At 36.6% G+C, this 57,671-nt stretch carries 44 protein-coding genes and 2 tRNA genes (2 of these 46 only partly in view); 23 read left to right on the forward strand and 23 right to left on the reverse strand.

Translation table 11 applies throughout. The annotated features are described in order from the left end of the window. Both AC1RNE_RS12200 and eutC read left to right on the forward strand, forming a co-directional pair. Nucleotides 1-681: the 3' portion of an ethanolamine ammonia-lyase subunit EutB gene (locus AC1RNE_RS12200; protein ID WP_492801231.1), read on the forward strand. Its footprint begins 645 nt before the window's first position; only the last 681 of its 1,326 coding nucleotides appear in the window; its start codon lies off the left edge, out of view; it ends in the stop codon at nucleotides 679-681. Further along, complete coding sequence (gene eutC / locus AC1RNE_RS12205; RefSeq protein ID WP_492801232.1) at nucleotides 681-1,445, forward strand: ethanolamine ammonia-lyase subunit EutC; 765 nt, start codon at nucleotides 681-683, stop codon at nucleotides 1,443-1,445. The genes AC1RNE_RS12200 and eutC overlap by 1 nt, the downstream gene beginning before the upstream one ends. A 426-nt stretch (nucleotides 1,446-1,871) precedes the next feature. On the opposite strand, the gene AC1RNE_RS12210 is transcribed toward eutC, so the two are convergent. Then, nucleotides 1,872-2,537 (reverse strand): metal-dependent transcriptional regulator, encoded by a 666-nt coding sequence (locus AC1RNE_RS12210; protein WP_492801233.1) that lies wholly within the window; start codon nucleotides 2,535-2,537, stop codon nucleotides 1,872-1,874. A gap of 176 nt (nucleotides 2,538-2,713) precedes the next feature. Between AC1RNE_RS12210 and AC1RNE_RS12215 the strand changes: the two genes are divergently transcribed. From AC1RNE_RS12215 to AC1RNE_RS12230, 4 genes are all read left to right on the forward strand, one after another. Then, nucleotides 2,714-4,024: an Nramp family divalent metal transporter gene (locus tag AC1RNE_RS12215; RefSeq protein WP_492801234.1), complete on the forward strand. Its 1,311-nt coding sequence runs from the start codon at nucleotides 2,714-2,716 to the stop codon at nucleotides 4,022-4,024. A gap of 28 nt (nucleotides 4,025-4,052) precedes the next feature. After that, entirely contained in the window at nucleotides 4,053-4,406 is a 354-nt protein-coding gene (locus AC1RNE_RS12220; protein ID WP_492801235.1) for a phage holin family protein, read from the forward strand. A 139-nt stretch (nucleotides 4,407-4,545) separates the two neighbouring features. Next, entirely contained in the window at nucleotides 4,546-4,944 is a 399-nt protein-coding gene (locus tag AC1RNE_RS12225) for a hypothetical protein (RefSeq protein ID WP_492801236.1), read from the forward strand. Then, complete coding sequence (locus AC1RNE_RS12230) at nucleotides 4,922-5,686, forward strand: phosphoglycerol geranylgeranyltransferase (RefSeq protein WP_492801237.1); 765 nt, start codon at nucleotides 4,922-4,924, stop codon at nucleotides 5,684-5,686. The genes AC1RNE_RS12225 and AC1RNE_RS12230 overlap by 23 nt, the downstream gene beginning before the upstream one ends. A 305-nt stretch (nucleotides 5,687-5,991) precedes the next feature. Here the strand turns inward: AC1RNE_RS12230 and AC1RNE_RS12235 are convergent, their stop codons facing one another. After that, a complete protein-coding gene (locus tag AC1RNE_RS12235) occupies nucleotides 5,992-7,266 on the reverse strand; it encodes a Glu/Leu/Phe/Val family dehydrogenase (RefSeq protein ID WP_309922964.1) in 1,275 nt (424 codons plus the stop codon). A 418-nt stretch (nucleotides 7,267-7,684) separates the two neighbouring features. Between AC1RNE_RS12235 and AC1RNE_RS12240 the strand changes: the two genes are divergently transcribed. Both AC1RNE_RS12240 and AC1RNE_RS12245 read left to right on the forward strand, forming a co-directional pair. Next, nucleotides 7,685-8,077 carry a TraR/DksA family transcriptional regulator gene (locus tag AC1RNE_RS12240; RefSeq protein ID WP_309922962.1) on the forward strand — a complete coding sequence of 131 codons (393 nt, stop codon included), beginning with the start codon at nucleotides 7,685-7,687 and terminating at the stop codon, nucleotides 8,075-8,077. Nucleotides 8,078-8,251: 174 nt separating this feature from the next. Then, nucleotides 8,252-10,834 (forward strand): M14 family metallopeptidase, encoded by a 2,583-nt coding sequence (locus AC1RNE_RS12245; RefSeq protein ID WP_492801238.1) that lies wholly within the window; start codon nucleotides 8,252-8,254, stop codon nucleotides 10,832-10,834. A gap of 253 nt (nucleotides 10,835-11,087) precedes the next feature. On the opposite strand, the gene AC1RNE_RS12250 is transcribed toward AC1RNE_RS12245, so the two are convergent. Beyond that, a complete protein-coding gene (locus tag AC1RNE_RS12250; protein ID WP_492801239.1) occupies nucleotides 11,088-15,254 on the reverse strand; it encodes a T9SS type B sorting domain-containing protein in 4,167 nt (1,388 codons plus the stop codon). Nucleotides 15,255-15,682: 428 nt separating this feature from the next. Here AC1RNE_RS12250 and AC1RNE_RS12255 point away from each other — a divergent pair, with 428 nt between their 5' ends. Beyond that, entirely contained in the window at nucleotides 15,683-16,744 is a 1,062-nt protein-coding gene (locus AC1RNE_RS12255; protein ID WP_492801240.1) for a PorP/SprF family type IX secretion system membrane protein, read from the forward strand. A 114-nt stretch (nucleotides 16,745-16,858) separates the two neighbouring features. On the opposite strand, the gene ettA is transcribed toward AC1RNE_RS12255, so the two are convergent. Further along, nucleotides 16,859-18,529 (reverse strand): energy-dependent translational throttle protein EttA, encoded by a 1,671-nt coding sequence (ettA, locus tag AC1RNE_RS12260; RefSeq protein WP_492801241.1) that lies wholly within the window; start codon nucleotides 18,527-18,529, stop codon nucleotides 16,859-16,861. Between the two features lie 584 nt (nucleotides 18,530-19,113). Between ettA and AC1RNE_RS12265 the strand changes: the two genes are divergently transcribed. Then, a complete protein-coding gene (locus AC1RNE_RS12265) occupies nucleotides 19,114-20,394 on the forward strand; it encodes a DUF349 domain-containing protein (protein ID WP_492801242.1) in 1,281 nt (426 codons plus the stop codon). 127 nt (nucleotides 20,395-20,521) lie between these two features. Here AC1RNE_RS12265 and AC1RNE_RS12270 read toward each other — a convergent pair whose 3' ends face one another. The 5 genes from AC1RNE_RS12270 to AC1RNE_RS12290 all read right to left on the reverse strand — a co-directional run bounded on the left by AC1RNE_RS12270 (nucleotide 20,522) and on the right by AC1RNE_RS12290 (nucleotide 27,195). After that, nucleotides 20,522-23,563, reverse strand: coding sequence for a serine hydrolase domain-containing protein (locus AC1RNE_RS12270; RefSeq protein WP_492801243.1), 3,042 nt, complete (start codon nucleotides 23,561-23,563; stop codon nucleotides 20,522-20,524). A gap of 347 nt (nucleotides 23,564-23,910) precedes the next feature. Next, entirely contained in the window at nucleotides 23,911-24,618 is a 708-nt protein-coding gene (locus AC1RNE_RS12275; RefSeq protein ID WP_492801244.1) for a head GIN domain-containing protein, read from the reverse strand. Between the two features lie 210 nt (nucleotides 24,619-24,828). Further along, nucleotides 24,829-26,031 (reverse strand): anhydro-N-acetylmuramic acid kinase, encoded by a 1,203-nt coding sequence (locus AC1RNE_RS12280; RefSeq protein ID WP_492801245.1) that lies wholly within the window; start codon nucleotides 26,029-26,031, stop codon nucleotides 24,829-24,831. A 291-nt stretch (nucleotides 26,032-26,322) separates the two neighbouring features. Beyond that, nucleotides 26,323-26,568, reverse strand: a complete 246-nt coding sequence (locus tag AC1RNE_RS12285; RefSeq protein ID WP_492801246.1) for a hypothetical protein — start codon at nucleotides 26,566-26,568, stop codon at nucleotides 26,323-26,325. A gap of 63 nt (nucleotides 26,569-26,631) precedes the next feature. Next, the gene (locus AC1RNE_RS12290) at nucleotides 26,632-27,195 is read right to left on the reverse strand and encodes a hypothetical protein (RefSeq protein WP_492801247.1); all 564 of its coding nucleotides are present in this window, start codon (nucleotides 27,193-27,195) and stop codon (nucleotides 26,632-26,634) included. A 200-nt stretch (nucleotides 27,196-27,395) separates the two neighbouring features. On the opposite strand from AC1RNE_RS12290, the gene uvrA (AC1RNE_RS12295) reads away from it, so the two are divergent. Continuing rightward, entirely contained in the window at nucleotides 27,396-30,284 is a 2,889-nt protein-coding gene (gene uvrA / locus AC1RNE_RS12295; protein WP_492801248.1) for an excinuclease ABC subunit UvrA, read from the forward strand. Between the two features lie 38 nt (nucleotides 30,285-30,322). On the opposite strand, the gene AC1RNE_RS12300 is transcribed toward uvrA (AC1RNE_RS12295), so the two are convergent. Beyond that, nucleotides 30,323-30,535 carry a hypothetical protein gene (locus AC1RNE_RS12300; RefSeq protein ID WP_492801249.1) on the reverse strand — a complete coding sequence of 71 codons (213 nt, stop codon included), beginning with the start codon at nucleotides 30,533-30,535 and terminating at the stop codon, nucleotides 30,323-30,325. Between the two features lie 223 nt (nucleotides 30,536-30,758). Between AC1RNE_RS12300 and AC1RNE_RS12305 the strand changes: the two genes are divergently transcribed. The 3 genes from AC1RNE_RS12305 (at nucleotide 30,759) to AC1RNE_RS12315 (ending at nucleotide 35,069) form a co-directional block, all read left to right on the forward strand. After that, nucleotides 30,759-31,958 carry an MFS transporter gene (locus AC1RNE_RS12305; RefSeq protein WP_492801250.1) on the forward strand — a complete coding sequence of 400 codons (1,200 nt, stop codon included), beginning with the start codon at nucleotides 30,759-30,761 and terminating at the stop codon, nucleotides 31,956-31,958. A gap of 287 nt (nucleotides 31,959-32,245) precedes the next feature. Further along, nucleotides 32,246-33,613, forward strand: a complete 1,368-nt coding sequence (locus AC1RNE_RS12310) for a sigma-54-dependent transcriptional regulator (RefSeq protein ID WP_492801251.1) — start codon at nucleotides 32,246-32,248, stop codon at nucleotides 33,611-33,613. A gap of 130 nt (nucleotides 33,614-33,743) precedes the next feature. After that, the gene (locus AC1RNE_RS12315; RefSeq protein WP_492801252.1) at nucleotides 33,744-35,069 is read left to right on the forward strand and encodes a sensor histidine kinase; all 1,326 of its coding nucleotides are present in this window, start codon (nucleotides 33,744-33,746) and stop codon (nucleotides 35,067-35,069) included. 53 nt (nucleotides 35,070-35,122) lie between these two features. On the opposite strand, the gene AC1RNE_RS12320 is transcribed toward AC1RNE_RS12315, so the two are convergent. Further along, nucleotides 35,123-35,701: an NAD(P)H-dependent oxidoreductase gene (locus AC1RNE_RS12320; protein WP_492801253.1), complete on the reverse strand. Its 579-nt coding sequence runs from the start codon at nucleotides 35,699-35,701 to the stop codon at nucleotides 35,123-35,125. Between the two features lie 76 nt (nucleotides 35,702-35,777). After that, on the reverse strand, nucleotides 35,778-36,164 hold the full coding sequence (locus AC1RNE_RS12325) for a DoxX family protein (protein WP_492801254.1): 387 nt from the start codon (nucleotides 36,162-36,164) through the stop codon (nucleotides 35,778-35,780). Between the two features lie 131 nt (nucleotides 36,165-36,295). On the opposite strand from AC1RNE_RS12325, the gene AC1RNE_RS12330 reads away from it, so the two are divergent. From AC1RNE_RS12330 to AC1RNE_RS12365, 8 genes are all read left to right on the forward strand, one after another. Further along, on the forward strand, nucleotides 36,296-36,634 hold the full coding sequence (locus AC1RNE_RS12330; protein ID WP_309922928.1) for a winged helix-turn-helix transcriptional regulator: 339 nt from the start codon (nucleotides 36,296-36,298) through the stop codon (nucleotides 36,632-36,634). Between the two features lie 164 nt (nucleotides 36,635-36,798). After that, entirely contained in the window at nucleotides 36,799-38,076 is a 1,278-nt protein-coding gene (locus AC1RNE_RS12335) for a hemolysin family protein (RefSeq protein WP_492801255.1), read from the forward strand. 50 nt (nucleotides 38,077-38,126) lie between these two features. Then, complete coding sequence (locus tag AC1RNE_RS12340) at nucleotides 38,127-38,753, forward strand: hypothetical protein (RefSeq protein ID WP_309922926.1); 627 nt, start codon at nucleotides 38,127-38,129, stop codon at nucleotides 38,751-38,753. Nucleotides 38,754-38,872: 119 nt separating this feature from the next. After that, a complete protein-coding gene (uvrA, locus tag AC1RNE_RS12345; RefSeq protein WP_492801256.1) occupies nucleotides 38,873-41,710 on the forward strand; it encodes an excinuclease ABC subunit UvrA in 2,838 nt (945 codons plus the stop codon). Between the two features lie 214 nt (nucleotides 41,711-41,924). After that, complete coding sequence (locus tag AC1RNE_RS12350; RefSeq protein ID WP_492801257.1) at nucleotides 41,925-42,809, forward strand: PPK2 family polyphosphate kinase; 885 nt, start codon at nucleotides 41,925-41,927, stop codon at nucleotides 42,807-42,809. Between the two features lie 53 nt (nucleotides 42,810-42,862). Beyond that, a complete protein-coding gene (locus tag AC1RNE_RS12355; RefSeq protein WP_492801258.1) occupies nucleotides 42,863-43,582 on the forward strand; it encodes an RluA family pseudouridine synthase in 720 nt (239 codons plus the stop codon). A 28-nt stretch (nucleotides 43,583-43,610) separates the two neighbouring features. Then, nucleotides 43,611-43,682: transfer RNA gene (locus tag AC1RNE_RS12360), tRNA-Arg, on the forward strand. Between the two features lie 243 nt (nucleotides 43,683-43,925). Continuing rightward, entirely contained in the window at nucleotides 43,926-44,708 is a 783-nt protein-coding gene (locus AC1RNE_RS12365; protein ID WP_492801259.1) for a fatty acid desaturase, read from the forward strand. Nucleotides 44,709-44,759: 51 nt separating this feature from the next. Here the strand turns inward: AC1RNE_RS12365 and AC1RNE_RS12370 are convergent, their stop codons facing one another. The 6 genes from AC1RNE_RS12370 to AC1RNE_RS12395 form a co-directional block, all read right to left on the reverse strand. Beyond that, nucleotides 44,760-45,380 (reverse strand): ABC transporter ATP-binding protein, encoded by a 621-nt coding sequence (locus AC1RNE_RS12370; RefSeq protein WP_492801260.1) that lies wholly within the window; start codon nucleotides 45,378-45,380, stop codon nucleotides 44,760-44,762. Nucleotides 45,381-45,455: 75 nt separating this feature from the next. Next, nucleotides 45,456-46,232 (reverse strand): acyl-ACP--UDP-N-acetylglucosamine O-acyltransferase, encoded by a 777-nt coding sequence (gene lpxA, locus AC1RNE_RS12375; protein ID WP_309922908.1) that lies wholly within the window; start codon nucleotides 46,230-46,232, stop codon nucleotides 45,456-45,458. A 38-nt stretch (nucleotides 46,233-46,270) separates the two neighbouring features. Further along, nucleotides 46,271-47,665, reverse strand: a complete 1,395-nt coding sequence (locus tag AC1RNE_RS12380) for a bifunctional UDP-3-O-[3-hydroxymyristoyl] N-acetylglucosamine deacetylase/3-hydroxyacyl-ACP dehydratase (protein ID WP_309922906.1) — start codon at nucleotides 47,663-47,665, stop codon at nucleotides 46,271-46,273. Beyond that, nucleotides 47,658-48,692 (reverse strand): UDP-3-O-(3-hydroxymyristoyl)glucosamine N-acyltransferase, encoded by a 1,035-nt coding sequence (lpxD, locus tag AC1RNE_RS12385; RefSeq protein ID WP_492803637.1) that lies wholly within the window; start codon nucleotides 48,690-48,692, stop codon nucleotides 47,658-47,660. Before lpxD ends, AC1RNE_RS12380 begins: the two co-directional genes overlap by 8 nt. 54 nt (nucleotides 48,693-48,746) lie before the next feature. Beyond that, nucleotides 48,747-49,979 (reverse strand): HD domain-containing protein, encoded by a 1,233-nt coding sequence (locus AC1RNE_RS12390; protein WP_492801261.1) that lies wholly within the window; start codon nucleotides 49,977-49,979, stop codon nucleotides 48,747-48,749. 323 nt (nucleotides 49,980-50,302) lie between these two features. Then, nucleotides 50,303-50,716 (reverse strand): DUF4890 domain-containing protein, encoded by a 414-nt coding sequence (locus AC1RNE_RS12395; RefSeq protein WP_492801262.1) that lies wholly within the window; start codon nucleotides 50,714-50,716, stop codon nucleotides 50,303-50,305. A gap of 139 nt (nucleotides 50,717-50,855) precedes the next feature. On the opposite strand from AC1RNE_RS12395, the gene AC1RNE_RS12400 reads away from it, so the two are divergent. Next, nucleotides 50,856-50,929: transfer RNA gene (locus AC1RNE_RS12400), tRNA-Ile, on the forward strand. 490 nt (nucleotides 50,930-51,419) lie between these two features. Here AC1RNE_RS12400 and AC1RNE_RS12405 read toward each other — a convergent pair. From AC1RNE_RS12405 to AC1RNE_RS12425, 5 genes are all read right to left on the reverse strand, one after another. Next, nucleotides 51,420-54,557 (reverse strand): efflux RND transporter permease subunit, encoded by a 3,138-nt coding sequence (locus tag AC1RNE_RS12405; RefSeq protein WP_492801263.1) that lies wholly within the window; start codon nucleotides 54,555-54,557, stop codon nucleotides 51,420-51,422. Beyond that, nucleotides 54,558-54,860, reverse strand: coding sequence for a DUF190 domain-containing protein (locus tag AC1RNE_RS12410; RefSeq protein WP_323251916.1), 303 nt, complete (start codon nucleotides 54,858-54,860; stop codon nucleotides 54,558-54,560). 11 nt (nucleotides 54,861-54,871) lie between these two features. Next, entirely contained in the window at nucleotides 54,872-56,245 is a 1,374-nt protein-coding gene (mgtE, locus tag AC1RNE_RS12415) for a magnesium transporter (protein WP_492801264.1), read from the reverse strand. Nucleotides 56,246-56,521: 276 nt separating this feature from the next. Then, nucleotides 56,522-57,571, reverse strand: a complete 1,050-nt coding sequence (locus tag AC1RNE_RS12420) for an efflux RND transporter periplasmic adaptor subunit (protein WP_492801265.1) — start codon at nucleotides 57,569-57,571, stop codon at nucleotides 56,522-56,524. 4 nt (nucleotides 57,572-57,575) lie between these two features. Then, nucleotides 57,576-57,671, reverse strand: partial view of a TolC family protein gene (locus AC1RNE_RS12425; RefSeq protein WP_492801266.1) — the end only. The gene runs 1,164 nt beyond the window's last position; the window shows 96 of its 1,260 coding nt (coding positions 1,165-1,260); the start codon falls outside the window, past its right edge; the stop codon is at nucleotides 57,576-57,578.

Below are 57,671 nucleotides of genomic sequence, written 5' to 3' on the forward strand. Positions count from 1 at the left end.
GAACAAAATGCTCCCGTCGATTTAGTCTTTCAATCTATCGGAGGTACAGAAGCTACCAATACTTCGTTTGGTGTAAACTTGAATATATTACAAGAGGGATATGAAGCAGGGCTTTCGCTGAAACGCGGTACAATAGGCAATAATTTAATGTACTTTGAAACAGGACAGGGGAGTTCGCTTTCTGCAAATGCGCATCATGGCTTAGACCAGCAAACTTGTGAAACCCGTGCGTATGCAGTAGCGAGGCATTTCAATCCTTTATTGGTCAATACAGTAGTAGGTTTTATTGGCCCTGAGTATTTGTATAATGGCAAACAGATTATTCGAGCAGGTCTTGAAGACCATTTTTGTGGAAAACTGTTAGGGCTACCTATGGGCGTAGATGTTTGCTATACCAATCATGCCGAAGCCGACCAAGACGATATGGATACGTTGTTGACCCTGTTAGGAGCAGCAGGCTGTAATTTTATCATGGGCGTTCCCGGTGCAGACGATGTGATGTTGCATTACCAAAGTACTTCTTTTCACGATGCACTTTACATCCGTCATTTATTGGGTTTAAGACCTGCCCCAGAGTTTGAAGCGTGGCTCATGAAAATGAATATTTTTGATGAAAAAATGAGCTTAAAATCAGGAAATAAGCAATTAATCAGCAGTGTAACTGGATTTATTGAAGGATAATGGAAATAAATAAAACAGTATCTGCCGACCAATGGCAATTTTTACAAAACTATACACCCGCTCGTATTGCTCGTGGGCGAGCTGGGCATAGTTTGCCGACTGCTGAATTATTGAAATTTCAATCCGACCATGCTCAGGCAAGAGATGCTGTTTATTCTGAAATTCAGATAACCAGTTTGCAAGAGGCTTTTATATCAAATTTTAAGATAGAAGTATTACCCTTGCAAAGTGAAGTTAAGTCTCGTTCACAATATCTTCAACGTCCCGACTTAGGAAGAATTATTTGCCAACTATCTAGAGAAACATTGATTGAAAAAGAGGTTTCCGAATCCGACATTTGTTTTGTCATTGCTGATGGACTCTCGGCAAAAGCCATTAACGAACATTCCTTTCCCTTTTTACAACGATTACTTCCGAAACTTCAAGCGGATAATTGGAAGATTGCACCGATTTGTATTGTTGAACAAGGGAGAGTAGCGATTGCTGATGAGATAGGCTTTTTATTAAAATCAAACATCGTCGTTATTTTAATTGGCGAACGCCCAGGGCTTACTTCATCAGATAGTATGGGCGCTTATATTACTTACCAACCTCAATTGGGACTGACTGACGAAAGTAGAAATTGTGTCTCCAATATTCGTCCAGAAGGATTAAACTATGCGCTAGCCTCAGAAAAGATTTTTTATCTTTTGAATGAAATAAGAGGGAAAAAAATAAGCGGTGTACAACTAAAAGACGAGATGGCTGATTATAAATTACTTTAAAAAATTGAGTCTTTTTGTGTAGTAAAGATTGGCTAAAATTATAAAGGCTAATGATTGGCAAAAAAAGGGATAACAAAGAATTTTTCAGGGAATTAACATAAGTTAATATTGCAAACAAGAAAATACAATATTAAATCTGAAAATAGTTTTGTAAAGGTTGGTTGCTTTCAAGCAATTAATTATCAAAAAAACTAATTAATAAAATTTAGGTAGAAAGAATTTGCCGTTTCGTAAACAAATTCGTGGAGTTCATAAAGAAATATTCTTGGTTCGTGTAATATTTTATAAGTTTATACAAGGATTTCTTTGAAAATGCTTGACTTAAACTCCATTTTTTCTATCTTTGTAATGTGTTCATAGAACGCAGATTTTTTAACCTAATAACGTGGCGGCGTTGTTAGGTTTTTTTTATGTTTTTATTCAAAATCAATTTTTGATACTTTTTACTAACAGATTCTTGGCTACTTCGTGGCTAATGAAATGATTAGAGGTTTCCCCAAGACTAACACATAACGATTTATCAAATTCATTCAATTCCTTTACGACAATGTGGCAACCTAGAGTTAGGCCTATCTTGGCCAAGTACTGTAAAAAAGTAGGGGAGTGTTCAGATACCCCAACCATTACAACATGTTGTCCGACTGCAATTTCGGACAGATTCTGATATCGTAATTCAGGCATCACTCCGAAAGTATCTGGAATTGGGTCACCGTGTGGATCAAACTTAGGAAAGCCTAAAAATTCGTCAAGTCTTTCAACCAACTCTTCAGAATCGATATGTTCTAACTGCTCGGCAATTTCATGTACTTCATCCCAATTAAAGCCTAATTTCTCTACTAAAAAAACTTCCCATAAACGGTGTTTTCTAATCACCTTTAATGCCACAGCCTCACCCAACTCTGTCAGTCTCACACCCTGATATTTTTGGTAATTAACCAGTTGCTTTTCAGAAAGTTTTCTAAGCATATCCGAAACCGATGCCGCTTTCGTAAGCGTCAGTTCAGCTACAGCATTAGTACTGACTTCACTGCCAGTTTCTGCAGAAAGCTTATAAATTATTTTAAGGTAGTTTTCTTCCGTGAATGAAGTCATGACAAATATTCTTTGGGACAATAACAGTAGTTGTTTGTATTACAAAGATATTATTTAATAAGTGAAAAAATAAATTTTAGGTTAATCTAAAAATAAATTTTGAATTGTAGTGAACAAAAAATAAATTTACGTTATATATCTAAGTCAGCCCCTTACAATTTAATACAATATTTAGCATGGACCTTAAAAATACAATTATAAATCAGTCGTTACCAGAAGTATATGGTTCAATACAAGTGCCTAAAAATGGTTCTTTTTCCAAAAAACTATGGGCTTTTACAGGCCCAGGTTTAATGGTTGCAGTGGGGTACATGGACCCTGGAAACTGGGCAACAGATATTGCTGGGGGTGCAAAATTTGGCTATACACTCATTTCGGTAATCCTTATTTCTAATATTTTTGCGATGCTACTCCAGCATCTATCATTAAAACTAGGAATTGCCACAGGACGAGACCTAGCACAGGCTTGTCGCCATGCTTATTCAAAACCTGTTGCCATCACACTATGGGTTTTGTGCGAGATTGCTATCGCCGCTTGCGATTTAGCAGAAGTCATAGGTTCTGCAATAGCCATTAATTTACTTTTTGGTTTACCGCTCTCAGTAGGAGTTGTGATTACCGTTTTAGATGTCTTGGTACTATTATATTTCCAAGGAAAAGGATTTAGGACACTAGAGTCTATTGTGGCAGGATTAATCTTTATGATTTTTTGTTGTTTCGGGTATGAGATATTTGTATCTCAACCTTCTATCAAAGAAATTTTCGGGAATATTTTACCTAAACCTGAAATCCTGACTAATCCTGAAATGTTGTACGTTGCCATTGGTATCTTGGGTGCTACGGTAATGCCTCATAATTTATACTTACATTCTAGTATTGTTCAAACACGAAATTTTGAAAAAAATAGTGAAGGAAAACGCTCTGCAATATTTTTTGCGACGATAGACTCAAACTTATCGTTATCAATAGCATTCTTTATCAACGCTGCTATTTTAATTATTTCTGCCGCTACGTTCCACCATACAGGAAATCAAAATGTGGCAGATATCAACGATGCTTATCACTTGCTTGACCCAGTTTTGGGGGTAAAGTTTGCTGGAATATTTTTTGCTGTAGCTTTATTGGCTTCTGGACAAAACTCTACTTTAACAGGAACTTTGGCAGGACAAATCGTGATGGAAGGCTTTTTGAATTTGAGATTAAAGCCATGGTTGAGAAGACTAATAACGCGCTTAATAGCAGTGATTCCTGCTTTGATAGTAACGATACTTTATGGAGAAAGAGGAACGGGCGAATTACTGGTACTTAGCCAAGTGATATTATCATTACAACTTAGTTTTGCGGTAGTACCTTTGATTCTTTTCACAAATGATAAAACGCAGATGGGTGAATTTGTTAATTCTACATTTATGAAAATCTGTTCTTGGATTGTCGCAATTATCATCATTGTATTAAATGGATATTTGCTTTGGGATACTATTTTTTAGTTATTTGTATTGCAAAAATAACTAAGCCATGAAAATACCAGAGACAAACGGATTGATTGACAACATCTATAAGTATGTACAAACGTATGTAGAAATTGCAAAACTTGAAGTAGAAGAAAGAGTTCAGGAAACGATTAAAAAGTTGATTATCGGAGCAATCCTTGTATTATCAGGCTTGTTACTTCTCTTATTCTTCCTTCTTACTTTGGCATTATTTTTAAACCATGTTTTCAAAAGCGAATACCTTGGTTTTCTAGCAGTTACAGTTTTCCTAGCCATTGTGATAACCTTTGTTTTTTATCTTGGAAAAAAACTACTAAAACCTGATACAATTACACAAAGTATCGAAGTAGAAACTCAATCCAGCTTTCAAGAAAATTAAAAGATAATTCTTTCTTTAAATTTTTACGCAAAAAAGCAATTTTTATTACTTTTGAATAGTTTTAGATACGTACACAGTTATTGTGTCAGCGATTTGTGCAATGAATTTACTCGGACAATAACAGAATAACGTAAAGATTATGTTTCCAGCAGTTAGCCCCAAAAAAATCTCTGAACGTAAGCGACAATTACATTTAGAAGCGAAAGCATATAAAGAAACGATTGATGGACAGGTTAGCAACCTTAAATCAGAAGCTACCCGTATAGGTACGAGAGCCCTTATCATTGGTGGTGTTTTAGCTACTAGTTATTTACTATTTAGCTATTTGACCTCGGATGATGAAAAAAAAGTATCTGCCAAAATATCAGAAAACGGTAATTTACCTGTTATTGTAAAAAAAGAAAAAGCGAAAGAATCGTGGCTTATTTCATCTATCAAAGGGTATATGTTGTCATTTTTAATGGCCATTGCCAAAGATAAAATCATAGAAGCCCTTTCGATTTTAAAAGAAAATTATGCAGAGAAATCTTCTCAATAAATTTTATGAGCTGAAAGCTCAAGGCAAAAAAGCATTTGCTGTCTTGATTGACCCCGACAAAGTCAATGATGACAGCTTTTCGCATTTAATAAGCTTAAGTAAAGAGCAAGCAGTAGATTTCTTTTTTGTGGGCGGTAGTTTAATTACTAGCTCTATCATGGAAAAGGTAATTACGGATATTAAGGCTAATTGTGATATACCAGTGGTGCTATTTCCTGGTAATAGCTTGCATCTTAATAATAAAGTAGATGGTGTATTATTTCTGTCTTTGATTTCGGGTAGAAACCCTGATTACCTGATAGGTCAACAAGTAATTTCTGCGCCTATTCTGAAAAGAAGCGGCATAGAAGTATTGCCGACAGGCTACATGATTATTGATAGCGGTCGCCAAACTACGGTTTCCTATATTTCTAATACCACACCCATTCCGCACGACAAACCAAGCATTGCCGCTTGTACGGCTATGGCAGGTGAAATGTTAGGGTTGAAATTAATCTATATGGATGCGGGTTCAGGTGCATACAATGCAGTTTCTCCAGAAATGATTGCCGCAGTACAACAATCTGTTGATGTACCCATCATCGTAGGAGGAGGAATAAATACGGCTAAGAAAGCACATGATGCTTTAAGGGCGGGTGCAGATATCATTGTGGTTGGCAATGCTATTGAAGAACGAATAGAATTAATCAAAGATATTGCTAAAACTGTAAGGAGCTTCAATGAAGTGAATTCACTTGCTTAGGAGTGGCAATAAAATAAGCTTAACCGTGGTCAGAACACTATTCTTGACTATCTCTCGTTGTGTTCTGTGGCACACAGAACACGGTTAAGATTGTAGTTCCGTTAGGAACACTATATCGGTAGAAGAAGCATCCTATTAATCTCCCAAGCCCCATCGGGGCGAAATATTTCGCCCCGATGGGGCTTGGAGAGAATGTTATTTAGCAAATATAACTACCGATATTTCGCCTCTATGAGGCAATTTTGTCAAACTTCCCTATTTTAAGAGAAATTTAGGATAACTCATGTGTAGTATTAATTGATTAATCAATACCCTCCACGGAATTTATAAGTATCAGCCACTTTTTTAATCGCTACGATATAAGCCGCAATACGCATAGGTACTTTAAATTGTTGGGATGTTAAGAATACTTTATCAAAAGCATCTTTCATAATTCTATCTGAACGACGATTGATACGATCGAGATTCCATTTATAACCCATACGGTTTTGAACCCATTCAAAATAAGATACCGTAACACCACCAGCATTCGCTAGAATATCTGGCACTACTAATATTCCTTTTTCATTAATAATATCATCAGCAGAAGCAGACGTTGGGCCATTGGCTCCTTCAACAATCAATTTTGCTTGAATATAAGGTGCATTTTCGATAGTGATAACATCTTCTTTAGCAGCAGGTACTAGTACATCCACGTCTAAAGTCAATAGCTCTTCGTTCGAGATTCTTTCAGCCCCAGGGAAATTTGCTAATGTGCCTTTGTTTAAGTCTCTGAATTTAATAGCGCCTTCAATATCGATACCGTTCTCGTTGTAATAAGCACCAGAAATATCAGAAATTGCTTTTATCATTACACCACGTTCATGCAATAAACTAGCTGCATGCGAACCCACATTACCAAAACCCTGAACGGCCGCCGTAGATTTATAAGGGTTGATTTTAAGTTTATCCATGCCTGCCAAAGCTGAAACCATTACGCCACGACCTGTTGCTTCTGTACGACCTAACGAACCTCCTAAAACCAAAGGCTTACCTGTTACAACGGCATTGACGGTCATTCCTTTTGCTTTAGAGTACTCATCCATCAACCAAGCCATTTCGCGAGGGCCAGTACCCATATCGGGTGCAGGAATGTCTCTGTCTGGACCAAATACATCCAACATTGATACTGTGTAAGCACGCATCAAACGTTCCATCTCACCAGCCGACATTTCACGAGGATTGCAAGCGATACCACCTTTTGCTCCGCCATAAGGAATATCTACTACAGCACATTTCCATGTCATCCAAGCAGCTAATGCGCGTACTTCATCAATATTTACAGCAGGGTCAAAACGAATTCCTCCTTTTGATGGCCCAAGGATATTAGAGTGTATCACACGGTAGCCTTCAAATACCTTAATACTTCCATTATCCATTGTGATGGGTAATCCCACTGTTACCTGACGGGCAGGGACTTTAAGGATATAATACATTTCATCAGAAATTCCCAATAATTCAACTGCTTTGTCAAAGCGTTGCATCATGGATTCTAGCGGGTTTTCTTTGTCCTTGATAGGAGCGGGCTCTAAATAAGTCATTGTTTTTATATATCCGACTACCATTATTATAGGAGATTGAAATATTAGGAAAATACTATTTCCCGTTTTTCTCTAAATAAGTGGTAATCAGGCCTTGAGATTTGTTTTTGTTGATTATGCACAAACATAACACACTTGAAACGACAAAAACAAGTACTTTGTATGTAAGTATAAATACCTGATTTTTAATCAAAAAACATAAATTTGAGGTATTTTTGCTTTTTGCTTTTTAACTTTATGGAAGATAGATGCGTTTGCCAAATAATCGTTGGTTAATTCTTAAAATTAAGGAATTATAAAATTTTAGAAAAATTTAATTTATTCTTGAAATATTGCAAATTTTAAAATCAACAACTTATCTTTGCAAAAATTTTAAATGCTATTAATTTAATATTCAACCCAAACAGCCCAATTGAATATGAACACAATTGTAGAAGAAAAAACGCGATACTCTGAGGAAGAGCTAAAAGAATTTGAAGTGCTTATCACTAACAAATTGGAAGATGCACGTGGCGAGTTAAACTACATTCGTGAAGCATTACACAAACGTAATGATCCGGGAACAGATGTGACAGCAGGTAGCTCTAAGCCAATGGAAGATGGCGCTGATACTTCTGAAAAAGAAAGCATGAGCCAATTAGCAGCACGTTTGCAAAAATTTGCTACTCAGTTAGAGAATGCTTTAATCCGTATCAAAAATGGCACTTATGGTGTATGCATCGATACTGGAAAATTGATTCCTAAAGAACGTTTAAGAGCTGTACCTCATACACAACAGACAATTGAAGCGAAGTTGATGAAACAACGCTAATTATCTGAAAGGCAATTTTAGTATTATTGATGATAGAGTTTTTTCTAATAAAATCTCTATAGACTATTTATTGTGCCCTCTTATTTGTTTCGCTCATTCAAAATTCAAAAGTATTTTAAGGCTATAGCATCTTATAGCTTATTTTAATTGTGCATCATCATCAAACTAATCAATATGACAAACAACTTTCCTCTTTACATTCCTAGCAAAAAGCGGTTAACCGCTTTTTTGTTTTTTATGCTTATTCGTACTTGCTTCGGACAAGTACCAAATAGCTACTTTCTGCCACAGAATATTAGTTATGACCCTAAAATTCCTACACCACAGCAATATCTGGGGTATCAGGTAGGCGACTGGCATATTCAGCATGAGCAATTGATGGGCTATATGAAAAAAGTAGCTGAATTATCAGACAGGGTTGAAGTAAGTGAATATGGTCGTAGTTATGAAAACAGACAATTGTTATTACTGACGATTTCGTCTCCTAAAAACCTTGCGAATGCTGACAAAATTAAAGCAGACCATCATAAATTAGTAGAACCTGATAAATCGTCAAGCTTAGATACTAAAAATATGCCTATCGTAGTGTGGATGGGCTATTCTGTACACGGAAACGAGGCCAGTGGTACCAATGCTTCAGTATTGGCATTATATTATTTGGCGGCGGCTCAAGGGGCTGAAATAGATTCTATCTTGAACGAATCAGTCATTTTACTCGACCCACGCATTAATCCAGATGGTGGCGAGCGTTTTTCAAGTTGGGTGAATGCTAACAAAAGCATGAACATGGTATCTGACCCAAACAGTAGAGAATTGAATGAGATGTGGCCTGGGGGACGTTATAACCATTATTGGTTCGATCTTAACCGTGATTGGCTTTATACCCAACATCCTGAAAGTAAAGGCAGAATACAGAAATTTCATGAATGGAAACCAAATATCTTGACTGACCACCATGAGATGGGGCCTAATTCATCATTCTTCTTTCAACCCGGTATTCCAGCCAGAACGCACCCACTTACGCCAAAGAAAAATATAGATTTAACCGAGGTAATAGGTAAGTTTCATGCGGCAGCGTTAGATAAAATCGGGTCATTATACTTCACGAAAGAAGGTTATGACGATTTTTACTACGGAAAAGGCTCAACCTTCCCAGACGTGCAAGGAAGTATCGGTATTCTGTTTGAACAAGCGAGTTCTCGTGGACATTTACAAGAAACACAGAATGGCAATATGAGCTTTGCTTTTACCGTTAGAAACCAATTTGTTACTACGCTTTCTACGTTGCGTGCAGCTAAGGCGATGCGTCAGGATTTGTTAGATTATCAAAGAAGTTTCTATCAAGAAAAATCTACTTCGGCTACCAAAGCTTATGTTTTTGGCGGAGGTGCTGATAAAGTAAAGGTTTGGGAAATGATTAATATCCTTCGTCAACACGAAATAGATGTTTTCAATGTATCAAAAGATGAAACATTGGATGGAAAAACCTTTAAAAAGGGAGAAGCATTTGTAGTGCCTCTAAATCAGCCACAATACCGTTTAGTTCAAGGGATTTTTGAAAAACGTACTACTTTTGAAGATTCTCTTTTCTATGATATTTCGGCGTGGTCTATGCCTCATTGTTTTAATGTGCCTTATTCAGAAGCTAAGATTGCTTTAACTTTAGGAGATAAGTTAACCAAGAATGAGTTTCCGAAAGGAAAAATCATTGGTAATACTACCTATGGTTACGTATTTGAATGGGATAGCTATTTTGCGCCAAGAGCAGCCTATGAATTACAGAAGAAAGGCTACAAACTAAAAGTAGCTACTGAGCCTTTTACAGGAGTGTTTGAAGGTGGAACAAAAGCATTTAGCTATGGTACCGTAGAAATCACCGTTGGTTCAAATCAACAAGCAGATTTCGTTGCCTTGAAAACATTGTTACAAACACTGGCTGAAAGAGATGGCATTGACTTCTATGCTTTACAAACAGGCTTAACACCATCAGGAATTGATTTAGGAAGTAGCTATTTCGCACCGATGCGCCAACCGAAGGTTTTGATGTTGACAGGAACGGGCGTGAATCCGAACGATGCGGGTGAGATTTGGCATTTATTAGATACAAGGGTAAACATTCCTCTATCGATGTCGGATATTACGCAAGTAAACCGCATGAGTTTAGAGAAATATAATACCTTGATTCTTTCAAGTGGTGAATATAGTACTTTGAATGAGGAGAAAATAAAAGCATGGGTAAGAGGAGGCGGTACTTTAATCGCTTTAACGGATGCGGTAGAATGGGCTTCGGCAAAAGGCTTATCACCTGTAAAAATTAAAAATATTCCTGCTGATACTGCTACTGCTAAGCCTTATGCGTTGGCAGAACGCTATAAAGGTGCACAACAAACAAGTGGTGCTATTTTCCAAGTGAAACTAGACCCAACGCACCCAATTGGCTATGGCTATAAAGACCAAACGCTAAGCGTTTTCAGAGATAATAATATTTATTTAGAGAAAATTAAAGACCCATACAATGCACCATTGATTTATACTAACGACCCTTTGGTAAGTGGTTATATCACTGAACGTAACAAGAAGTTAATGAAGAATACACCATCGGTAGTAGCAACAGCTTTTGGAGCAGGAAAGGTGATTGTAATGACGGATAATCCAAACTTCAGAGCATTTTGGTATGGTACTAACAAATTGTTTTTAAATGCTATTTTCTTTGGCTCAACAATACTTTCAGGAGTACGTGGGGGAGATGAGGATTAAGCTTTTAGCTATCAGATTTCAGCTGTCGGTCATCGGCTATTGAGATTTAGATAATTTATTATTAGTCGGCTTTCGGTTTATCGGAAGCCGACTTTTTTATTTTAGGATTATCAGCATGATAAAAACAGTAGGGACGATTGCATTCGTCCTTTGTAGCAAAAAAATATCAGTAAAGGACGAATGCAATTTGTCCCTACATTCGATTCAGATAAAAAAGCTGACATCCGAAGACCGACACCCGACAGCCCAAAAGCTACCAAGCCACCGTAACAGCTCCTTGTTTTTTTAATGTACCTCTTTCGGGGAAGTATTCAGCGGTGTAAGTAATCTGCCAAACGAATGAATCTGGTTTTACTAATACACCTTTGTATTTGCCATCCCAACGGTCTTCTGGACGTTTAGAGATGAATAATAACTCGCCCCAACGGTTAAATACCTTTAATTCAAAATCTCTGATATGAGCTGTAAATACCTGAAATGAATCATTCTGGATATCACCATTAGGCGTGAAGATATCAGGCACTAAAATACTAGGTTCGCATCTATCTACCACATTAGTACTTGCGCGACTAGTACAACCTAACGTATTGGTTACTTCCACGGTATAAATTCCTACGTTTGATACAAAGATAGTTTGGTCGGTTTGCCCAGTTGGGAACCATCTATACGTTTGCCCTGCTCCGCCACCAGCATCCAATTTTATCGGTAAAGCATCTGGCACACAAAGTGGTAATTCAGATTTTAAAGGAATAAAAGGAGATGGCAATAAACGAATAATAATATCATCAGTAGCTCTGCAATTGCCAAGATTAGCATTTAACGTATATGCCCCTTGCTGAGTTGGATAGATAAAATTAGTTGTTTGTCCCGTATTCCAGCGATAAGTAACGCCCGACTCAAGATTAGTACCAATAAAATCAAACCCATTTCTACAAACGTCTCTATCAGCTCCTAAATCTACTTTAGGCGATTGAGCTATTTTAATTATACTAGTTGAACTGCCAACACAACCATTCGCACCCGCTACCTCATAACGTACAATATCAGTTTGTGGATAAGAAGAAGGCGTATAAAGTCCACTAGGAGTTACATTCGTTCCTTTCCAAACCCCTGCTGCTGGACTCGCTAATAACTGTATTGGGCGACTATTTTCGCATACTTCATTCGGAACATTAGGATTGATAACAGGAACAGGCTTGAAAGAAACTAAAGATTTGGCTGTACTGACACACTTTCCAGTAGCATCCATAACTGTTACAGTATACTGACCAGCCCTAGAAACCTTGATTTCAGGCGTATTTTCACCCGTACTCCATGATATCGTTCCAGTGTTAGCATTATTAGCCTTCAAAACAATCGTATCGCCTTGACAAACCAAGGGAGGCACAGTAATGCTTGTAACCGTTCTTGGGCGAATGGCGATGACTAAATTACTTTCAATATACTTACAGCCCGAAGGGTCTGATAATTCTAAGGTATAAGTGCCAGCGCCAAGACCACTAATTAAGTAATTCCTAGATGACACCAATATTGAACCCACAGAACCACTTCTAACAGAAGCGTCAGGATTGCCATTCAATTTTAAATCATACGTGGTAGGTTGAACACCACTATTCGTATTGACAGTGAAAGCGATTGAACCGCTATTGAGAACGTCGCAATAGGTATCTGTCGGTCTTACAATAATGTTTGGATTAGAACCCAAAGCCAATAAAGTAATATTGAACGTAGTATCACAAGAAATTGTACTTTGAATGGATACACGGTAGCTACCTGCCTCTATGCCCTTCAATGAACTTTGTGTTTGACCTGCTATCGCAATCCCGTCTTTATACCATACAAACGTATAGGTATCAGCAGGGGATAAGTTCAATATATCAATTTGCCCGTCTTTAATATTACAGCTACTCGGCAATTTTCTATTGACAATAAAACTTGGTTTGGGCAATGTTCGTACCGTGACTTGGTCTTTTACTTCACAATTCGTCGTACTCTCTTTAACTGTTACTGCATAAGTACCCGCACTAGTTACTATTATACTTGGTGTAGTTTGTCCAGTATTCCATAAAAAAGTAGTTGTTGTGCTAGTACCAGCATTGCTTGCAGATAAAACGAACGAAGCATTCTGACAAATGGTAGTATCTGCTCCTAAATTAAAAGGCTTGGCTGCATACAAATTTACATTTACAGAGTCTTCGGCCATACAACCATTTTTCTCTACCAATACAGTATATTTTCCAGACTTCGTTGCTACTAAAGTACGAAGGGTATCTCTAGGCGAAAAAGTACCATCTATCAACCATGCATAGTGGCTATCAGGAAGGTTATTCGCTGTAGTCAAAGTAGTAGTATTCTGACAAAGGTTAATATCATTGCCTAAATCAGCATTGGGTATGGCAAATATTTCGAACTCCTGTGGAGGGAGTAACGTATCGGACAAACATTGATTACCCATGTTGACAAAGACATGGTATTTACCTGGGGCAAGGAAAGTGTAAGAAACCTTTAAGCCTGCATCACCTGCACCACCCGTTACACTATAAACGGGTGACCCGACGGGCGTATATTTCCCATCATTGCCAGCTTGAGGAGCAGGACCAGCATAAAATCTCCAGTTGGTTTTAGTATTTTTAAAGGTTTCTCCCTCACAAAGATGATTCGTCTGAAAATTAGAAGGTGACCCAAAACAAGTGTCTGAAGCCATAATACCCACACCAGAGCTTTTGGTGACTACAAGAGTTGCCGTAGTGGGTAGTCCTAATTGACTAGTTTTGCCACTTAAGCTAAAGGCATCCCTTTGGTAGTATGAAGTATCAATTTTTATTTTATTGGCATTGGTGTAAGATACAGTATCATTGGGCAGTTTTATCACTCCCAAGGTATCAGTACCTTGAACGGCAAGATAAATTTTCCCATCGGGTCCTAGCTGTACAGAACCATAATATTCTTTTTTGGAAGAATCTAACGTGATTTTTGAGGTAGCCAAAGATGTTGAATCACCTTGGGTTAAATCATAGCGTAATAACGAAGAATACGAATCGGGCTTTTTAATGGTATCCGCCTTCATCGTCACAAACAGTGTTTTACTATCTGGAGAAAACTCCACGCCATACACCGTTGGTGGGGCGGGACCTAAGTCAATAATCCTTTTATTGGTAATGGCTCCCGTTGAATCTGCAAAGTCATACACTTCTACGAGATTTCTTGCACCGCCAGGAATGGCAATGGCTAATTTAGTGGCATCTTGCGAGACCTTTAAATATCCCTGCGCTTTCTCTACAGAATCTATTTTGGAACCAATATTAATCGTTTTAGAAATAGAAATACCATTTTTTGTCACACGATACATACGGTAAGTATTTGTATTATAATCGTGTGAGATGACCCAATACGTAGAGTCTTTTTTTACAAAAGTTGAGATAAGGTTTTCAGTCGAAGAAACGTCGTCTAAAGGAAGGTTTTTTTGGATAACTTTTCCTTTTCCTTCATTCAATCGAATATCAACAATTGAATACGTTAATTTTTTTTCACCATTAATTTCTGTGGTAGTAAAAATATAATAATATGACTGACAGCCTTGGCAACTAGGCTGAGGTACAATCACAGCCGATTGGGTGGAATACGAACTTCCCTTTAAAGTATCAGCAGGATTAATCGCACCCATTTCGTTTCCGTCTTTGTCATATACTTTTCTACCGTCGGTATAAAACAATAAATTACCATTTTGGTCTGCTATTGACGATACCCCTTCTACGGTATTTAACTTTCCTTCAGTATCTGGCGTGGCTGAACCATTAGAGAACTTGATACCAGCATTATTTCCAAAGAACCAAGAGGTTTCTGGTGGTTTGGGTGGAGGAGGTACACAAAGTTGAACATTGATTTTATTTTGAGCCGAACAGCCAGTTATCGTATCGGTTACTTGTACCGAATAACAGCTTGTTGTATCGGCAATTAACGTCTGCGTAGAATCACCTTTAGGAAACCAGCGATATTTATATTGAGGTTGTGCGCCGCCATTTCTATAAGGGTCTAATAGTATTGTATTGCCCTTACAAATCGTTGTGTCTTGTTGTGATGGTGTTTGCCCCAAAAAGAAAGCTTGTGGAGGAGCATTAATCGTAATTGTTTTTGTATAAGTTACAGGAACACCATTTTCTGTACGAATAAGTGTTACCAATTTAGGGCCAGGGGTAGAATATAAGTGTGCAGGATTTTGTAAAGTAGAAACGTTTTTTAGGGTGCTACTAGGGTCACCAAAATCCCACCGCCAAGCAGTTGCCACTGTTGTGCCTAAATCTTTAAAAATTGTTGCTGCTGTAGAATCCGTACATTCCGACAAACAAGTTTTTGTTGCACTGAATTGAGCACTAGCCGTGTTTGTACAAACCCATGTAATAAAAACACAGGTGATGAGCAAAAAAAAACGATGTATGCTACTAATTCTAAACATTCTTTCGTTATAAAAAATAAATACTCTTTGCTTTTATATAGACAGCTATTATACCTAAAAGGTTGGATGTGAAAATACTTATTATAAAAATTGATTTTAATAAAAAAATCTTCTTTAAATTTAGATTTTTCTGTGTTAAATAAACTAGATTTTATTGTTCATCGTTCAAATAAACAAAATTATCAAGCACCGATAATATAAACGAAATTTATAAGAGTATAGCACTTTTCTAACGGAATATAATGCTTAAAATTATAGAAAACACAAAATGGTACAAAATTATGTAGATAAAGTACATTTTGTAGATAAAAGTATTATTTAAAGAAAAATATCTTATTAAGATTTAACATTATGATTTACTGTTGATAAAGATGCATTTAACCATTCCGAATTCCATGTTGAAAAGAAGTTTCCTGTTTGTATTTTGTATGTTAACTTGGTCTTTTGCAGAGGCACAAGACCCTCAATATTCACAGTTTTATGCAGCACCTATGTTTCTTAATCCAGCTTTTGCTGGCTCTGCAAAAGCAGCTCGTGTTAGTTTAAATCACAGAAATCAGTGGCCATCGTTAAGTGCTAACTTTGTGACGTCTTCACTTTCGGCTGATATGTATTTAGATAAAATCAACAGTGGCGTAGGCATATTACTTACCTCAGACCGTCAGTTTACCAACCTGGTAACAACGGATATTGGGGCTTTGTATTCTTATCACCTTAAAATAAATGATGGATTAAGGGCAAATTTAGGGATACAAGGTTCGTATGTAACACGTGGTGTAAATTTTGCAGACTATACGTTTGGTGACCAAATTAATACTTATTTAAGTACAGGAGCATATCCACGTTATTCGTCTGATCAGATTTTACAGGGCGGCAACAATTTGACTCCTCAATTAAAATATTGGGATTTTTCAACGGGTGCTCTTTTGTATGGGGAACAATTTTGGGTGGGGGCTTCATTCCATCATATCAATCAACCTAACCAGTCATTTTCTAATGCCAATGCCGCTTTGCCTATGCGGATAGGTATTCAGGCAGGTTATAATATTCCTTTGGCCGACTATATGTTGGGGAATAATCTTGGCGATGCGGTTGATAAAGAAAAAAGTATTACTCCTGTGGTTCATTACAGACGTCAAGGGCAATCAGACCAATTAGATGTGGGTGCTTATTTAACTTATGCTCCTATCGTAATAGGTGCATGGTACAGAGGTATTCCTTTGAAATCTTATAAGAAAGATAATGTTAGTATCGTTAGCCACGACGCCTTGGTATTTTTAGTAGGCTATCGTCAAGATAATTTTTCTATTGGGTACAGTTACGATGCCACCATTTCTTCCCTAAGCTCGACAGGTGGTGCTCACGAGCTATCAATTTCTTATATTTTCACGGATTTGATTCAGTCTAAAAAGAGTAATCGTCCAAGAAAAGGAGAACTAAAGTGCCCGAAGTTTTAAAATCTTTATACAAAGTCTGATTTTTCTAAGGGCTTGATAATTAATAAAGTAAAAAGCAACAAAAGCTCACTTATGACAAGTGAGCTTTTGTTGCTTTTCATATACAGAATAGTTTTACTCTCCTAACTTCTTATAACGAATACGTTTTGGCGTAGCATCGTTACCTAAACGTTTTTTACGGTTTTCTTCATAATCAGAGAAGTTTCCTTCAAACCAATATACTTGCGAATTACCTTCAAATGCTAAAATATGCGTCGCGATTCTATCTAAGAACCATCTATCATGGGAGATGACTACTGCACAACCCCCAAAGTTTTCGAGGGCTTCTTCTAAGGCACGTAATGTGTTTACGTCCAAATCATTGGTAGGCTCATCCAGCAATAGAAGGTTGGCGCCTTCTTTCAGCATCATTGCCAAGTGTACACGGTTACGTTCTCCACCTGAAAGATTACCAATTTTCTTTTCCTGATCAGCTCCGTTGAAATTGAATTTACTTACATAGGCTCTGGCATTTACTTGCTTGCCACCCAACATAGTATGTTCTGTACCTCCAGAAATGGTTTCAAAAACAGATTTTTCGCCTTTTAGTTGGTTGTGTTCTTGGTCAACGTAAGCCATTTGTACGGTATCACCTACTTCAAATGTTCCAGCATCTGGTTGAGCTTGTCCCGTAATCAATTTAAACAACGTAGTTTTACCCGCACCATTTGGCCCGATTACCCCAACAATACCTGCAGGTGGTAACGAGAAGGTAAGGTTATCAAACAATAATTTATCTCCGTAAGCCTTTGTTACATTGTTTACTTCAATTACTTTATTCCCTAGTCGTGGACCAGCAGGGATAAATAATTCTAACTTATCTTCTTTCTGACGGTTTTCTTCCGACATCAATTTGTCGTAGGCCTCTAAACGTGCTTTAGATTTGGCTTGACGCGCTTTCGGCGCCATGCGCACCCATTCTAATTCACGTTGTAATGTTTTCTGACGACGAGATTCCGTCTTTTCTTCTTGTGCTAAACGATTTTGTTTTTGCTCTAACCAAGAAGAATAATTTCCTTTCCAAGGAATACCTTCGCCACGGTCTAGTTCCAGAATCCAACCTGCTACGTTATCTAAGAAATAACGGTCGTGGGTTACGGCAATTACTGTTCCTTTGTATTGACGTAAGTGTTCTTCTAACCACAAAACAGACTCGGCATCCAAGTGGTTGGTAGGTTCATCTAATAAAAGTACGTCTGGCTCTTGTAACAACAAACGACACAAAGCAACACGGCGTTTTTCACCCCCAGAAAGGTTGGCAACGTTGGCATCAGATGGTGGGCAACGCAAGGCATCCATGGCTCTTTCTAAGCGAGTATCTAGTTCCCAAGCATTATAATGGTCTAGTTTTTCTTGAACCTCTCCTTGGCGTTCTAAAAGCTTATCAAAATCTGCATCAGGGTCACCAAAAGCTTCGTTGATGTCGTCGAATTCTTTCAACAAAGCTACAATTTCAGCCACGCCCTCTTCTACTACTTCCTTCACTGTTTTGGTTGGGTCAAGCTCTGGCTCTTGTTCCAACATTCCGACAGAATAACCCGCCGAGAAAACAATATCACCAGTATAGCTTTTGTCTTTACCAGCAATAATTCTTAAGAGTGAAGATTTCCCAGAACCGTTTAGACCTAAAACTCCAATTTTTGCTCCGTAGAAAAATGATAAGTAGATATTTTTGAGTATTTGTTTTTGGGGTGGAACGGTTTTAGAAACACGTTCCATAGAAAAAATAATGGTTTCCTGACTCATCGGGTTAATTTATCGTTTAATGTAATTTTTTTATCGATTCAAAAAAATGCCAAGGTTCATGCAACAGAAAACAGATTTACTTGTCATTTAATTAGTATCAATTTATTTCAAATAAATTTTATAATCATTTATTCAAAGATAGTATATTTAATCAAAGCCTCCTTACCTTTCTTGTATGATAGCTGTATTTGTCATTTAAATCGCTTAATTTAAGCAGTACGTATATTTTACAATAATAATTTAACCATTTGAGGTTCACTTATATTCATTTATCGTTTATTTTGGGCTGTATTTAAGCGTTAAAATAAAAAAACTATGAATAGATTGATAATGTAAACAAATCATTAGATTTTTTGCTGAAAATCAGTAAATTGCGAAAAATTTAGGTGTAAGAAGAGTTTCCATTTTCAAAATTTGTTAATTTTAGAATTTTGAAATTATTTTCAATTAGATTCGTTTCATTAATAATAGAAAAATCAGACTTTTTAAACAATCGCAAAACTACTAAAATAAATTCAACCTAAACCATGAATCTCTTAGAGTTATGAGCCTTGCCAGACACTCTAATCATGTAATGTAAACCAATGGAAAATACAGTTAAGAACTCCGCCGACTATGGCTATTGTAAAGATGGTAAGGTCTTTTTGAAAGGATATTCAGAATATCCAGAACGTCAGATTGGTGTTGTTAGAAACACAGAAGAGGAGGCCTTACAATATTTCGTTAATCGTTTTACGATTGCTGAAAATAAAGTAGCCTTACTTTTTGAACAAGTAGAAGAAGCTCAGAACAAAGGTTCTTACCTTACCAAACTACTTCAGCTTCGCAAAAATCTTGTAGAATTTGATGGCTTAGGAAATTTTATGCCCTTACTCGAACGTTTGGATGGCTTAGAATTGGAATTGAGAGAGCTTATTCTACACAACCAAATCAAAAATCTTGAGATAAAAAGAGCTTTGATTGAAGAGTTGAGAGAAGCAAGTAAAAGCGAAGAGTGGGCAGAAACTACAGAGGCCATTATGGAAATAAAAACCAAATGGTTAAAGACTGGTCCTGTTGACAAATCTTTACAAGATAGCGTTGAAGAAGAATTCAATGCAATTGTAGATGATTTCTTTGTAAGACGCCGTGAGTATTATGCTGAGAAAAACCGAATCATTGACGAAAAATTAGCGACGCTTCAACGCATTGTTGATGATGCTCGTAATTTACGTTATGAAAAAGATGTAGATGCTGGATTCCTTAAAATTAAGGATTTACAACGCGAATGGAAAACAATCAGTCAGGTTCCGCCTAAAAAGCAAAGCCAACTTTGGAAACAGTTCAAACGTTCAAGTGATTTCTTCTTTGAGCGTTATAACCGTGAGAAAGGTATTGTATCAACACCAAGAGTTGATCCAAGGTTACAACAGATGAAGGATATGACCACCGAATTGGAAGGATTGTTCAAACAACAAGAATTGATTCCACAAACTTCGGAAAAGGCAAAAGGATATTTAGTAAAATGGAAAGAGCTATCGGCTCTTGCCAAAAATGTTGATAGAGGAATTGCTGAACGTTTCAGAAATATCTGTGATAAGATTTTCGAAATGAATTACTTATTAAGAGTAATCAGCTATCGCCATCCTGCTTTACATGAAAAGCCAAGAATTGAGCAATTGAAAATCATGATTAATCAAATGGATTACATGACTAAGAAAGAGAAAAACGAACTAGATTCATTTATCTCTGATGCTAATTACAATGGTCAGATGGGAGATAAGTTGGTGATGAATAAAATCAACACACAAAAACGTAAAATCTCTATGAAAGAAACATTACTAATTGAGTTCAAAAAAGAACTTGAGATTTTGTTAGATCAGTAGATTTTGTTTAGACTTTAAGATTGAAGACTCAAGACAAAAGTAGTAAGACTGAGGATTACTAGCAATTTGAATTGAGATAAGAATATAAAAGCCTCCCGATTTGTATCAGGAGGCTTTTATATTCTTATTACTTTACATCCTCAATAGACCTATATACGATATCCATTACTTTTCTTCGGATTTTTAAGGCGTTTATTTTATTGTTACTTACAGAAGGGTTTACTCTGTTTGATAAAAAGATAAATACTAACTCTTTCTCTGGGTCTACCCAAACCAACGTGCCTGTATAGCCTGAATGTCCATAAGAATTGGGTGAAACCGAGGCTGAAATATAATTACTTTCACCATCTGCTGGAAGTTTGTCCCATCCTAAAGCTCTTTCTCCTTTTGTAGAAACACTGTTTGTAAAAGTATTTACGGTTTCTTTATTATAAAAAATCAAGTTATTAATACTTCCTTTTTCAAGGTTCATCTCAAACAATTTCACCAAATCTGACGCTGAACTAAATACGCCAGCATGACCAGATACGCCACCGAGCATCGCTGCCGTCTGGTCTTGAACAGTACCTTGTAGATTTCTTTCTCTGAACAAACGGTCGTTTTCAGTAGGGGCTATCTTGGCTTTTTCTGTTCTCTTTAATGGATTAAAACCTGTTGTTCTCATACCTAGTGGCTCATACAGATAAGACGCCGTAAAGACATCTAATCCTTGCCCCAGGATTCGTTCCACTACATGTTGCATAATCATTAAGCCCAAATCACTATAGACATAGCTAAAAGAACCATCACGGTCGTGTTTATTAATTAAAGGCGATTTTATTACCCATTTCCAAACAGAATCTCTGATTGCAGTTTTAGCATACATATCATCTGCAACTTGCAATGGATAGTCTAATGATTGCGTGGTACTATAAAACTCTTTCTTCCATCCTAAAGGAATACGTGTTCTTTCCCAGAATGGAATATACGCCACCAACCCTGCCTGATGCCAGAGGATGTCGCGGATAGTCATATTTTCTTTATTAGTTCCTCTGAGTTCTGGAAGATAAGTAACTATTTTTTCATCCAGATTAAGCTTCTTTTGGTCATAAAGATACATAACGGCTTGGAGCGTTGCCGATACTTTTGTAACTGATGCCAAATCATACACCGTTTGGTTAGTCACTGGTGGGCTATTTGGTTCATATCCAAGTTGCCCATAGTTTTTATTCAAAATGATTTTACCTTTTCTAGCCACTAATACCTGACACCCTGGAAATACTTTTTGATTAATGGATGAAACAATAATGGGGTCAATACCTTTAAGCTCATCAGAACTCATGCCCACGCTTTCGGGAGATGCTTTTTCTAGCTGACCTTGTTTTCTTAGCGTAATACCATCCCCTGCGATGTATAGATTTTCTACAGAAACTGGCAATTTTCCCGTAGCGGGTATTTGCCCGAATAATACTTTTGCCATGGCTGCATAAGCGGCATCGTCGTCTTCATATCCACACACCAGATTAGAGACTTCTGGAAAGAATTTTAAACTATAAGGATTACCAAACACACATACTACGATATTGGGTGTCTTTTTTTCAAGTCTTTTGATAAAATCCTGTACGCCATAATTCAAATCTAATCGACTGGCAGATTTTTTATTGATATTATGAACACTTAGAATGACAGTATGGGTAGAATCTACATTTTTGAGTACTTCGTTGAACAAACCTTCATCATTTTTGGCAACGCTAGCATACTGTGCCATTGGCACAACAGCACTTAAAGCTTGTTGAAAACGATTGTTAGTGGCAATATCTAAGCTGACAGAAACCAACTTATTGTTGTCTGGTGCAAGGGGCAAAAGCTTTCTAGCATCTTTTACAACAGTAATGGCATTGTCAAATAACTCTTGTTTGATTTGTTGTGCCTGAGGAGTATGTAAGTCTTGATATAAATTATTGGATTCGATATACTTGAATTGATTTAACCCTACCCAATATTTGGCGTGTAATATTTTCTTTACACGACTATCAATTTCTATTTGCTTAATCAATCCCGACTGTATGGCATCTTTGATTTTATTGATGCCTTCTGGAATATTTTCAGAATACAACAAGATGTCGTTTCCTGCTACAAAAGCCTGTAAATCTATTTCAGCCGACGATACTCCTTGTCCATTCCGAACGCCTTTCATATTCAAGGCATCGGTAATTACCAAGCCCTTAAAGCCCATTTCTTTTTTTAATAGATTGGTAATGATGCTCTGTGAAAGCGTTGCTGGTCGCCAATCATAAAAAGGTATTTGTAAATGACCAACTATCATACTCTTGATAGAATCATCAATCAATTGCTTGAAAGGAACCAATTCAATATTATGCATACGTTCGAAACCATACGACACTTGTGGGAGTGTAAAGTGCGAATCGGTATGGGTATCGCCATGACCCGGAAAGTGCTTGGCACAAGCCAAAAGCTGATTGTTTTGCATGCCTTTCATATAGGCACTGCTTTTAGCCGCTACATTTTCAGGAATTTCGCCAAAAGAACGAAAGCCAATAATAGGGTTTTGTGGATTAGAGTTGATATCTACTACGGGTGCAAAATTCAAATGAATCCCTAAGCGTTTACACTGACGGGCAATCTCTGTACCCATGTTGTAAATCAGTGAGTTATCTTGGATGGCTCCCAACGTAATTTGTTTAGGAAAAGCCATCGTAGCATTGACACGCATAGCCAAACCCCATTCGCCATCGATGCCGATTAACAAAGGTATTTTGGTAGTTGACTGAAAACGATTGTTTAAATTAGCATAAGCTGTAGGGTCGCCCTGAAAGAAAATTAACCCACCTATATAATTATTTTGAATAAGGCTTTCTAGCTTTTTGAAATGAGCTTCCCCGTGAGTTGGGTTCACCGCCACCATAAAAAACTGACCAATTTTTTGGTCGTTATCCATGGTAGTAAATACGCTATCAACCCATTGGGTTTCTAGTAATTGACTATTGTTAATGAATTTAGTTGGATTTAATACACGTTGTTTCTTAACAAATTGCTTTGTTACAGTTGCTTCCTTTTTTGCCGTTAGGGAATATAAAAAAGTATTGTTTAATGCTCCGATAAGGGGTAGTTTTAGTACGAACCAAAGGAGAATAAGTGTAATCGAAAACCAAGAAAACTGCTTATACATTTTATCAATTAATGGTTGGGATACAAATAAAAAAGATACGAATTTACAATAAAATTAACGCTAATTAAATAGGAAGAGAAAATTTGAAAGTATAAAAAAATAAACCTAAATGATAATACAGGTTAGTTGGAGGAAGATCGGATGTATTAAAATACTAATGCTTAGAAGTACTTACATAACGAAGAATAGGGGAATATTATGCGGATTCTTGGTAGATTTTGTTTGGAATATTTTAAGCTTAAAAAAATATATTCACAAGTCGGTGTCAATGAGAGGAATAGCTTTACTAACAATAAAAAAGTCAGTCCAAATCTGAACTGACCTTTGAATCCTAAGCAAATAGCAATTTATTGTTTATGAATATCTGAACCACCTGAAGAGCTTGATTTTACAACTCTAGCATTTCCTTTGTGATATACGTCGCTACCACCAGTAGCAGAAATACTGATTTCTTTTTCAGCCCATACATAAGCGTCAGAACCACCTGTAGAGGATACACTGCAATAGCTTGTTTTTAATCCAGTAGCTTTTAAATCACTTCCACCTGTTGAAGTAGCTTTAAATACAGTAGCAGTACCTGTTAAAATAACATCTGACCCTCCTGTTGAGTGACACGTAAGTTCGTCAGCATCTACTTCTAGTTTAACATCTGACCCACCTGTTGCACTTACATTCAGTTTAATTAAATCTAATTTGTTTTCTGAATAAACATCAGAGCCACCTGTAGCAGAAATACTCGTAATGTCTTTAATCGTAACGTACACTTTTACTGGTTTTGAATTCCAGTTGAACCAACTCCATTTAGAGTTTTCAACATAGATATTCAAGCCTCCATCTTTAATTTCAGTAATGATATTATCTTGTTTGTCTTTATCAGCACTAACCGTTACAGATTCAGCACTTCCTTGCTTGATGTATAAATCAATACCACTGGTAACACGAATCGTTTTGAAGCCCGTAATTGAGCGGTTTTCTTTAGTCGTTTGTGCCGAAACCTCAATAACAGAGATGATGGTAACAAGTAATATTAAAAGAGATTTAGTTAAATTTTTCATAATATGTTAATTGATTGTGAATGAGTAAATTGTGAGTTAGTGATCCGCCACCGCGGTGGTAAATAGATGATTAATATCGTTCTCTAATATTGTTTTGATAGCGAAATACCATTTACTATAATCGTTCAACGTGATTACCTGATTTCGAAATGAAGTAATCACTTATGCTCAATTCTCTCATAAGATGCAAAGCAGTCATTAAAGGTTGCACTAGTTAGGAAAAGAAATTTTACCCATAGATACTGATGGAATCCCTTTTCTAGTACCAAAGTCAGATTCGCCCCCTGCTACGGTTTCATTCGCTAAAATAGCGAAGAGTACGGCTTCTTTAGCATCGCCCGAAATACCTAAATCGTCTGTTTTAAAGAAATTGGCAGGAATCAATTCTTTTAGCCATTGTACTAATAAGGGATTGTGCATTCCTCCGCCAGAAAGATAGATATTGAATTCTGCTAAAGATTGTGAACCTACAGCCCAATGAATGGCCTCGGAGATGGTTTCAGCACTAAAACGGGTAAGCGTAGCCAATAAATCGTTTACTGAAATATTTTCAGTCCTACTGATTACCTGAGCATTTTTGACATAATCAATACTAAATAATTCTGGGCCAGTGGTTTTTGGGAAAGGACTAAAAAAGAAATCATCGGCCTTTAATACTTCAAGTAATCTAGCATTTACGATGCCTTCTTTAGCAATATTGGCATCTTTGTCATAAGCCATTTCTGGGAAATAAAATCTTGTAAATGCATCTATTAATGTATTCCCCGTCCCCGTATCGGTAACAAACACTTCTTCTGGGTTCATGCTGGCAGGTAAGAATGTAAAATTGGCAATACCACCCATATTAAGCATAATACGGTTTTCGCCTTTCTTACCAAAAATATAATAATCGCCATATACGGCTAATGGAGCACCTTCGCCTCCTGCGGCAATATGTTTTTGTCTGAAGTCTGAAAGCGTAATAATATTAGTTTTTACTGCAATATGGTCGCCATCACCAATTTGTAAAGTAGCGTTGGTGAACATTTCCTGTTGATGTAAAATTTTAGGAGCGTGCATAACGGTTTGTCCGTGCGAAGCTACTAAATCTACCTCTTCACTCGTAATATTCCACTTTTTTAAGCAATCCAATATCATTTCGGCATGAAGTAAACCAATCCATTCGTTCAGCAAAGCAAGGTGCTGAAAGTCAATCGTTTTCTTCGCAAATACTTTCCTGATTTCAGTTTTAACGGCATCAGAATAATCTGCGGTTTCAAAATTTAGAAGGGTTACTGCGGTGTCTTCGCCACTACCAGTTATTTCACAAAGGGCTACATCAAGGCCATCCATTGATGTGCCTGACATTAGACCAATAATTTTACGAGAAGATTTTCCTGCTAGTTGATAAAGTTTTTGTACGTTTTTATTCATGGATTTTTATATTGAATGAATATTAGCTATTCTATTATTATAGAGGGCTTAAATACCTCGCTAATATATTTTTTGCCCGCAGATTCACGCTGAAAAAATACGCTAATGATGCAGATTATTAAATATCACATAATCTCTAATAATCTGTGTAAATCAGCGGTTTAAAATCTCTGCAATCAGCGGGTAAAAAAATACTCGTTGATTCACGCTGAAAAATACGCTGATGATGCAGATTATTAAATATCACATAAGCTTCTACAATCTCCGTAAATCAGCGGGTAAAAATCCCTATTATTTTTTCTCAACCAATTTACTAAATCTAACCTTCATCACATAAGTCAGAAGGGTTAAAATAATTAAAGCAATGATACCTTCTTCAATATGGTTTGAAGAATTATTGGCTGGGTCTGCATACCAAATATAAATTAAAAAGGCGATTAGGATAGCCTCAACTACAATAAATAAAGACAAGATAGCTACAACCGTTGATAATAAAAGAGGACGAAGTTTATCAAAAACCGATTTCTTATTTTCCATTGTCAAAAAAATAGGCGGATTCAAAACCCGCCTTATATTATTTCTTATTATATCATTAATGCATTAAAAGAAAAAGCCACCCACTCTAAGTACTAACGGACTTCCATAAGGAGAATTAAATTTATCGTAAGTCAAATTATACAAAGCAGTAATTTGGAAACCTCCAAAACCAATGCCAATACCTGCTAAAGTTTGAATAGGAAACTCATAAGACGTTCCCGAGTATTTATAATAATATTTTTGTACTTCTGCTTGAGCAAACATATTTGAAGCAATATTATCTAAAAAATGTAAACGATATTGTCCAAAAACACGTGGCCCATATTGATTCTGAGATACGCTGTATGCTTTATAATACTGGTAGTCGAGAGCAAAGCCAACAATAAAATCATTAGTAGCTTGATAACCTACCATTGGTGAAACTCCAATAACTGTTGGGGTACCAAACTGCAAGCCATTGAGGCCTCCTCCAAATTTAAGTCTTTGTCTGAAAGGTAAATCTCTTACATCTTGTTCTTCGTCTAAATCCCGAACAGAACTATCTTGTTTGATAACAACAGGAGCTTGTGAAAAAGAAGTGGTATAAGCAGTTATAGAAATTAGAATAATGAAAAGTAATTTTTGCATGGTTATAATTTATTAGTTTCTTAGAAACATTGATAGAATCCGCTAATTTAACGCAAAGATTAGCTATTTTCTTGTAAAGCACGAAACAATCTTTTTAGAAAACGTGTCTGATTATAAGGAGGTTCATTTTTTTGTCTTTTCTGATTACTTGATGACCTCAATGCAAATTTTAGCAAACCAGAATTCCTTATCTTTGTTTCATGAATAATACCGAAATCATCGACCAGAATCATATCGCTTTTGAAGACCTTGACCCCAAGCGTAATATCATTATCAAAGGGGCAAGAGTAAACAACTTAAAAAATATAGATGTTGCCATTCCTCGCAATAAACTAGTAGTGATTACAGGCTTGTCGGGTTCAGGGAAATCTTCCTTGGCTTTTGATACCCTCTTTGCAGAAGGGCAACGGATGTACGTAGAAAGTTTAAGTGCCTATACGCGTCAGTTCTTGGGAAGAATGGAAAAACCTGATGTTGATTACATCAAAGGCATTTCTCCTGCTATCGCCATTGAACAAAAAGTGTCGAGTAAAAATCCACGCTCTACCGTAGGAACTACTACTGAAATATATGACTACCTAAAGCTACTTTTTGCTAGAATAGGCATTACTTATTCTCCTATTTCTGGCAATGAAGTAAGAAAAGATACCGTTACAGATGTTGTCAATTATTTGTTTACCAAAGAAGAAGGACAAAGAGTAATGGTGCTTTCGCCCTTGTATTTAAAAGAGGGAAGAAAGTTGGCTGAAGAAATGAAAATTTTACTTCAAAAAGGCTATACGCGTATTGTGATTGATGGCGAAACCAAATTCCTAGAAGAACTTTTGGATGATAAAACGGCACTCAAAAATCTGCCAGCCATAGATTTATTTAGCAATAATTATAAAATTCTGATTGACCGTGTAGTGATTAAAAAAGAAGCTGACGGCCAACCCGACGAGGAAACACAGTTCCGTTTGTCGGATTCTGTACAGACAGCTTTTTTTGAAGGAAATGGTACTTGCTTTATCGAAATTATTGGTGACGAAACTAAAACATTCTCTGACCGCTTCGAGGCCGACGGATTAGTTTTTGAAGAACCTTCTTTAAATCTCCTCAGTTTTAACAATCCCTATGGTGCTTGTAAGCGTTGTGAGGGCTTTGGAAGAATTTTGGGGCTAGACCCAGACCTAATTATTCCAGACAAAGGCATTTCTGTGTATGAGGGAGCAATAGCCCCTTGGCGAACTGAAAAAATGAGCGAATGGTTGGTGCCATTATTGAAAAGTGCCACCAAGTTTGATTTCCCTATTCATCGCCCTTATAAAGATTTAACTGACAAGCAAAAAGAATTACTTTGGACAGGCAATGAATATTTCCACGGACTGAATGAATTCTTTGCGATGTTGGAAAAAGAAACGCACAAAATTCAGTATAGGGTAATGTTGTCGCGTTACCGTGGGCGTACTACTTGTCCAGACTGTAAAGGGTCTCGCTTAAGAAAAGATGCAGGGTATGTGAAAATTTCAGGTAAATCAATCATCGATTTGGTACTGATGCCTTTGAGTGATGTAAGCGATTTCTTTCAAAATCTTGATTTGCCCGATTATCAATATGGCGTTTCTAAACGAATTTTGATAGAAATTGAAACTCGTTTGGAATATATGGAGAAAGTAGGGTTAGGTTATTTAACCCTTAACAGATTATCGTCAACTCTTTCTGGAGGTGAGTTCCAACGCATTAAATTAGCAACATCGTTAGGAAGTGCTTTGGTAGGATCAATGTATATCTTAGATGAACCTTCTATTGGGTTACATCCACGAGATACTCAGAGATTAGTATCTGTATTGGAATCATTACGAGATATGGGTAATACCGTCATTGTGGTTGAACATGAAGAAGAAGTAATGCGTGCTGCCGACCAGATTATTGATATTGGTCCTGATGCGGGAAGTAATGGTGGAAAATTGGTTTTTCAAGGAAACTGGGAAACCATCAATAATATTGATGCAAAGGCGAATCCAGATGCTGGATTTTCGCATACAATCAATTTTCTGACGGGTAGAGATACGATTGAAGTACCTAAATTCCGCAGAAAATCTACAAGCTTTATTGAAGTAAAAGGAGCTTATGAAAATAATCTCAAAGACGTAAATGTGAAATTCCCTTTAGGCATTTTGATTGCTGTGACAGGCGTAAGTGGGTCAGGGAAATCTACATTAATCAGAAAAATATTATATCCAGCCCTAGGCCGTCATTTAGGTACTTATACAGACGAAGCAGGGAAATATGCAGAATTTAGCGGAAGTATAGGCAAGATTGAAGCTGTAGAAATGGTTGACCAAAATCCAATTGGTAAATCGTCTCGCTCTAATCCTGTGACCTACGTGAAGGCTTATGACCAAATACGCTTATTGTATTCTGAGCAACCTGTTGCCAAAGCCAGAGGATATAAACCTGCCCATTTTTCATTTAATGTAGAAGGAGGGCGTTGTGAAACCTGCCAAGGAGAGGGCTTTGTGACGATAGAAATGCAGTTTATGGCAGATGTAAAACTGAAGTGTGAGTCGTGCGGAGGAAAACGTTTTAAACAAGAAATTTTAGACATCAAATTCAATGATAAGGACATCGCCGATTTGTTGGACATGACCGTTGATGAAGCCATTGAATTGTTCAGAAAAGATCAACCAAAATTAGCCGACAAACTATTGCCTTTACAGGAAGTAGGGCTAGGCTATGTGAAATTGGGGCAGTCGTCTAATTCATTATCAGGCGGAGAAGCCCAAAGAGTAAAACTAGCGAGTTTCTTAGGCAAAGGCAATCCAAATAAAGGAAAAACACTTTTTATTTTTGATGAACCTACCACTGGGTTACACTTCCATGATATTAAAAAATTACTAAAGGCCATCAACGCATTGGTGGAACAAGGCGATTCGGTCATTATTATTGAGCATAACATGGAAGTGATAAAATCATCTGATTATATCATTGATTTAGGCCCAGAAGGTGGTGAAAAAGGTGGGTTTGTTACCTTTGAAGGAACACCCGAACAGATGGTGAAATTAGAAGGAAATTACACCGCTGATTTTTTAAAGCAAAAGCTTTCGTAATGATGTTTTTTTAATCTTATGGCGGTAAGATAAAAAAACTAATAACTACGTTGGTGGTTAGATGATAATTGTTGTCGATGTCGGATTAGTTCTTGATACGTAATCGTTCTTAACATCCCAATTTTAATCTTTCGTTTTAGTGCGTCGGTTTCAGATTTATAAGTGTTCTGTCCTTTTAATAACTCTTCGGCGATGTTTGTCACTAAGGCTTCAATTGAATCGACCTTTAGTAAAAGTGGTTTTCTGTTCATCGAATTTAAGGGTGGCTAAAGTAAATTACGTATTCAAGAGAAGTAAGAGTCGTTAATTATGAACATAAGTTAATATTTTTGTTTGAAAGAAAAATGATTTTTCGCCATTTTTTTTTGCCAAACAACCCTGTTTTTCTTTTTTAACCTAAAAATGCTATTGAAATCGTCCTATTTTTTGTTTTTTTAATATCAAAATCGCAGTATAACAAATTGTTTACCCATAATGTTTGCTAAATCTATCCAACTCTATCGAAATGCTTATTTAGGTTTGCCCAAGTCGGTATGGTTGCTGTCGGGAGTAATGTTTGTAAACAGAAGCGGGACGATGGTCTTACCTTTTCTATCATTGTATTTAACACAGAAGCTTCATTATAGCGTAGCAGATGCTGGAATTATCATGGCAGTGTATGGGGTAGGGGCTTTGTGTGGTACTTTCTTGGGCGGAAGACTTACCGATAAAATAGGTTTTTATTACATCCAGTTTTTTAGTTTACTATTTGCTGGTGTTATGTTACTGGTGCTAATGCACCTTACTAGTTTTTATGCTATTTGTATAGGCGTATTTATTTTTACTACATTGGGCGATAGCTTTCGACCTGCCAACGCTGCCGCATTAGCCTATTATAGTGAACCTCAAAATCGTACTCGTTCTTTTTCTTTGAATCGTTTGGCTATCAATTTGGGCTGGTCTATTGGCGGAGGAATAGGAGGGATTCTTGCTGAAATAGATTATGATTTACTTTTTTGGGCAGACGGCATCACTTGTATCGTAGCAGCTATGCTATTGAAATTGTTGTTGAAAGTGCCTGTAAAAGTAAGCCATAAAACGAGTGAAATGACGATAGAAAAACCTGTAGTACGCTCACCTTACCGTGATACTGTATATTGGTTTTTTGCTCTTTGTGTTACGCTCTATGCCATTTCATTTTTTCAATTGTTTAGCTTAGAACCCCTCTATTTTAGAAAGGTGTATCATTTGCCTGAATCTCAAATCGGATTATTGATGGTTTGTAATGGCTTAATGATTGCATTCATAGAAATGATATTGGTGCATCAATTAGATGGTAAGTTTTTGAAAACAAACCTGATTGCAATAGGAACATTATTGACGGCTTTTTCATTTTGGATATTCAATGTTTATTTTGCCGTAAGCGTTCTCTGGATTTCTATTATTTTGAATACCATTGGAGAAATGTTTGCGATGCCATTTATGCAGAGTTTTTCGATAGAACGTTCAGATGAATCTAACCGTGGACAATATATTGCGATGTATTCGATGTGTTATTCTTTTGCACAAATTTCTTCGCCAACGATTGGGGCTCAATTAGCCGAACATTTTGGATTTACTACCTTATGGTATGTAATGGGTAGCTTTTGTATGCTGTCGACATTAGGTTTTATTTATTTGAGACGATTGAAATAAAATCTGATGCAACCTTTAGGGGCAATATTGTATCTTTGAGTAAGGTGTTAGCTTTTAGTCATCGGCTTTCAGCCATTGGTTGTCGGTTTTCAGCTTTCAGTCATCGGCTTTTGGTTATCGGTCGTCAGTTTTTCAATTGTCCATTTTTGGTTTCTAGTCGTTGGAAAAGATAAAATTGATTACAGCAACAATAAAAAAACTGATAGCTGAAATCTCATAACTCAAAGCTGTGATAGCCACTATCCGAGAGCTGACAGCCACCAGTTATACCGCTAAATAAATTTAATATGTCTCTAAAAAACGCCAAAATATTAGCCATCGACGATGACCCAGACGTACTGATTGCTGTTAAAATGTTGCTTCGACCAGAAGTAAAAGAAATCGTTACCGAGAAAAATCCAGAACGTATTCAATCATTATTGGCACAAACCCAGTTCGATTTGATTCTGTTGGATATGAATTATAAAAGCTCGTTGAATACTGGAAACGAAGGTATTTTCTGGCTTAGGAAAATTAGAGAAATTAATAAATCTGTAGCCGTAATAATGATTACAGCCTATGGAGATATTGATTTGGCTGTGCGTTCAGTAAAAGAAGGAGCGACAGACTTTGTATTAAAACCTTGGAGGAACGAAAAACTATTAGTTACGATTGAGGAAGCTCTTGAAAAATCAGCTTTAGAAAATCCCATCTCAAATAAAAACAAAAAAACTGCATCTCCGATAAGTACCAACTCGTTACTTGGTAAAAGTGAGGCCATGCAGGATATTTTCTATAAAATTGAAAAAATTGCTCCAACCGATGCCAATATCCTGATTTTGGGTGAAAACGGAACAGGAAAAGGCGAAGTAGCTAAATTGATTCATCAAAAATCATTAAGAGCAGGCAAACCTTTTGTTCATGCTGATTTAGGTTCGTTGACTGAAAGTTTATTTGAGTCGGAATTGTTTGGACATAAAAAAGGAGCTTTCACAGATGCACGAGAAGACCGTGCTGGTCGTTTTGAATCAGCTAATAAAGGCACATTGTTTTTAGATGAAATCGGGAATATCTCTTTGCCACAGCAAGCCAAATTGCTGACAGTCTTACAAAACCGTGAAGTAACCCGTTTGGGTACCAACGCTCCAGTACCTATTGATATTCGCTTGATTTCTGCAACCAATGCTCCTATCAAGGAAATGTCGGCACAGAATCAATACCGTAAAGATTTAATTTATCGATTGAATACCATCGAAATTACGTTACCTCCGCTTCGTAATCGTGGAGACGATGTAGTAATATTAGCCGAATATTTTACCAAAACCTATGCACAGCAATATCATAAAAACCTCCGTGAGATAGATGATAAAGCAAAAGAAAAATTGCGTAAATATGCTTTTCCAGGTAACATTCGTGAATTACAACATGCCATTGAAAGAGCAGTAATTATGTCGGACGAACAAGTATTAACGGCTCGTGATTTAGATTTGAGTTCTTCGATAGAAAATCCAATCAGTATTGTTAACGAAAGCAATACTTTACGGATAGATGAAATGGAAAAATCAACTATCTTGAAGGCTATAGAAAGGCATGACGGAAATATTACCAAAGCTGCTCGAGAACTAGGTTTAACCCGCACAGCCTTATACCGTCGGTTAGGGAAATATGATATATGAGCTTTGAGCGGTGAGCGGTCAGCTTTGAGCTTTAATTGCACTATCTTCTGCTTGCTTAAAATTAGGTTGATAAAATCTCAATACTCATAGCTCACAGCTCAATGCTCATAGCTACTTATTAAAATTACTTATGTTCAAACTCAATCGCTATGAAGTCAGTCTGACGCTAAGGGTACTTTTGCTATTAGCAAGTATTACTTTAGCAGCATTTTGTATTGTTAATGAAAAATTTACCCTATTGTTTTTCATCGGTTTAGTACTGTTTTTTCAAATCCTGAGTTTTGTACAATTCATCAATAAAACCAATACCGAACTTACTCAATTTATAGAAGCCGTTCAGTACCGAGATTTTTCTTTGCAATTTGCTGAAAAAAATGCCCCTGTTTCTGTACGCCAACTCCGTAGAGCATTCAATCAGATAAACGGAACGTTTAAACAACTGTCGTCTGAACGCGAAGAACAATATCAATACCTCCAAAAAATCTTAGAATTAGTGGATACAGGTATCTTATCTTACGACCAAAACGGCGAAGTAGGGTGGATGAACGAGGCATTCAAAAGGATGTTAAGTATTCCTTATTTAAGAAACATATCTTCCTTAGAAAAGCGAAATCTTTATGTTTTTCAGGCCATTAGTTCTTTAAATAGTGGCGAAAATCAATTGGTAAAAATAGACCAGAAACAAGTGCTGTTAGCCAAAACCACGTTTTTAAATGATGGGAAATTAACACATTTAATTGCTTTCCAGAATGTTAACGAAGCCATTGAAGATACCGAAGCACAGGCTTATCAGAAATTATTGAGAGTAATGACCCACGAAATCATGAATTCTGTAGCACCGATTGCCTCTTTGGCTGAAACGATGGAAGGAAGATTGAAAAAAGGTCAAAATGCTAACAATGCACAATTGCTAGAAGACATTACTTTGGGAATTTCGACCATCAAAAAACGGAGTGCTAACTTATTGAAGTTTGCCGATACTTACCGACAACTAGCCAAGGTTTCCATTACGTCTTTTTCAGTTTTTTATATCAGAGATTTATTTGAAAGTGTAGAAATTCTGCTTGAAAACCAAATAGAACAGAAAAACATAGAATTTGATGTCATTTTAAAAGATTTTGATTTACAAATAGAAGGTGACTTGGCTTTGATAGAACAAGTAATTATTAATTTAATGATTAATGCCATAGATGCCGTAAAAGAATCAGCTAATCCCAAAATCGAAATAGGAGCTTACCTCAACCAACAAGACAAAGTAGTGATTGAAGTAAAAGATAATGGAATCGGGATGTCGGTTGAATTAATGGATAAAATCTTTGTGCCGTTTTTCACTTCCAAAACCAATGGTTCGGGTATTGGTTTAAGTTTATCAAAACAAATCATGGCATTGCATAAGGGAAGTATCACTGTCAATTCAGTAGAAGGACAGGGGACAGCTTTTAGGTTGTCGTTTTAATAAAGAATAATAAGTTTATTTGAGATTGTTTTTAGTATAGTACCCTCAATAAATTATGCTCCCTTCATTCCCAAATTATACACTTTTTTCAACCATTGCTCACGAAAATCAGGTGTTGAATCTCTTATTGGGGCAATATAAGTCACTTTTACGGGACTGATTCCACAAAATTCAAGCGTTCCTTTTTTGAATTGATTGAGGGCTGGGCTTCGCATAAATAGCCAGTCATACCAGCGTGGAGTATCAGTAGTAATGATAATTCTTGCCGTTTTTCCCTTCAATAGTTTTTTAGGAAATGGGCTTCCTTCAATAAATTCAAAAGCAATCCCAGGCAAAAATGTCCTATCAATAAAGCCTTTCATGAGGGCAGGATAGCCATACCACCACATCGGGAAAACCCAAACGATATGATTAGCATTTTTTATCTTATCAATTGCATCTAACAGGTCGGGTTCTAACTCAACACGTTGTCTGTAACCATGTTGAAGATTAATATTAAAATTCAAATCTCGGATATTAATTTCTGTCATCTCAACATCGGTTTTGCTAAGTCCTTCCTTGTAAGCATTTGCCAATGCATAGTTGAAGCTTTCCTTATCAGGATGCCCATTAATAATTAATACTTGTTTCATGTTTTTTCTACAAAGTTAGACACAGCCTAACTTTGTAGAAAGGATATTTGTCGGATAAAAAAATGATTTTTGTAAACTATTCAGAAGTCTTTGAAGGATAAATAATAGGTATTGATAGGAACACTTCCTTATTTCTTAAAAACATTGAAACCCAGAGAATAATTAGAAAAATGGAAGAGGCGATGACCTGTCCCCCAGCTATTTCTAAACACAAAGCTCCCGCAAAGTAACAGCTGGCTAATAAGAACCCTATTTTGTTGGTTTTAGGATACATGAATAATCCAGCAATGATTAATTCAGTTAGGCCAAGGACAGTGATGTAATTACCAAAGCCCATTTTGGTTAAAAATTGCATCACAGATTCGGGTTCTACTCCAATAATTTTCATTACTCCGCCCATGATAAGTACTATAGAAGGAATCGCCATTAGTATAATGGAAAAAATGCGTGTTGTTTTATTCATCTTAATTTTATCGGTTAATAATCGACCAAAATTAGTTACATTTACTATCCTTGGTATAGTACTATCCGTTTGGATAGCACTATCCAAATAGATAGTAACGCAATAAGATAAAAGAGACAACGAAAAATAAAATGCTGACACGGGAAGGATGCCCTCAGAATGTACTTGCTATCAAAGATGCTTTAGAAGCATTAGAAGGTAGATGGAAATTGCTAATAATGCTATCTCTATCAACAGGGAACAAGCGTTTTACGCAAATATCAAAAGAAGTGTATGGCATTACGGATAAAATGCTTTCCAAAGAATTGAAAACGTTAGAAGCGAATAAATTGATAAAAAGAGAGGTTTTTGATACTTTTCCACCCACGGTAGAATACTCAATTACAGCGCATGGTATGTCCATTCAGAAACTTATGGACGAATTATATCATTGGGGGTTAGCTCACCGAAAAGTAATCATGGGGAAATAGTTTAGGTATAAAACATGGATTCAAACACCCCTTCATGGCAAATAACAACCAATATTCATGATATTAGCTATAAATTTGTCTATTAATCTTTAACTTTAGAAGATATATAACACACAATAGGTAGTCTTAAAAGCAAGCATTCAGCCTACTCTCATTCCCAAATTATGGAACTCCTTATCATTTTTGTTTTAATTTTAATAAATGGTATTTTCTCGATGTCTGAAATAGCATTGGTTTCTTCTCGAAAAGCGAGGCTTGAGGCTTCTGCTAAGAAAGGAGACAGTAATGCCAAAATTGCTTTAGATATTGCCAACGACCCAAACAGATTTTTCTCTACCGTTCAAATAGGTATTACATTGATTGGTATTTTAACGGGTATTTTTAGTGGAGAAAAAGTAACTAACGATATTCAAGCATTTGTAGCTCAATTTACTTTATTAGCCCCCTATCAACATACTATTGCCGTTGCCATTGTTGTATTATTAATTACGTATTTTTCATTAGTTTTTGGTGAATTAGTACCCAAACGTATTGGACTTACTAATCCTGAATTTATTGCTAAGGCGGTAGCACGCCCCATGAATATTCTTTCTTTAATTACTTCACCATTTGTTTGGTTACTTACTTTTTCTTCTGATTTATTGATTAAAATACTTAATATCAAACCATCTACTGATAGTAAAGTAACCGAGGAGGAAATTAAGGCAATCGTACAGGAGGGAGCAGACAGTGGCGAGGTACACGAAATGGAACAGGATATTGTAGGCAGAGTATTTAGTTTGGGTGATAGGAATGTGTCTTCTTTGATGACTCACCGCAATGACTTAGTATTTATAAAACTGTCTTATTCAGCAGAACGGATTGTGGAGGTTGTCAGCGAAGAGTTACATTCGTTATATCCTGTTTATGATAAAGATAAAGACCATATCATAGGCATTGTTAGGCTCAAAGACTTGTTTTTACCTTTAAGCAAACCTGATTTTAATTTACAAGCCTATTTGCAAGCACCCCAGTTTATCATGGAAACAGCTTCGGCCTATCAGGCCATGCAACGATTCAAGGATAGTAGGGTACATTATGGAATTGTGATTGATGAATATGGGCAAACACAGGGTATTGTAACGCTTAATGATTTGCTTGAATCGCTAGTAGGGAACGTTTCTGACTTTGACCATGAAGGCTATCGCCTAGACCATCGAGCGGATGGTACTTGGCTTGTAGATGGACAATACCCTTTGGCTGATTTTCTTCAATATTTTGAATTGAGTGAATACATTAGCGAATATCCATTTAATACGTTAGCAGGACTTTTATTGAATGAATTAGGACAAATTCCTCAGCAAGGTGATACTATCATTTGGCAAAATCTGATTTTTGAAATCATTGATATGGATGGTGCTAAGTTGGATAAGGTTTTGGTGAAAATGAATACTGAAAGCTGATTGCCTAGAAAACTGTTTCTACAGCTACCTACAAATAATTAAAAGAAAATATGACAAATAAAATTATTGCAGAAAAGTACTTTGGTATTCTGGCGACAGTTGATTGGAATTCTAATCAATGGCAAGCGGAGTCTACTGAAGAGGATTTGAAAAATTCAAATTTTGGATTCACCAAAGAGCATGGCATCACCTATACTTCATTGAATTTTGCTCATGAGGTATATCCGACAGATGAAAATGACTACTATGCAGGGCTACTGCCACAATTATGGACAAAAACACCCGATAAAGAAAATGCAAAATTGGTAAAAATTGTATTTATCAAAGCTAAAAACTGGGAAGATAAAAAGAACTACATCGTAGGTTTTTATGCTTTTCCTATCTTTGAAAAAGGGAAAAAGCCATCACCGATTGCATCATTTACAGAAGATTTCGAGACAAATATAAAAGCATTACCCAAAGACATCCACATCCTTAAAAACTATATATTATTCGAAGATGAAGATGTAAAGAAGTTTATTCCTAAAGGAAAAAAGGTAGGGCTAAGAGGGTTCAATTATTTAGAAAAAGATAATGTATACAGTATTCTGGATAGAATGTCGAGTAAAAACTCAGATGTAAAACTACAAGGAATAAAATACAGGATTATCAAAACGATTGATGCGATAGAAAGATAACACGCACAACTTGATAAAAAGCAAAATAACAAAATCGAGCCCATGTCAAAAACATGGGCTTTTTTGGTAACTTTACTATTGCTTTACGTGTTAAATTCATATCACGATTTTAAAACATTATGCCCAACAACAAACATTCAGACATTACTGGTTATGAACAAATAGAAATTCTCGGTGCTAGAGAACATAACCTTAAAAATATAGATTTAATCATCCCTCGTAATAAACTAGTAGTCTTCACTGGCATTTCTGGCTCTGGAAAGTCTTCTTTGGCTTTTGATACAATTTATGCAGAAGGGCAACGTCGTTATATGGAAAGCTTTTCGGCGTATGCCCGTAGCTTTCTGGGTAACATGGAACGCCCCGACGTAGATAAAATCAATGGGCTTTCTCCTGTTATTTCTATTGAGCAGAAAACGACTTCTAAAAACCCACGTTCGACGGTCGGCACTGTTACCGAGATTTACGATTTTATGCGTTTATTGTATGCTCGTGCTGCGGAGGCTTTTAGTTATGTAACGGGCGAAAGAATGATTAAGCAGTCTATCGACCAAATCATTGAAGTAATCTTACATGATTATCAAAACCAAAAATTGATTCTTCTAGCCCCTGTCGTAAAAGGTAGAAAAGGGCATTACCGTGAACTCTTTGTACAGATTGCCAAATTGGGCTATACAAAAGTAAGAGTCGATGGCGTAGTGATGGATATTCAGCCCAAAATGCAACTCGACCGCTTTAAGATTCATGATATTGAGATTGTAGTAGATAGAATTGTGGTAAAAACCGAAGAACGTTTTCGTTTATCACAATCCGTTCAAACGGCGTTGAATCAAGGGAAAGGCTTGATGATGACGCATGATGAAAAAGGCGAAGTTCGCAATTTTTCAAAGTATTTGATGGACCCTATTTCTGGGGTTTCTTATGACGAACCCTCGCCTAATAATTTTTCTTTTAACTCACCTTACGGTTGGTGCACGACTTGCCAAGGTTTGGGGAAAGTAGAAGAAATTACCGAAGATTCTATTTTGCCAGATAGAACCCTTAGTATCAATAAAGGAGCCATTGCACCTTTAGGGGAATACCGTGATATGTGGATTTTCAAGCAATTAGAAGTACTGCTAAAACCCTTTAAGGTAAGCTTGGCAACACCCCTAGATAAATTTCCTGAAGAAGCCATCAAGATTATGTTGTATGGCACCGATGAACCCGTACCTGTACCCTCAAAAAAATATGAAGGAACAGACTGGAATACCAAGTACGAAGGTATTATAGTTTTCTTGAAACGTCAGCAAGAGACAGGCTCTGAGAAAATACAAGAATGGTTAAAGGATTTTATGGTCGTAAATACTTGTCCAGATTGCAAAGGTTTACGATTGAAAAAAGAATCTCTTCATTTTAAAATAGACCATAAAAATATAGCCCAATTGGCGGAATTGGATATTGCTGAACTAGCAGAATGGTTTGTAGGCTTAGAAGCACGCATGAATGAGCGTCAAAATGTTATAGCCAAAGAAATTTTGAAAGAAATTAGAAAACGAATAGGCTTCTTAACGGGCATAGGCTTGGAATATTTAACGCTTAACCGTTCACTAAGAACATTGTCAGGAGGAGAGGCACAGCGGATTCGTTTGGCTACACAGATTGGTACACAACTGACCAATGTATTATATATCATGGATGAACCAAGCATTGGTTTGCACCAACGTGATAACGTAAAGTTGATTCAAGCCTTAAAAGATTTACGTGATTTGGGCAATTCTATTTTGGTAGTTGAGCATGATAAAGACATGATGCTGGCATCCGACTATGTGGTGGATATTGGTCCAGGAGCTGGTCGTCATGGAGGTTCAATCGTTGGACAAGGAACACCAGAAGAATTCTTAAAGAACAATTCAACAACAGCTAAATTTCTGAGCGGAGAAATAGGTATTGAAGTGCCTAAACAACGTAGGAAAGGCAATGGTAATTTCTTGATAATTAAAGGAGCAACAGGGAATAATTTAAAAAATGTTACCTTGAAATTGCCTCTCGGTAAGATGATTTCTGTGACAGGCGTAAGTGGTTCGGGTAAATCTTCTTTGATTCACGATACCATGTATCCTATTTTGAATCGCCATTTTTTTAATGCCAAACGCGAACCAATGCCTCATAAATCGGTAGAAGGGTTAGAGCATTTGGATAAAGTAATAGAAGTAGACCAGTCGCCGATTGGTAGGACACCACGTTCAAATCCTGCTACCTATACAGGAATGTTTACAGATATTCGTACCCTTTTTGCAGAATTGCCAGAATCAAAGATTCGAGGGTATAAAGCAGGGCGATTCAGTTTTAATGTAAAAGGTGGACGTTGTGAAGATTGCGAAGGAGCGGGGATGAAAAAGATTGAAATGGAATTTTTGCCAGATGTTCATGTTGCCTGTGAAACCTGTAAAGGAAAACGATTCAATCGTGAAACCTTAGAAGTTCGTTTCAAAGGGAAATCCATTGCTGATGTATTAGACATGACAGTAGAGCAAGCCGTAGAATACTTTGAAAATCAGCCAAAAATCTCTCGTAAAGTACAGATGTTGAAAGAAGTAGGCTTGGGCTATATCACCATCGGTCAGCAAGCAACTACGCTTTCTGGAGGAGAAGCACAACGAGTAAAATTAGCAGAAGAGCTTTCTAAAAGAGATACAGGTAAAACAATGTATATCTTGGATGAACCGACGACAGGATTACATTTTCAAGATATTAAAGCTTTGATGGAAGTATTAGACCGTTTGGCAGATAAAGGCAATACGGTATTGATTATCGAACATAATTTAGATGTTATCAAGGTATCAGACCATATCATTGATGTTGGGCCTGAAGGTGGACAAAAAGGCGGAACAATTATTGCCGAAGGCACACCCGAACAAGTAGCCAAAGTAAAAGGAAGCCATACGGCTAGATTTTTGAAGGAAGAATTGGCTTGAGTGAATAGTTTAATGGTATAATTATTTTATGAACTATTTTTCCGTGGGTTGTGTCCTCACAGCCCACAATGTAGAAGTATTAAATATCTTGCCTGTTGAAAATCATTTCAAGAGAAATCGTTTGTGTGGTGGACTGTGAAGACACAGCCCACGGCGAAGTTACTGCCCGCTTGAAAATCATTTCAGTAGACAATCAATTTTACCAAAAACAATCATGAAAATAGACATCAAAGATTTTGAGTATAACGGAGATAAGAAGTTTAAAATTAAAAAGACACCTACAAAAATCAAAGATTTTTACGAATCTGAGGAACAGTATGAACTATTGATAGCGGAGATAAAAGATAAGATTGACAAACTCCAGAGTTTGATGTATGCTGATAACCGTTATGCGATGTTGATTATGTTACAGGCTTCGGATGCGGCAGGTAAAGATGGAACGATAAGAGCAGTGCTTTCAGGCGTAAATCCTGCAGGTATTGCGGTACATAGTTTTAAAAGACCGACCTCAGAAGAATTAGACCATGATTTCATGTGGCGAAACATGCTGAAAATGCCAGAAAGGGGAAAAATGGTTTTTCATAATCGCTCTTATTACGAAGAATTATTGGTGGTGAAAGTACATCCTGAGATATTGCTTAATAGTGAAAAAATACCAACGGAGTTTACGAATGATTTAGATAAAGTATGGGCGCATCGTTATGAAGACATTCGTAATTATGAAAAGTATCTCAACAGAAATGGTATAATTGTGTTGAAGATTTACCTAAATGTATCCAAAAAAGTACAAGGAGAACGCTTAATTGAGCGTATTCAAGACCCTACTAAAAACTGGAAATTTGAAGAGGGCGACGTAAAAGAACGTGATTTTTGGAATGAGTATCAATCTGCCTATGAAGAAATGGTCAATCAAACCGCAGCCAAATATGCACCTTGGTATGTGATACCAGCGGATGATAAAAAGAATATGCGATTGATTGTCAGTAGTATTATTTTACATCATCTCAAGTCGATTGATATGAAATATCCAGCAGCAGATGAAGCCCGACAAGCTACCTTAGAACAGCTCATCAAAGTAATCGAGCAACAAAATGGATAAGCTAATGTGAAACAATTTTGGTAAATTGCAGGCTTAAAGACAAAAAGATTACCATGCGACTGAATTTCAAGGACTTAATTATATTTGAGAACGACGATTATATTGTTATCAACAAACCTCCATACATTGCTTCACTAGACGAACGACAAGCGGATAACTCGCAGAGTATCTTGCGTTTAGCCAAAGAATACTCAGATGATGCACAGTTGGCTCACCGTTTAGACAAAGAGACTTCTGGTGTATTGGCTATTGCCAAAAATCCAGCAGCCTATCGTCACCTAGCCATGCAGTTTGAACACCGTCAGGTAGAAAAACGCTACCATGCTGTAGTAAATGGTGCTCATGATTTTGAAATGATTTCGGTGTATTTACCCATCGCTCAGAAAAGAGATGGTACCCAAGTAATGATAGACCGCCAGAAAGGGAAAGAAGCAGAGACAATTTTCAATACGATTAAAGTATATCGTAACCATACTTTGGTAGAATGTATGCCTGTAACAGGTAGAATGCACCAAATCAGGATTCACTTAGTATGTTTAAAAGCTCCTATCGTTTGTGATCCAACTTATGGCGGAGAATACATTTACTTATCTGATTTAAAAAGAAAATTTAACCTAAAAAAAGATACAGACGAACTTCCTTTAATGAAAAGAGTAGCCCTACATTCTCGTTCGTTAACATTCAAATTATTAAATGAAGAGATTATCAAGATAGAAGCTCCTTATCCGAAAGATTTTGAGGTTTTGGTAAAGCAGTTAGAGAAGTTTTCGTAATTTTGCGCCCGTCTGATTCAAGACACTTGGCTCCGTAGTTCAATGGATAGAATGTAGGTTTCCGGTACCTAAGATGAAGGTTCGATTCCTTCCGGGGTCACAAAGCCGCTTTACAAAAGTAAAGTGGCTTTGTGTTTTATGGCTTTATCTAAATTAGCAAAAGCAACAATAATTCCGCTTCATGCATTTTGTTCATATTAAGTATAAGCAACCTAAAGTCTATAAGGAAGAAAACTATTTAAAAAAAGCTTAGAATAGAATAAATAAGTAATAAAACAAAGTACTGTCTTTCAGAATAGTTTATTAAATTGGAATTTATTTACACATACTTAATAACACTGCAATGACACATCAGGAGATATTAAAAAAGGTCGAATGGAGAGATTTAAGAAGTTTGTCTATCAAAGAGATGTTGATTGAAAATAACCTTACTATTCCTTGGTTGATTATATCTCTATCGCTCGCATATTTTGATTATTATCTTCTTGCTTTACCATTTTCAGCATTCTTCTTCTTAACAGGACTTAGACAAGTACATAATGGATTCCACAATTCGTTGGGTACAAATAAGTTTTTGACTTGGCTTTCTTTATATCTTAATAGCATTTTAATGGTTGTTTCCATCCATGCCGTTAAATTTAATCATATAAGACACCATAAATACTGTCTTGAGGAAGAGGATTACGAAGGCAAATCAGCAGCAATGACTTGGTATGGGGCAATTTTATATGGGCCAATACATGTATTTCTCATTCACAAAATCACGCTCAAACTTGGCAATAAAAATTACAGACAAAACGTGCTTATTGAACTTATTTCTATTGCAATTTTTGTTTGTCTTGTATTCTATTATAGAATTGATTTTCTAATCTACCATATTATTATTATGATTATCGGAGAGTTTTTGATGTCATTCTTTGCAGTCTGGACGGTTCATCATGACACCCACGACAGCCCTGAATTTGCAAGAACTCAAAGAGATAGTTGGAAAAACAAGCTGACATTTAGTATGTTCTATCATTTAGAACATCATTTATTTCCTGCTGTGCCAACCATTAAATTACCTGAACTTGCTAAACGAATTGATCAGACATTTCCTGAAATAGAAAAGAAGCAAACATTCTAATTTACTACTATTGTTTGTTAGTCAGACATGTTAAACGTATTACCATGATATTTACCCCTTAAAATCATGAATATTAAAAACCTTATCACAGAATTCATATTCGGAGGGCTGATTGGAACAGATAAACAACAAACGATTTTTAGAATACTCCTGTACGTTTTTTAGGTACCAATTCACAGCGTTAATATCAAGATTGGACGTTGGCTCGTCAAGCATCAAAATCTTGCAGTCAGATAGGAAGGAAAGCCCTAATTTTACCCTTTGCTTCATGCCCGACGAAAAATATTTCACTTCTTTATTCTTGGCTTGGGGCAATTCAATAAAATCAATGAATTGATTGATAGTGAAGGAATCTCGTAAAGGCTTAAATTTAGTATGAAAAGTTAGCAGTTCGCTTAGGGTGAAGTCTTCTATTAATTCTAAATATGGAGCTGTAATGCTGATATGTTGATAAAAATGGTCGATTTCAAGAATTTTATCTCCTTCTTGAAAAACAACATTGCCTTCAGTATGAGGCATAAAGCCCGAAAGTACTTGTAATAAGGTAGATTTTCCGCTACCATTTGCTCCCGTAAAAGTATATGAATTACCCGTCTGAAATTCCAGCGTTAGCTTTCTGAAAATCCATTCATTTCTAAACTTTTTACCAAGATTTTGAGCGTTGATATTCAAGGGTTATGCTTTGATTAAATAAAAAGGTTGATAATAGATTCTTTCAAGAAAGCAATTATCAACCTTTTATAAATATTATGAAAGACCTTTCATAATACCTCTTTCTGAATTACGGATAAAGTTGACAATTTCATCACGTTCAGAAGAAGCAGGAAGATTAATTTCAATTTGTGTAAGGGCATCAGATGTATTCAGATTCTTCAAATAAATATACCTGTATGCTTCTTGAATTTGCGAGATTTGTTCTTCCGAAAAACCACTTCTTCTTAACCCTACCGAATTAATACCTACATAACCAAGTGGCTCGCGAGCAGATTTTGTATAAGGGGGAATGTCTTTTCTTACCAAAGCTCCACCCGAAATCATTACATGTTTCCCGATTTTCACAAACTGATGTACTGCGGCAGTACCACCAAAACGAGCAAAGTCGCCCACTTCTACGTGTCCAGCCATCTGTACATTGTTAGCAATAATTACGTTGTCGCCAATTATACAATCATGAGCGATATGGCAATAAGCCATAATTAAGCAATTTTTACCAACTTGAGTTTTATATTTATCAACAGTACCTCTGTTTAACGTTACACATTCACGAATTGTAGTATTATCACCTACGATGGCAAGTGTTTCTTCTCCTTGAAATTTTAAGTCTTGTGGAATAGCAGATATTACGGCACCCGGAAAAATACGACAATTTTTACCAATTCTTGCCCCAGGAAAAATTGTTACGTTTGAACCAATCCAGCTACCTTCACCAATTTCCACGTTTTGATGAATCACCGTAAAAGGTTCTACGACTACATTTTGAGCAAGTTTGGCGTCGGGGTGTATGTACGCTAAGGGTTGTGTCATATTTTTTATTGATAACAACGAATAATTATTCGTAATAATTAACTCTTTCTTACTAAGCTAGCTGTCATGTCGGCTTCACAAACTACTTGTCCGCCTACATACGCTACCCCGTGCATTTTTGCAATACCTCTTCTGATAGGGGCTAATAAATCACATTTAAACACCACCGTATCGCCCGGTACTACACTTTTTCTGAAACGGCAATTTTCAATTCCTACTAGGTATGGCCAGTAGTTTTCTGGATCTGGTACCGAACTAAGCACTAATATACCACCCGTTTGTGCCATTGCTTCTACTTGCATAACACCCGGCATCACAGGGTTGTTAGGAAAGTGACCCATGAAATAATTTTCATTCATGGTTACATTCTTAATACCTACTACACTTTGGTCGTCTAAATAAATGATTTTATCAACCATTTGGAATGGATAACGGTGAGGAAGCAATTGATAGATTCTCTCGAAAGTGAAAATAGGAGGTTGCTTTGGGTCGTACTGAGGTACTTTGTTTTTCTCAGTTTCCAACATCAACTTTTTGATTTTCTTCGCTAATTCTACATTGGCTGCATGCCCTGGGCGTGCAGCTAAGATTTGCGCTTTGATAGGGCGACCCACTAAGGCTAAATCTCCTACCATATCTAATAACTTATGGCGAGCCATCTCGTTATTATAATATAGCTCTAAATTATTAAGAATACCTTTTTCTTTAGAAACACTTACTTTTGGTTTACCTAACACCATCGCAAGGTGGTTAAGCTCTTCTTCAGAATAATCGCGGTCGGCAATTACGATAGCGTTTGATAAATCTCCCCCTTTGATTAAATCAGCTTTGTATAGGGCTTCTAGCTCATGTACAAAACAGAAGGTACGGCATTTAGCAAAGCTTTCATTGAACTGGCTGATAGCCGTTAAATTAGCATGCTGACTTGTCAAAAACTTAGAATTATAATCTACCATTGCCGTCAAACGATAATCGTTCAAAGGCAAAGCGGCTAATTCAACGCCTCTTTCTGCATCTTTATACCTGATTTCAGAAGGAATTTCAAAAAATTTACGATGAGCATCTTGCTGTTCTAAACCTGCATTTAGAATCGCTTCTACAAATTTGATAGAACTCCCATCCATAATAGGTGGTTCAGGGCCATCTAATTGTATCAAAACATTATCAACCTGACAGCCTACCATCGCTGCTAATACGTGTTCTACTGTATTAATTCGGGCTCCGTTATGTTCTATGGTTGTTCCTCTCGAAACATCTACTACGTGATCTACGTCAGCATCTGCAATGGGCTGATTGGGTAAATCTACTCTTTGAAACTTGTATCCATGATTAGGCGGTGCTGGCAAAAACGTCATATTAGCTACAACACCAGTGTGTAAGCCAACCCCCGACATCGTAACAGATTTTTTGATGGTATGCTGTTTGTTATTCATTGCTTTTTAACTTATTTTCTATTTCTCTCAATCGTTTCTCTGTAGCAGGAAGTTTACGAATAAGAGCCTGTGTTTTCAAGTAGTCTATGTTTTCTGTAGCTGGCGTACCGCTTAAAATCGTTCCTTCTTTATTAGGAGCTTTAGAAATACCCGACTGCCCCAATGCAATCGTTTTGTTGGGAATATTAATATGTCCATTAATGCCCACTTGCCCACCAATCATACAGTTTGCACCTATTTTTGCTGAGCCTGCGATACCAGTTTGTGCAGCAATTACCGTGTTTTTACCGATTTCTACATTATGCCCAATCTGAACTAAATTATCAATTTTTACGCCTTCTCTGATGATAGTAGAGCCAATCGTAGCACGGTCAATTGTAGCATTTGCTCCAATACTCACATAATCTTCTATTAAAACGTTGCCTAACTGAGGAATCGTTTGATAAGTGCCATCTGCTTGTGGTGCAAAGCCGAAACCATCCGCACCAATTACTGCATTGGCATGGATAGTACAGTGATTACCGATACGTGTATTTGGATAGATTTTTACACCTGAATAAAGTGTACAGTCGTCACCAATAATACTTGCTTCTAAGATTGTTACGTGAGGATATATTTTTACGTTTTTTCCAATTTTACAATTACTAGCAATATAACTAAAAGCACCAACATATTCACCTTCACCGATTGTAGCAGAACTACTGATAAATGAGGGTTGTTCAATGCCTTTTTTCTGATTTGCTAAGATTTTTTGATATTCTTGAAGAAGTGTAGTAAAAGCCGAATATGCGTTTTCAACCAAGATTAAAGAAGGAGAATAGCCCTTTTTAGGCTCAAATGTTTTGTCAACAATTACAGCAGTTGCTTGGGTAGTATATAAAAAATGCTCATATTTAAGATTCGCTAAGAAGGAAATACAACCTTCTGTTCCATCTTCTATTTTGGCTAATTGGCTAATTTTAAGGCTTTTATCTCCCTTTACTTCTCCATTTAGCATCAGAGCAATTTGTTCAACGGTAAATTCCATTCTTAGGGTGGTGGTCGTTGTGTTTTGTTTTTGGACGGCTTCGCCTAACATATTTTACCGCAAATATACATTCTTTGCCCAACATATATAATATTTTTTGACGATGTTACTTAATGCCTTTATTGTAGGTAAATCAGAAGCCTCTGCAATATCCAGTACTCTTTTGTCTTTTGTTAGGATATTAATGTTCTGTTTGCCAGATACATAGGCGGCATTAGAGGTGCTTCCTTCTATCATTAAATAAGGTAAATCACTTACCTCTACACCAGGATGGCTTAATAAATCAATTTGAATTTTTTCAAGAAAAGATGGTTCAATAGGCGAGTCTGAAATATGAATTTTGAATAAATCTCTATCTAACAACATTTTACTGATATTAGAAAGCAATTTGTCAGGGTGTTTTGCCCATATTTTTACACAAGCCCAAATGTCATAATCATCCATTTCTACAAAGGCTTCTAAATAAGATTTGTCTGAAACAAAATCATCTAGACTTACATCTTTTTGTAAAAAAACCATAAAGGCTGGTGTCGCAAAAACGCTTTCTCCTGCCCTGATTAATTCTCTTGCTCGTTTAATGATTTGAATTAACATTGTTTCGGCACAGATAGAGGTTTTGTGCAAATATACTTGCCAATACATCAATCGACGGGCAGTTAAAAAGTTTTCAATAGAATAAATTCCTTTTTGTTCAACGACCAATTGGTTGTCGACAATATCCAACATTTTCAAAATTCTATCGGCACCAATAAAGCCTTCGCGTACACCCGTAAAAAAACTATCACGGTTTAAATAATCCATTCGGTCAACATCTAGCTGACTTGAAATTAATTGCGTAAAGAATTTCCTTTCATAATTGCCAGTAAACATCTTTATGGCTAAAGTCAAAGCACCGCCTAGTTGCTTATTCAGTTCCTCCATCAACAAAAATGAAATATGCTCATGAGATACATGATTTAAAATGACAGACTCTAGTACATGAGAAAATGGCCCATGACCCACATCATGCAGTAAAATAGCAATTTGAGCAGATTCGCATTCTGCATCTGAAATTTCATGTCCTTTGCTTTTTAGGGTAGATAAGGCCTCGTTCATTAAATACATTGCCCCCAGTGCATGATGAAAACGTGTATGCAAAGCACCTGGATAAACATATTCTGCCATGCCTAACTGTTTGATTCTCCTTAAGCGTTGATAGTAGGGATGTTCAATCAAATCAAAAATTAATTCACTCGAAATATTAATAAATCCATAAACAGGGTCATTAACTATTTTACGTTTATTCATGTATTTGTTAGTTGAGAATTAATGAGCGATGAATAAATAACTAATAATTGAAGTGTAGGGTTTAATTTTTCTTTTATTCCTAATCCGTGACTTAAGTCACGGGCTAGGGGTAAAAAGTCTAGCGTCTTGTGTCCTCGAGTCCTAAATTCCTTCAGTCCCCAAAACCTTCATCTAAAAGACTAGCGTCTTATGTCTTCTAGTCTCAGAGTCATCCAGTCCTAAAGTCCTCAATCCAAAAAAAATCCTCAAAGAACCATACCAACAAAAATAGCGATACAAAACCTGCATCGCTATTTTTTTCAATTATTTAGTCGTTAAAAAACTTAATTATTGCCATCTCTACGACCACCGCCATTTCCACCACGGTCTCTCATTTCATTTTGTAGTTCAGCATATTTAGTAAGCTGTTCAGCAGTAAAAATAGTTTTCAGTTTTTCATCCTGTGCCTTTGTAAGGTCGCGTAACTCTTGCATAGCAGCACGTCTATCAGTTGCATTTCTTAAAGACTCTCTTTTTGTCGCTCTTTCCATCAACAAAGGCTTAACCTGATTTACTTGCTCAGTAGTCAAACTTAAAGCCTTAGTCCATCTTTTTAATTGATTGTCCACTCTCTGTTCAGGAGTCATATCTTGTTGACCACCATTTTGTGTTTCAGCACTTTGGGCTACAGAAGTCTGAACATTTACCATAAAAGTAGCGGCTACTAAGCACGCTGCGAAGATTAATTTCCTTTTCATTGCTGAGATAGTTAATATTTAAAAACAAGTCTTAGATAACTACTACTTGAAAAGGTTTAAATGTTTTTTTAAAAAGATATTTTGTAAAAATGCTTTTAAACATCTAATTTTGCACCACAAAGAAATTAAAAGCTTTGTAGGGCCTATAGCTCATTCGGTTAGAGCAACTGACTCATAATCAGTAGGTGCTTGGTTCGATTCCAAGTGGGCCCACAATAAAAAACTCATAATCAATCGATTATGAGTTTTTTTGTTTAGGCGTCTATCTTATTTTCATAAAATAACACGCCTAAACGGTACTATATATATAATGAAGGGTTAGGTATTCTTTTAAAAGTGGTTAGGCATTGTTTTTATAAATGGTTACGCATTATTTTTTTAAAAGCAGTCAGGTGATTTTTTAAAAGTGGTTACAAATTGTTTTTAAAAGCAGTTAGGTAATGTTTTAAAAGTGGTTAGGCATTGTGTTATAAATGGTTAGGTACTCTTATTAAAAGTGATTAGGCATTTTTTTATAAATGGTTAGGTACTTATTAAAAGTGGTTAGGTAATTTTTTAAAAGTGGTTATACGTTGTGTATAAATGGTTAGGTACTCTTATTAAAAGTGATTACGCATTGTTTTAAAAATGAGAGCGTTTTGGTAAACGCTCCCGTATGAATTAATAAAGCAGATTAGGGCATTTTAATATCTTCAAATAATAATTATTCAGCTTCTTCAATAACTTTTATTTTTCTATTTTTTTCTGACCATAAATAAAGTGATGGTAAAATCAATGGTGCAAAAATTAAAGTACTGCTCAAACCACCGATGATAACCGTTGCCAAAGGCCGTTGTACATCTGAACCAATTCCTGATGAAATAGCCGCTGGTACAAGACCAATAATAGCAACTACTAAAATGGATAATAATGCTCTTAATTGTTCTTTTGATGATACCAACACATTTTGCTGTAACTCGGCATCATTATATCCTTTCGCTCGATTAATGGCTGATACTAATAAAACCCCTGCCATTACTGAAATACCAAAAATACTTACGAAACCAACTCCTGCCGAAACGTTAAAGTAGTATCCTCGTATTAATAAGGCGACGATACCTCCACCCAAAGCAAACAAAATACAACTCATTGTTACCAAAGTATTAGGCAAATTCTTGAATAACATAAACAAGAAAAGAAAAACCAATAGTATTGTTAACGGAATCGTGAAAGCCAATTGCTTGCCTGCACGTTCAAGGTTTTCGTACTGACCACCATAAATTATTTGGTAACCCTTTGGTACGTGTACTTTGGCATCAATCTTATCTTGTAACTCTTTCACAAAACTACCTTGGTCTCTGCCTTTGATATTTGTACGAACAGTTACCATCCTTTTGCTTCCGTAACGATAAATATTCGTTTGACCTTCTACAAAGTGTATATCTGCTAATTGACTCATGGGAATTAACGAACCATTTGCCGAGGGTACTAAAATATCTTTGATAGCATCGATTGAATTACGGAACTGTGGTAAAAAGCGAACAACGATATCATAACGTTTTGTACCATCATATAAAGTTGAAATTGCTTTGCCTCCAATCGCCGCTTCAATCATATTTTGTATATCAGCAATATTTATGCCAAAACGTGCGGCGGACTCACGATTTATATTAATTGCTAGTTGGTCTTGTGGTCCTTCTTGCTCTATGTTAACATTATCAGCACCAGTAGTTTGCTTTACAATGACCGCAATGCTATCCGCTTTTTGACGCATCATCTTCAAATCATCCCCTACGACGGAAATAGCGAGGTCTGCGGCACTACCTGTTACGATTTCCATCACCTGATCAATAATAGGCTGACCAGAAGAAAAAGATACAGAAGGTAATTGTTGCTGAAGGTCATTTTTTATTTTATCAACCAATTCTTTTTTAGAAATAGTCTTACTCCAAAGACTATAATCCTTCAATCCTACCAAAATTTCATTTCTATTCGCAGGAAATGGATCTGTTCCGTCGTCGTTTCTACCTGTTTGTGTAATTACAAAAGCAATTTGCGGATACTTCGCAATGATACTTCTGATTTTAGGAGCATAACTTGCGTTTTCTTGTATGGTAATACCTGCGGGAAAATTCCCTCTTAAGAAGATAGAGCCTTCATCCAAGCTCGGTAAGAATTCCGTGCCTAGTTTCAATCCACATAAGATAAAAGTTGCTACAATGGTAAAGCCTACGATTACTGTTCTTTTATAGTGCTTTAGCAATTTTACTAATACATTGCCATAGTGTTTAGACAGAAAATCCAACACATAATTTTTGTGTTCTTTCATTGGCTTTTCAAAATCTGCCAATGCTTTTTTATAGCTGAAAGAAATTAGTACTGGAATAAACGTAAGTGCCGCCAACATCGAACCTATTACTGCAAATGCCAAGGTTAGGGCCATTGGTGAAAATAACTTGCCTTCTACACGAGTCATCAATAAAATAGGCATATACGCCAAAATGATGATAGTAACAGAAAAGAAAATTTCGCGACCTACCTCTTGAGCAGAAAGCAAGGTAATTTTGATGATTCCTTGTTTCTTTTCTTCAACCGTGGCTGTTCGATACCTTCTGATTAAATGTTCTGCCATCAAACAGGCACCATCTACAATAATTCCAAAGTCGATAGCACCCAATGAAAGTAAATTGGCAGGAATGCCCGTCAAACGCATTAATATAAACGCAAACAATAATGAGAAAGGAATCGTCAATGCTACGACAAAAGCACTACGGACACTTCCTAAGAAAAATATCAATAGAATCACTACGATAGAGATTCCCTCAAAAAGAGTATGTGCTACGGTCTCCAACGAATGGTCAATCAAGAAACTGCGGTCGTATAAGGGACGTAAATGCACGCCTTCTGGCAATTCGCTTGCTTGCAAATCCGCCATTTTTTCTTTCAACAGTTTCAATACTTCGCTTGGGTTTTCGTAACGTCTTAATAAAATGATGCCTTCTACGCCACTATTTACATCAAGCTTATCTTTGGTAACGGTATAACCCAAAACACCACTGGCGGGTGGCGGAGTAATCTCCACAGTAGCCACATCTCGGATAAATACAGGCATCCCGTTATCCGATTTCAACACGATATTTTGAATATCCTGTTCGTTTTTAATAGCTCCCAAGCCTCTTACGGCAAAACCTTGTCCACCACGGGCCAAGATGTTTCCTCCTGTGTTTTGGTTATTTACATTTACTGCATCAGTAACATTTTGTAATGTAAGGTTATACTTTCTTAACTTTTCAGGTGAAGTAATGATATGGTATTGTTTCAGCGGACCACCAAAAGTTACTACGTCTGCAATGCCCGGTACTTGCAATAGGGCAGGTTTAATCACCCAGTCTTGTAAATCTCTTAATTGAGTCTGGCTGAAATTAGCGGGAGCTTCTACCACATAACGGTAAATTTCTCCAACAGCCGTACTCATTGGTGCTAGCTCTGGACTTACGCCAGCAGGCAAAGCAGCGCTACTTAATCGCTCGATTACTTGCTGACGAGCGAAATAATCATCTGTACCATCTTTGAAAGTCAGTTGCACAACAGATAACCCAAAAATAGTACGACTCCTACGATCTAATACATTGGGTGTATTCTGTAAGGCACGTTCTATCGGTACAGTTACTTGTTGCTCTACTTCTTCGGCTGCTCTACCATCATACTGTGCTACTACAATTACACACGTGTCAGCAATGTCTGGATAGGCTTCTATTTTTAATTGTGTAAAGCACCAATAGCCAACAGCCATCAATACTGTACTTATCGCAATAACAATCCAGCGATTGCGAAGGCTGAATACTAACAAGTTCTTAATCATCTATTTCCACTGTTCAACTGGGTTGGTAATAATAAATCCGCTTTTTACTTCTACTCTAAGAGCCGTTAAAACCGCTCTCACTTTTGCTGTTTCATCGATGAACGTAATCATGATGGGGGTTTCGTCGAAGCTAAATAAATCGTTTGGACGATTGAAATGCTTGTTGGAGCCAAAGCCCGAAATGCCTTTAAAAACAGTTAATCCTTGTATTTTTTGGGCAATCAAGAATTGGATGATGAACTCATGCAGTGATTTTGTGCCAAAGAGTTCGTCCTCGTCGATATAAATCTGAGCTTGTAGCATAGTGTTTTTAATTAAAGCAACGTTCCTTTTAATAGGAAAGCAGCAATGCTGAAATAAATGATAAGTCCTGTTACATCTACCAAAGTAGCGACAAAAGGTGCAGAGGAGGTGGCAGGGTCAAAGCCTAATTTCTTTAAAGCAATCGGTATCATCGAACCGCTCAATGTTCCCCACATCACAATGCCAATCAGCGAGAAAAATATTGTGGTGGCTACTAATAAATAATGTTCAGAATAATTAAACCAATGAAGGTGTTGCCAAAGGACAATTCTGAGAAAACCAATAGCACCAAGGATAATTCCTAATACAATACCCGACGAAAATTCTCTTTTCATCACAAACCACCAGTCACTAAAAGAAATCTCTTTTAAAGCCATTGCTCGAATAATGAGTGTTGCTGCTTGTGAACCACTGTTGCCTCCGCTTGAAATAATCAAAGGAATGAAAAGGGCTAATACCACTGCTTTGGAAATTTCTTCATCGAAATAACCCATTGCCGATGCCGTCAACATTTCACTTAGGAAAAGTACAATCAACCAACCAGCCCTTTTTTTGATAAGCGTGAGTATCGGCGTTTTTACATACGGGAAATCTAATGATTCTAAACCCCCGAATTTCTGAATATCTTCTGTGTCTCTTTGTTCTGCAAAATCCAGCACATCATCGGCTGTTAATACGCCAATCAAAACATTTTTATCACCCACTACTGGCAATACGTCGCGGTCATATTCTTTAAACTTATCAATGGCTATTTCCTTTGTATCTTCAATATTGAGGCTTACACAAAAACCATCAAGAATGCTTTCAATAGATTTGTAGGATTCATTTAACACCAATTTGCGAATAGGAATATCATCTACCAGTCTGCCTTCTTCATCAATCACATATATTACATTGGCCGCTTCTGTATCGTTGGGATTCCCTCTTAGATGTTCAATCGCTTCGCCCACAGTCATGTATCTTGAAATCGTAGAAAACTCTGTGTTAATTAAGCGAGCAATGCTGTTGGTAGGATATCCAAAAAAATCATGTGTTTCAACCCGATTTTTCTCTGAGAGATATTCAAGGAAATGAGATTGTTCTATTCCTACCAATTTTGAGAAGAATTCAAAACGGTCATCCGAAGGTAAATTATTAAGGATGACAGAAGCCTTTTCTTTAGAAATCCCTTTGATGATTTGTAACTGCCAGTCGAAAGTAAGGTAGGCAAATACTTTAGCTTGCGAGCCTTTGGGTAGAGAAATCAAAGACTGTGTGGCAACCTCTAATGGTAAAGAGCCAATAAGGATTGCTACATCGTTGGGATGCACAAAATTTTTGTCGCTATCCAAGCCCAACAATGTGCTGAAATCGCCTTTTAAAATTTTTGCTCTTACATCTTTCATTTTGTATATGGTAAGCTTTAATATGCTTTCGGTCGTCGGATTTCAGCTATCAGTTTTAATTGGTTGTCAACACTAGCTTTCACGTTATAGTTATATAGCTCTTTTAAGAACATGATTCTCAAAATTATTTATTATCACTAGCGAGGGACTTAAGTCCCTCGCTAGTGATAAGCTTTGGACTTTTCATTGCCGAAATAACGCTAATAAGAGCTGGAATACATCAAAACTCAACTCTTTAATCTTCCATCTTAAAGTCCCTCAATCCTAAAGTCTTTCCTAATATCCAAAACTCAATCCTTTCAACTGCATTACACCTTTTACCGCAATGCTTTCGCCATTATTCAGTCCACTAAAAATGATAATTCTATCACCTATCTGATTTCCAATACTTACCTCTCTTCTGTCAAAAGTATTCCCATCATTTTTTACAAAAACATAGGTTTTCCCTTGAACCGTTACTAATGCATTTTTATTAACATTAATATGAGCCCCTTCGCTTACGCCAAATGAAACAGTAGCAAACATTCCTGCCTTCAATTTTTGGTTAGGATTATTTAGGCTAACTCTCAGTTTCACCATTCTTGTCGACTCGTCAATTACATCAGCTACTTCTTCTATTTTACCAGTAAACTTTTCGGTAGGGAAAGCCGTAAATTGTAATGTACAACTTCCACCTTCTTTAATTTTACTAATCTGATTTTCAGGAATATCACAAATGATAAATGCCTTTCCTGCTGAAGCCTTTCTCAAAGCCTCTGGATTAAAACCACCTGTTTTTAACTTAGTTTCATGTTCAATAATGGCTGTTTTTTCGTTGGCTAAATCATTTTGAACAATCGCTAATTCTGTTTCTGCACTTAATAAATCTACCTGAGCATTGGCTACATCTTTTCCAGTACCTGCACCGTTTTTTAGCAAATCTTCAAATCTATTTACTTCCACATTCTTGCGTGCGATAACTGTTTTCTTTTGCTGAATAATGGTAGCTTTTTGTTTGATATTTTGTAAATGTTGTAGTAACGACGTATAGTTGGTTGCTAAATCAGAATTTTCAAATAAGATAATATTCTGAGAAGCTCCCTCTTGTGAAGACACCACCGTAGCCGAAACTTTAGCAGGCGCTGTTACTTCATCATTTAGCGAAGAGCTACCTAAGGTTTCCGTAGCAAAAAAGCTCATGCTTGCCGTAGTTGGGAAAACGATTTTGCTACCATTCTCCTGCACTTTTGGCAATACATCTACTTTCTTAACGCCTTGATTTTCTTTTCCTCCGCAAGCAGCAAGGAACCAAACAGAAAACAGTGTTATTTTTAAGGTATTTTTCATCGTCTTATTGAGCCATTTGATTAATTAAACCAGAAGCATACAGCAATTGAATATAGCTTTGGCGGTATAGTTGTAATGTATCGTAATATTGTTGCTGAGT

This window comes from Arcicella sp. GW822-FHT02H01 (genome assembly GCF_058802005.1).

Bases quoted from the DNA above. Each gene is read 5' to 3' on its own strand.
- eutC (WP_492801232.1), top strand. From the start codon at position 681: ATGGAAATAAATAAAACAGTATCTGCCGACCAATGGCAATTTTTACAA.
- AC1RNE_RS12210 (WP_492801233.1), bottom strand. From the start codon at position 2,537: ATGACTTCATTCACGGAAGAAAACTACCTTAAAATAATTTATAAGCTT.
- AC1RNE_RS12215 (WP_492801234.1), top strand. From the start codon at position 2,714: ATGGACCTTAAAAATACAATTATAAATCAGTCGTTACCAGAAGTATAT.
- AC1RNE_RS12220 (WP_492801235.1), top strand. From the start codon at position 4,053: ATGAAAATACCAGAGACAAACGGATTGATTGACAACATCTATAAGTAT.
- AC1RNE_RS12225 (WP_492801236.1), top strand. From the start codon at position 4,546: ATGTTTCCAGCAGTTAGCCCCAAAAAAATCTCTGAACGTAAGCGACAA.
- AC1RNE_RS12230 (WP_492801237.1), top strand. From the start codon at position 4,922: ATGCAGAGAAATCTTCTCAATAAATTTTATGAGCTGAAAGCTCAAGGC.
- AC1RNE_RS12235 (WP_309922964.1), bottom strand. From the start codon at position 7,266: ATGACTTATTTAGAGCCCGCTCCTATCAAGGACAAAGAAAACCCGCTA.
- AC1RNE_RS12240 (WP_309922962.1), top strand. From the start codon at position 7,685: ATGAACACAATTGTAGAAGAAAAAACGCGATACTCTGAGGAAGAGCTA.
- AC1RNE_RS12245 (WP_492801238.1), top strand. From the start codon at position 8,252: ATGACAAACAACTTTCCTCTTTACATTCCTAGCAAAAAGCGGTTAACC.
- AC1RNE_RS12255 (WP_492801240.1), top strand. From the start codon at position 15,683: ATGTTGAAAAGAAGTTTCCTGTTTGTATTTTGTATGTTAACTTGGTCT.
- ettA (WP_492801241.1), bottom strand. From the start codon at position 18,529: ATGAGTCAGGAAACCATTATTTTTTCTATGGAACGTGTTTCTAAAACC.
- AC1RNE_RS12265 (WP_492801242.1), top strand. From the start codon at position 19,114: ATGGAAAATACAGTTAAGAACTCCGCCGACTATGGCTATTGTAAAGAT.
- AC1RNE_RS12270 (WP_492801243.1), bottom strand. From the start codon at position 23,563: ATGTATAAGCAGTTTTCTTGGTTTTCGATTACACTTATTCTCCTTTGG.
- AC1RNE_RS12275 (WP_492801244.1), bottom strand. From the start codon at position 24,618: ATGAAAAATTTAACTAAATCTCTTTTAATATTACTTGTTACCATCATC.
- AC1RNE_RS12280 (WP_492801245.1), bottom strand. From the start codon at position 26,031: ATGAATAAAAACGTACAAAAACTTTATCAACTAGCAGGAAAATCTTCT.
- AC1RNE_RS12285 (WP_492801246.1), bottom strand. From the start codon at position 26,568: ATGGAAAATAAGAAATCGGTTTTTGATAAACTTCGTCCTCTTTTATTA.
- AC1RNE_RS12290 (WP_492801247.1), bottom strand. From the start codon at position 27,195: ATGCAAAAATTACTTTTCATTATTCTAATTTCTATAACTGCTTATACC.
- uvrA (WP_492801248.1), top strand. From the start codon at position 27,396: ATGAATAATACCGAAATCATCGACCAGAATCATATCGCTTTTGAAGAC.
- AC1RNE_RS12300 (WP_492801249.1), bottom strand. From the start codon at position 30,535: ATGAACAGAAAACCACTTTTACTAAAGGTCGATTCAATTGAAGCCTTA.
- AC1RNE_RS12305 (WP_492801250.1), top strand. From the start codon at position 30,759: ATGTTTGCTAAATCTATCCAACTCTATCGAAATGCTTATTTAGGTTTG.
- AC1RNE_RS12310 (WP_492801251.1), top strand. From the start codon at position 32,246: ATGTCTCTAAAAAACGCCAAAATATTAGCCATCGACGATGACCCAGAC.
- AC1RNE_RS12315 (WP_492801252.1), top strand. From the start codon at position 33,744: ATGTTCAAACTCAATCGCTATGAAGTCAGTCTGACGCTAAGGGTACTT.
- AC1RNE_RS12320 (WP_492801253.1), bottom strand. From the start codon at position 35,701: ATGAAACAAGTATTAATTATTAATGGGCATCCTGATAAGGAAAGCTTC.
- AC1RNE_RS12325 (WP_492801254.1), bottom strand. From the start codon at position 36,164: ATGAATAAAACAACACGCATTTTTTCCATTATACTAATGGCGATTCCT.
- AC1RNE_RS12330 (WP_309922928.1), top strand. From the start codon at position 36,296: ATGCTGACACGGGAAGGATGCCCTCAGAATGTACTTGCTATCAAAGAT.
- AC1RNE_RS12335 (WP_492801255.1), top strand. From the start codon at position 36,799: ATGGAACTCCTTATCATTTTTGTTTTAATTTTAATAAATGGTATTTTC.
- AC1RNE_RS12340 (WP_309922926.1), top strand. From the start codon at position 38,127: ATGACAAATAAAATTATTGCAGAAAAGTACTTTGGTATTCTGGCGACA.
- uvrA (WP_492801256.1), top strand. From the start codon at position 38,873: ATGCCCAACAACAAACATTCAGACATTACTGGTTATGAACAAATAGAA.
- AC1RNE_RS12350 (WP_492801257.1), top strand. From the start codon at position 41,925: ATGAAAATAGACATCAAAGATTTTGAGTATAACGGAGATAAGAAGTTT.
- AC1RNE_RS12355 (WP_492801258.1), top strand. From the start codon at position 42,863: ATGCGACTGAATTTCAAGGACTTAATTATATTTGAGAACGACGATTAT.
- AC1RNE_RS12365 (WP_492801259.1), top strand. From the start codon at position 43,926: ATGACACATCAGGAGATATTAAAAAAGGTCGAATGGAGAGATTTAAGA.
- lpxA (WP_309922908.1), bottom strand. From the start codon at position 46,232: ATGACACAACCCTTAGCGTACATACACCCCGACGCCAAACTTGCTCAA.
- AC1RNE_RS12380 (WP_309922906.1), bottom strand. From the start codon at position 47,665: ATGAATAACAAACAGCATACCATCAAAAAATCTGTTACGATGTCGGGG.
- lpxD (WP_492803637.1), bottom strand. From the start codon at position 48,692: ATGGAATTTACCGTTGAACAAATTGCTCTGATGCTAAATGGAGAAGTA.
- AC1RNE_RS12390 (WP_492801261.1), bottom strand. From the start codon at position 49,979: ATGAATAAACGTAAAATAGTTAATGACCCTGTTTATGGATTTATTAAT.
- AC1RNE_RS12395 (WP_492801262.1), bottom strand. From the start codon at position 50,716: ATGAAAAGGAAATTAATCTTCGCAGCGTGCTTAGTAGCCGCTACTTTT.
- AC1RNE_RS12405 (WP_492801263.1), bottom strand. From the start codon at position 54,557: ATGATTAAGAACTTGTTAGTATTCAGCCTTCGCAATCGCTGGATTGTT.
- AC1RNE_RS12410 (WP_323251916.1), bottom strand. From the start codon at position 54,860: ATGCTACAAGCTCAGATTTATATCGACGAGGACGAACTCTTTGGCACA.
- mgtE (WP_492801264.1), bottom strand. From the start codon at position 56,245: ATGAAAGATGTAAGAGCAAAAATTTTAAAAGGCGATTTCAGCACATTG.
- AC1RNE_RS12420 (WP_492801265.1), bottom strand. From the start codon at position 57,571: ATGAAAAATACCTTAAAAATAACACTGTTTTCTGTTTGGTTCCTTGCT.